The 55,474-nt window shown below is 68.8% G+C and carries 53 protein-coding genes, 2 tRNA genes and 1 pseudogene (2 of these 56 running past the window's edge); 35 read left to right on the forward strand and 21 right to left on the reverse strand.

The features are described 5' to 3' along the window. Together AC1DGW_RS02845 and AC1DGW_RS02850 are read left to right on the forward strand one after the other, a co-directional pair. Nucleotides 1–11, forward strand: partial view of an SUMF1/EgtB/PvdO family nonheme iron enzyme gene (locus tag AC1DGW_RS02845; RefSeq protein WP_478019161.1) — the 3' portion only. 1,846 nt of this gene lie to the left of the window's left edge; only the last 11 of its 1,857 coding nucleotides appear in the window; its start codon lies off the left edge, out of view; the stop codon is at nt 9–11. Nucleotides 12–60: 49 nt separating this feature from the next. Next, nucleotides 61–960, forward strand: coding sequence for a M48 family metallopeptidase (locus AC1DGW_RS02850; protein ID WP_478019163.1), 900 nt, complete (start codon nt 61–63; stop codon nt 958–960). Between the two features lie 190 nt (nt 961–1,150). Here the strand turns inward: AC1DGW_RS02850 and xseA are convergent, their stop codons facing one another. Beyond that, nucleotides 1,151–2,488, reverse strand: coding sequence for an exodeoxyribonuclease VII large subunit (xseA, locus tag AC1DGW_RS02855; RefSeq protein ID WP_478019165.1), 1,338 nt, complete (start codon nt 2,486–2,488; stop codon nt 1,151–1,153). 163 nt (nt 2,489–2,651) lie between these two features. Next, nucleotides 2,652–3,734, reverse strand: a complete 1,083-nt coding sequence (gene queG / locus AC1DGW_RS02860; protein ID WP_478019167.1) for a tRNA epoxyqueuosine(34) reductase QueG — start codon at nt 3,732–3,734, stop codon at nt 2,652–2,654. Between the two features lie 23 nt (nt 3,735–3,757). On the opposite strand from queG, the gene AC1DGW_RS02865 reads away from it, so the two are divergent. The 7 genes from AC1DGW_RS02865 (at nt 3,758) to AC1DGW_RS02895 (ending at nt 11,809) form a co-directional block, all read left to right on the forward strand. Then, nucleotides 3,758–5,230 (forward strand): NAD(P)H-hydrate dehydratase, encoded by a 1,473-nt coding sequence (locus AC1DGW_RS02865; protein ID WP_478019169.1) that lies wholly within the window; start codon nt 3,758–3,760, stop codon nt 5,228–5,230. A gap of 8 nt (nt 5,231–5,238) precedes the next feature. After that, complete coding sequence (tsaE, locus tag AC1DGW_RS02870; protein ID WP_478019171.1) at nt 5,239–5,718, forward strand: tRNA (adenosine(37)-N6)-threonylcarbamoyltransferase complex ATPase subunit type 1 TsaE; 480 nt, start codon at nt 5,239–5,241, stop codon at nt 5,716–5,718. Between the two features lie 81 nt (nt 5,719–5,799). Beyond that, nucleotides 5,800–7,332 carry an N-acetylmuramoyl-L-alanine amidase gene (locus AC1DGW_RS02875; RefSeq protein ID WP_478019173.1) on the forward strand — a complete coding sequence of 511 codons (1,533 nt, stop codon included), beginning with the start codon at nt 5,800–5,802 and terminating at the stop codon, nt 7,330–7,332. 157 nt (nt 7,333–7,489) lie between these two features. Continuing rightward, entirely contained in the window at nt 7,490–9,331 is a 1,842-nt protein-coding gene (gene mutL / locus AC1DGW_RS02880; RefSeq protein WP_478019175.1) for a DNA mismatch repair endonuclease MutL, read from the forward strand. 2 nt (nt 9,332–9,333) lie between these two features. After that, nucleotides 9,334–10,281, forward strand: a complete 948-nt coding sequence (locus AC1DGW_RS02885) for a DUF1684 domain-containing protein (RefSeq protein ID WP_478019177.1) — start codon at nt 9,334–9,336, stop codon at nt 10,279–10,281. Next, nucleotides 10,278–11,258, forward strand: a complete 981-nt coding sequence (locus AC1DGW_RS02890) for a TraB/GumN family protein (RefSeq protein ID WP_478019179.1) — start codon at nt 10,278–10,280, stop codon at nt 11,256–11,258. The genes AC1DGW_RS02885 and AC1DGW_RS02890 overlap by 4 nt, the downstream gene beginning before the upstream one ends. A gap of 8 nt (nt 11,259–11,266) precedes the next feature. Next, nucleotides 11,267–11,809, forward strand: coding sequence for a demethoxyubiquinone hydroxylase family protein (locus tag AC1DGW_RS02895; RefSeq protein WP_478019181.1), 543 nt, complete (start codon nt 11,267–11,269; stop codon nt 11,807–11,809). Between the two features lie 91 nt (nt 11,810–11,900). On the opposite strand, the gene phaR is transcribed toward AC1DGW_RS02895, so the two are convergent. The 3 genes from phaR to gluQRS form a co-directional block, all read right to left on the reverse strand. Beyond that, a complete protein-coding gene (gene phaR / locus AC1DGW_RS02900) occupies nt 11,901–12,413 on the reverse strand; it encodes a polyhydroxyalkanoate synthesis repressor PhaR (protein ID WP_478019183.1) in 513 nt (170 codons plus the stop codon). A 196-nt stretch (nt 12,414–12,609) separates the two neighbouring features. Next, the gene (gene phbB, locus AC1DGW_RS02905) at nt 12,610–13,353 is read right to left on the reverse strand and encodes an acetoacetyl-CoA reductase (protein WP_478019185.1); all 744 of its coding nucleotides are present in this window, start codon (nt 13,351–13,353) and stop codon (nt 12,610–12,612) included. Nucleotides 13,354–13,412: 59 nt separating this feature from the next. Next, nucleotides 13,413–14,297, reverse strand: a complete 885-nt coding sequence (gene gluQRS, locus AC1DGW_RS02910; protein ID WP_478019188.1) for a tRNA glutamyl-Q(34) synthetase GluQRS — start codon at nt 14,295–14,297, stop codon at nt 13,413–13,415. 95 nt (nt 14,298–14,392) lie between these two features. Between gluQRS and htpX the strand changes: the two genes are divergently transcribed. Next, nucleotides 14,393–15,256, forward strand: coding sequence for a protease HtpX (gene htpX, locus AC1DGW_RS02915; protein ID WP_478019190.1), 864 nt, complete (start codon nt 14,393–14,395; stop codon nt 15,254–15,256). 938 nt (nt 15,257–16,194) lie between these two features. On the opposite strand, the gene AC1DGW_RS02920 is transcribed toward htpX, so the two are convergent. Further along, nucleotides 16,195–17,022 carry an inositol monophosphatase family protein gene (locus AC1DGW_RS02920; protein WP_054665011.1) on the reverse strand — a complete coding sequence of 276 codons (828 nt, stop codon included), beginning with the start codon at nt 17,020–17,022 and terminating at the stop codon, nt 16,195–16,197. 120 nt (nt 17,023–17,142) lie between these two features. Between AC1DGW_RS02920 and AC1DGW_RS02925 the strand changes: the two genes are divergently transcribed. The 3 genes from AC1DGW_RS02925 (at nt 17,143) to AC1DGW_RS02935 (ending at nt 21,017) form a co-directional block, all read left to right on the forward strand. Next, the gene (locus AC1DGW_RS02925) at nt 17,143–17,898 is read left to right on the forward strand and encodes an RNA methyltransferase (protein ID WP_478019192.1); all 756 of its coding nucleotides are present in this window, start codon (nt 17,143–17,145) and stop codon (nt 17,896–17,898) included. Nucleotides 17,899–17,961: 63 nt separating this feature from the next. Further along, nucleotides 17,962–18,879, forward strand: coding sequence for a phosphate/phosphite/phosphonate ABC transporter substrate-binding protein (locus AC1DGW_RS02930; RefSeq protein WP_478019195.1), 918 nt, complete (start codon nt 17,962–17,964; stop codon nt 18,877–18,879). Further along, nucleotides 18,876–21,017 (forward strand): putative bifunctional diguanylate cyclase/phosphodiesterase, encoded by a 2,142-nt coding sequence (locus AC1DGW_RS02935; protein WP_478019197.1) that lies wholly within the window; start codon nt 18,876–18,878, stop codon nt 21,015–21,017. The genes AC1DGW_RS02930 and AC1DGW_RS02935 overlap by 4 nt, the downstream gene beginning before the upstream one ends. A 44-nt stretch (nt 21,018–21,061) precedes the next feature. Here the strand turns inward: AC1DGW_RS02935 and epmB are convergent, their stop codons facing one another. Next, the gene (epmB, locus tag AC1DGW_RS02940; RefSeq protein WP_478019200.1) at nt 21,062–22,090 is read right to left on the reverse strand and encodes an EF-P beta-lysylation protein EpmB; all 1,029 of its coding nucleotides are present in this window, start codon (nt 22,088–22,090) and stop codon (nt 21,062–21,064) included. 101 nt (nt 22,091–22,191) lie between these two features. Here epmB and efp point away from each other — a divergent pair, with 101 nt between their 5' ends. From efp to AC1DGW_RS02965, 5 genes are read left to right on the forward strand one after another with little or no spacing between them, the layout of a single operon-like run. Then, nucleotides 22,192–22,758 (forward strand): elongation factor P, encoded by a 567-nt coding sequence (efp, locus tag AC1DGW_RS02945; RefSeq protein WP_478019202.1) that lies wholly within the window; start codon nt 22,192–22,194, stop codon nt 22,756–22,758. A gap of 4 nt (nt 22,759–22,762) precedes the next feature. Further along, on the forward strand, nt 22,763–23,401 hold the full coding sequence (locus tag AC1DGW_RS02950; protein WP_478019204.1) for a TMEM175 family protein: 639 nt from the start codon (nt 22,763–22,765) through the stop codon (nt 23,399–23,401). Between the two features lie 39 nt (nt 23,402–23,440). Then, nucleotides 23,441–24,784, forward strand: coding sequence for a TRZ/ATZ family hydrolase (locus AC1DGW_RS02955; RefSeq protein WP_478019206.1), 1,344 nt, complete (start codon nt 23,441–23,443; stop codon nt 24,782–24,784). A gap of 29 nt (nt 24,785–24,813) precedes the next feature. Beyond that, complete coding sequence (gene ubiG / locus AC1DGW_RS02960; RefSeq protein WP_478019208.1) at nt 24,814–25,536, forward strand: bifunctional 2-polyprenyl-6-hydroxyphenol methylase/3-demethylubiquinol 3-O-methyltransferase UbiG; 723 nt, start codon at nt 24,814–24,816, stop codon at nt 25,534–25,536. Next, nucleotides 25,533–26,219, forward strand: coding sequence for a phosphoglycolate phosphatase (locus AC1DGW_RS02965; RefSeq protein WP_478019624.1), 687 nt, complete (start codon nt 25,533–25,535; stop codon nt 26,217–26,219). Before ubiG ends, AC1DGW_RS02965 begins: the two co-directional genes overlap by 4 nt. A gap of 25 nt (nt 26,220–26,244) precedes the next feature. On the opposite strand, the gene AC1DGW_RS02970 is transcribed toward AC1DGW_RS02965, so the two are convergent. Beyond that, on the reverse strand, nt 26,245–26,664 hold the full coding sequence (locus AC1DGW_RS02970; protein ID WP_478019210.1) for a DUF6265 family protein: 420 nt from the start codon (nt 26,662–26,664) through the stop codon (nt 26,245–26,247). 120 nt (nt 26,665–26,784) lie between these two features. Between AC1DGW_RS02970 and AC1DGW_RS02975 the strand changes: the two genes are divergently transcribed. Together AC1DGW_RS02975 and AC1DGW_RS02980 are read left to right on the forward strand one after the other, a co-directional pair. Beyond that, entirely contained in the window at nt 26,785–27,684 is a 900-nt protein-coding gene (locus tag AC1DGW_RS02975) for a helix-turn-helix domain-containing protein (protein WP_478019212.1), read from the forward strand. A 70-nt stretch (nt 27,685–27,754) separates the two neighbouring features. Then, a complete protein-coding gene (locus AC1DGW_RS02980; RefSeq protein ID WP_478019214.1) occupies nt 27,755–28,444 on the forward strand; it encodes a squalene/phytoene synthase family protein in 690 nt (229 codons plus the stop codon). 67 nt (nt 28,445–28,511) lie between these two features. Here AC1DGW_RS02980 and AC1DGW_RS02985 read toward each other — a convergent pair whose 3' ends face one another. The 4 genes from AC1DGW_RS02985 to yidD all read right to left on the reverse strand — a co-directional run bounded on the left by AC1DGW_RS02985 (nt 28,512) and on the right by yidD (nt 31,791). Further along, entirely contained in the window at nt 28,512–29,060 is a 549-nt protein-coding gene (locus AC1DGW_RS02985) for a DUF805 domain-containing protein (RefSeq protein ID WP_478019216.1), read from the reverse strand. A 259-nt stretch (nt 29,061–29,319) separates the two neighbouring features. Further along, nucleotides 29,320–30,171, reverse strand: a complete 852-nt coding sequence (locus AC1DGW_RS02990) for a M23 family metallopeptidase (protein WP_478019218.1) — start codon at nt 30,169–30,171, stop codon at nt 29,320–29,322. Next, the gene (locus AC1DGW_RS02995; RefSeq protein WP_478019220.1) at nt 30,171–31,517 is read right to left on the reverse strand and encodes a dihydroorotase; all 1,347 of its coding nucleotides are present in this window, start codon (nt 31,515–31,517) and stop codon (nt 30,171–30,173) included. Before AC1DGW_RS02995 ends, AC1DGW_RS02990 begins: the two co-directional genes overlap by 1 nt. 1 nt (nt 31,518) lies before the next feature. Next, nucleotides 31,519–31,791, reverse strand: a complete 273-nt coding sequence (gene yidD, locus AC1DGW_RS03000; RefSeq protein ID WP_478019626.1) for a membrane protein insertion efficiency factor YidD — start codon at nt 31,789–31,791, stop codon at nt 31,519–31,521. 261 nt (nt 31,792–32,052) lie between these two features. Between yidD and dksA the strand changes: the two genes are divergently transcribed. Together dksA and AC1DGW_RS03010 are read left to right on the forward strand one after the other, a co-directional pair. Further along, on the forward strand, nt 32,053–33,165 hold the full coding sequence (gene dksA, locus AC1DGW_RS03005) for an RNA polymerase-binding protein DksA (protein ID WP_478019222.1): 1,113 nt from the start codon (nt 32,053–32,055) through the stop codon (nt 33,163–33,165). Between the two features lie 142 nt (nt 33,166–33,307). Beyond that, on the forward strand, nt 33,308–34,171 hold the full coding sequence (locus tag AC1DGW_RS03010; RefSeq protein ID WP_478019224.1) for a DUF72 domain-containing protein: 864 nt from the start codon (nt 33,308–33,310) through the stop codon (nt 34,169–34,171). Between the two features lies 1 nt (nt 34,172). On the opposite strand, the gene AC1DGW_RS03015 is transcribed toward AC1DGW_RS03010, so the two are convergent. From AC1DGW_RS03015 to cysS, 3 genes are all read right to left on the reverse strand, one after another. Continuing rightward, on the reverse strand, nt 34,173–35,390 hold the full coding sequence (locus tag AC1DGW_RS03015; RefSeq protein ID WP_478019628.1) for an MFS transporter: 1,218 nt from the start codon (nt 35,388–35,390) through the stop codon (nt 34,173–34,175). 23 nt (nt 35,391–35,413) lie between these two features. Next, on the reverse strand, nt 35,414–35,854 hold the full coding sequence (locus AC1DGW_RS03020; RefSeq protein ID WP_478019226.1) for a SufE family protein: 441 nt from the start codon (nt 35,852–35,854) through the stop codon (nt 35,414–35,416). 117 nt (nt 35,855–35,971) lie between these two features. Beyond that, nucleotides 35,972–37,339, reverse strand: coding sequence for a cysteine--tRNA ligase (gene cysS, locus AC1DGW_RS03025; RefSeq protein WP_478019228.1), 1,368 nt, complete (start codon nt 37,337–37,339; stop codon nt 35,972–35,974). 172 nt (nt 37,340–37,511) lie between these two features. Here cysS and AC1DGW_RS03030 point away from each other — a divergent pair, with 172 nt between their 5' ends. From AC1DGW_RS03030 to AC1DGW_RS03085, 12 genes and pseudogenes are all read left to right on the forward strand, one after another. Then, nucleotides 37,512–38,069: a hypothetical protein gene (locus AC1DGW_RS03030; protein ID WP_478019231.1), complete on the forward strand. Its 558-nt coding sequence runs from the start codon at nt 37,512–37,514 to the stop codon at nt 38,067–38,069. 305 nt (nt 38,070–38,374) lie between these two features. Next, nucleotides 38,375–39,382 carry an N-acetylornithine carbamoyltransferase gene (locus AC1DGW_RS03035; protein WP_478019233.1) on the forward strand — a complete coding sequence of 336 codons (1,008 nt, stop codon included), beginning with the start codon at nt 38,375–38,377 and terminating at the stop codon, nt 39,380–39,382. A gap of 70 nt (nt 39,383–39,452) precedes the next feature. Then, nucleotides 39,453–40,661 (forward strand): argininosuccinate synthase, encoded by a 1,209-nt coding sequence (locus AC1DGW_RS03040; RefSeq protein WP_478019236.1) that lies wholly within the window; start codon nt 39,453–39,455, stop codon nt 40,659–40,661. Between the two features lie 10 nt (nt 40,662–40,671). Further along, nucleotides 40,672–41,091: a GNAT family N-acetyltransferase gene (locus AC1DGW_RS03045; RefSeq protein WP_478019239.1), complete on the forward strand. Its 420-nt coding sequence runs from the start codon at nt 40,672–40,674 to the stop codon at nt 41,089–41,091. 43 nt (nt 41,092–41,134) lie between these two features. Further along, nucleotides 41,135–42,247, forward strand: a complete 1,113-nt coding sequence (locus AC1DGW_RS03050) for an acetylornithine deacetylase (RefSeq protein WP_478019241.1) — start codon at nt 41,135–41,137, stop codon at nt 42,245–42,247. Between the two features lie 38 nt (nt 42,248–42,285). Then, complete coding sequence (locus tag AC1DGW_RS03055) at nt 42,286–43,602, forward strand: acetylglutamate kinase (RefSeq protein ID WP_478019243.1); 1,317 nt, start codon at nt 42,286–42,288, stop codon at nt 43,600–43,602. Between the two features lie 4 nt (nt 43,603–43,606). Then, a complete protein-coding gene (locus AC1DGW_RS03060; RefSeq protein WP_478019245.1) occupies nt 43,607–44,218 on the forward strand; it encodes a GNAT family N-acetyltransferase in 612 nt (203 codons plus the stop codon). After that, entirely contained in the window at nt 44,215–45,186 is a 972-nt protein-coding gene (gene argC, locus AC1DGW_RS03065; protein ID WP_478019247.1) for an N-acetyl-gamma-glutamyl-phosphate reductase, read from the forward strand. The genes AC1DGW_RS03060 and argC overlap by 4 nt, the downstream gene beginning before the upstream one ends. Then, nucleotides 45,179–46,471: an argininosuccinate lyase gene (gene argH, locus AC1DGW_RS03070; protein WP_478019249.1), complete on the forward strand. Its 1,293-nt coding sequence runs from the start codon at nt 45,179–45,181 to the stop codon at nt 46,469–46,471. Before argC ends, argH begins: the two co-directional genes overlap by 8 nt. A gap of 257 nt (nt 46,472–46,728) precedes the next feature. Beyond that, on the forward strand, nt 46,729–46,998 hold the full coding sequence (locus tag AC1DGW_RS03075; RefSeq protein WP_478019251.1) for a YciI family protein: 270 nt from the start codon (nt 46,729–46,731) through the stop codon (nt 46,996–46,998). A 4-nt stretch (nt 46,999–47,002) separates the two neighbouring features. Then, entirely contained in the window at nt 47,003–48,154 is a 1,152-nt protein-coding gene (gene proB / locus AC1DGW_RS03080) for a glutamate 5-kinase (RefSeq protein WP_478019253.1), read from the forward strand. 28 nt (nt 48,155–48,182) lie between these two features. After that, nucleotides 48,183–49,466 (forward strand): annotated as a pseudogene (locus AC1DGW_RS03085) (glutamate-5-semialdehyde dehydrogenase); the annotation flags it as partial. A 70-nt stretch (nt 49,467–49,536) separates the two neighbouring features. Here the strand turns inward: AC1DGW_RS03085 and AC1DGW_RS03090 are convergent. The 6 genes from AC1DGW_RS03090 to AC1DGW_RS03115 all read right to left on the reverse strand — a co-directional run bounded on the left by AC1DGW_RS03090 (nt 49,537) and on the right by AC1DGW_RS03115 (nt 54,181). Beyond that, the gene (locus AC1DGW_RS03090; protein ID WP_478019255.1) at nt 49,537–50,751 is read right to left on the reverse strand and encodes a CynX/NimT family MFS transporter; all 1,215 of its coding nucleotides are present in this window, start codon (nt 50,749–50,751) and stop codon (nt 49,537–49,539) included. Nucleotides 50,752–50,911: 160 nt separating this feature from the next. Further along, nucleotides 50,912–50,988, reverse strand: a tRNA-Pro gene (locus tag AC1DGW_RS03095). A gap of 161 nt (nt 50,989–51,149) precedes the next feature. Next, a tRNA-Pro gene (locus tag AC1DGW_RS03100) sits at nt 51,150–51,226 on the reverse strand. Between the two features lie 59 nt (nt 51,227–51,285). Beyond that, nucleotides 51,286–51,396, reverse strand: coding sequence for a cytochrome bd-I oxidase subunit CydX (cydX, locus tag AC1DGW_RS03105; protein WP_055769487.1), 111 nt, complete (start codon nt 51,394–51,396; stop codon nt 51,286–51,288). A 40-nt stretch (nt 51,397–51,436) separates the two neighbouring features. Beyond that, nucleotides 51,437–52,588, reverse strand: a complete 1,152-nt coding sequence (cydB, locus tag AC1DGW_RS03110; protein ID WP_478019258.1) for a cytochrome d ubiquinol oxidase subunit II — start codon at nt 52,586–52,588, stop codon at nt 51,437–51,439. Between the two features lie 15 nt (nt 52,589–52,603). Then, nucleotides 52,604–54,181 (reverse strand): cytochrome ubiquinol oxidase subunit I, encoded by a 1,578-nt coding sequence (locus AC1DGW_RS03115; protein WP_478019260.1) that lies wholly within the window; start codon nt 54,179–54,181, stop codon nt 52,604–52,606. Nucleotides 54,182–54,376: 195 nt separating this feature from the next. On the opposite strand from AC1DGW_RS03115, the gene cydD reads away from it, so the two are divergent. After that, nucleotides 54,377–55,474, forward strand: partial view of a thiol reductant ABC exporter subunit CydD gene (cydD, locus tag AC1DGW_RS03120; RefSeq protein WP_478019262.1) — the 5' portion only. The gene runs 603 nt beyond the window's last position; only the first 1,098 of its 1,701 coding nucleotides appear in the window; it begins with the start codon at nt 54,377–54,379; its stop codon lies beyond the right edge, outside the window.

Here is a 55,474-nt window from a genome sequence, read left to right on the forward strand (position 1 = left end):
GCGGCATCTGACGCGGCGCGCTACCATCGTTCCGTCCAACCGTTCCCGGCGGAGTCCACGATGCGACAAGATCCCCTCGGCAACCCGCGCGATACCCGGCGTCGCGGCGTGGGCGGCGGCCTGCGCTGGCTGATCCTGATCGGCTTCGCGATCTATGGCGGCTGTTATTACTTCGGCAACCGCACGGTGGACCCGTATACCGGCGAGAAGGTGCTGATCGACAAGGCGCTCGATGCCGAAGGCGAAAAGGCGCTGGGCCTGCAGGCCTACCAGCAGATCATGGCGCAGGAGCGGCCGGTCGATCCCAATACGCAGGTGGCGCGGCAGATCCGCGAAATCGCCCAGCGCCTGATCGCCAAGGTCGAACCGGTGGAGGCGGCGTTGGCGGCCGAGCACGGGCAGGCGCCCAACCGTTTCTCGCAGGGCTTCGACTGGGAAGTGAACGTACTGCAGTCCGACCAGGCCAACGCGTTCTGCCTGCCGGGCGGCAAGATGGCGGTCTACACCGGACTGGTGCCGGTGGCGCGCAACGCCGATGCGATGGCGGTGGTGATGGGCCATGAAATCGCCCACGCGCTGCTGCGCCATGGCGCGCAGCGCATGGCCCAGCAGAAGCTGACCGAGATCGGGCAGATGGCCGGTGCCGCCGGTGGCATGGACGCGCAGCAGCAACAGATGCTGATGTCGGCCTTCGGCTACGGCTATCTGCTGCCTTATGCGCGCAGCCACGAGACGCAGGCCGACGAAGTGGGGTTGATGCTGGCCGCCGCGGCCTGCTTCAACCCCGAGGAAGCGGTGCCGTTGTGGGAGCGGATGAGTGCGGCCAGCGGCGGCCAGGCGCCGCCGGAATTCGCCTCGACCCACCCCAATCCCGGCACCCGCATCCAGAACCTGCAGGCGCTGATGCCCAAGGCGATGGAGTACCGGCAAAGGTTCTGCGAAAGCGCGCAGGCGCGCTGAGCGGCGTATGCGTGCGTTGCGGGAGCAGCGCCGGGTGTGAGTTGAGTCGTGACCGGAGACATTGCCGCTGAAGCCCGGCCTGCTCATGCAGGGGCGTATCCATGGTTCCACTGGCTGCCTGCCTTGCGGGTGCCGGGCTTGCCCGGCACGGGGCTTCATCGGGAAAGCCCATGCGGGGCAGGCCCCGCATCTACGGGGTCTGCTCCCCGGCAACGACCTGTACGTCCACTACGCCGTCGCCCACGCGCGCGTGCAGCATGTCGCCTTCACGGACCTGCGTGGTGGAGCGCACCAATGTGCCGTCGTCGGCGTGGGTGAGGATCGCGTAGCCGCGCGCCACCGTGGCCAGCGGGCTCACCGCCTCCAGCGAACGGGCGATGCCGCGCAGGTGCAGGGCGTCGCGCTGCAGATGCCGTGCCATCGCCGCCTGCGCGCGCGGCGCCAGGGTTTCCAGGCGTCCGCGCAGCAGTTCCAGCCGGCGCGCGGGCTGCACCGCGCGCAGCACCGATTGGCCATGCGCCAGGCGTGCGCGGCGCTGCTCCAGCTGCCGCTGCCAGAAATTGCGCAGGCGCACGGACAGCGCTTCCTGGCGGTGCCGCAGCAGCGCCAGCCGTGCCTGCGGGCCTTGCGCCTGCAGGCGCAGCATGGCGCGGTCGGCGCGCTGCATGGCCTGTCCCAACGCGTGCGCCTGCAGCTGCGCCAGGCGCTGCTGCAGGCGGCGCAGGCGCAGGTCGAGATCGCGCCGGTCCGGCACCAGCAGTTCGGCGGCCACGGAGGGGGTGGGCGCGCGCAGGTCGGCGGCGAAATCGGACAGGCTGAAATCGGTCTCGTGGCCGACCGCCGAGACGATCGGGGTGGTGCTGGTGGCGATGGCGCGCGCCAGCTGCTCGTCGTTGAACGCCCACAGGTCTTCCAGCGAGCCGCCGCCGCGGGTGAGCAGGATGGCGTCGTAGCGGCCGCTGGCGTCGGCACGGCGCAGCAGCGCGGTGATCTGCGCGGCCGCAGTGTCGCCCTGCACCAGGGTCGGCAGCAGTTCCACGTCCAGTAGCGGGAAGCGCCGTGCCAGCACACTGAGCACGTCGCGCACCGCCGCGCCGCCGGGCGAGGTGATCACCGCCAGCCGGCGCACATGGGCCGGCAGCGGCTTCTTGCGCTCCGGGTCAAACAGGCCTTCGGCCTGCAGCCGTGCCTTGAGTTCCTCGAAAGCGCGGCGCAGCGCGCCTTCGCCGGCTTCCTCCATGTGGTCGAGTACCAACTGGTACTCGCCGCGCGCCTCGTACAGGGTCAGGCGGCCGCGTGCCAGCACGCGCAGGCCTTCGCGCGGAACGAACTTCAGCCACTGGCTTTTCGGCCGGAACATCGCCGCGCGTACCTGCGCGCGCGCGTCCTTCAGGGTGAAGTACAGATGCCCCGACGACGGGCGGCTGACGTTGCCGAGTTCGCCTTCCACCCACACCAGCGGGAACGCGCCTTCGAGCAGGTCGCGGGCGAGCGTGTTGAGCTGGCTGGGGGTGAGGACGTTGTCCATGGAGCGCGAAGGGAAACGGGAGGGCTATTGTTCCCGCGTACGGGCGGTAATGCCATGGTTGCAGGTGAGCCGACGCGGGAGCGGTTTCAGCCGCGGAGGGGTGTTTCCACCCATTCCTGCGAAAAATCCAATGCTCAAGGGCCCGACGTGGCTGAGGCTGCTCCTATTCGGGATCGCGGGTTTCGTCGTGGCGCTGCAGCGCCCACGCCACATGCTCGCGTACCAGTTCGGAGGGATGTTCGAGGCGGCTTTCCAGCGCCTGTCGCGCGGCGGGCGAGGGCGCCGCGTTGCCCAGTGCCACGGCGATGTTGCGCAGCCAGCGTTCGTGGCCGCTGCGGCGGATCGGACTGCCTTCGGTGCGCTGCAGGAATTCATCTTCCTCCCATGCGAACAACTCCGGCAGCGTGGCCGTGTCCAGGTCGTTGCGCGCGCGGAAATCCGGTTCGTCGGTGCGGCGCGCGAACTTGTTCCACGGGCAGACCAGCTGGCAGTCGTCGCAGCCGTAGATGCGGTTGCCCATCAGCGGGCGCATCTCCAGCGGGATGGCGCCGTCGTGCTCGATGGTCAGGTAGGAAATGCAGCGGCGCGCGTCGAGCCGGTGCGGGGCGATGATCGCCGCGGTCGGGCAGACGTCGATGCAGCGCGTGCAGGTGCCGCAATGCGCGCTGGCCGGCGCGTCCACCGGCAACGGCAGGTCCACGTAGATTTCGCCGAGGAAGAACCATGAGCCGCCGTCCCTGTCGATCAGGCAGGTGTGTTTGCCGATCCAGCCCAGGCCGGCGTTGCGCGCCAGCGCGCGTTCGAGCACCGGCGCCGAATCGACGAACACGCGATGCCCGAACGGACCGATCTCGGCGGCGACGCGCTCGGCCAGTTTCTGCAGGCGGTTGCGCATCAGTTTGTGGTAATCGCGGCCCAGCGCGTAGCGCGCGACGTAGGCGCGTTCGGCGTCGTCCAAGGTGGCCCAGGCCTCGGCGTCGTCCTTGTGGCCATAGTCCAGCCCGACCGAGATCACCCGCACCGTGCCCGGCAACAGCTCCTGCGGCCGCGCACGCATCGCGCCGTGCCGCGCCATCCATTCCATCGTTCCGTACAGGCCTTTGCCCAGCCAGTCGGCCAGGTGCGCCTCGTCGTCGCGCAGTTCGATGCCGCTGATGCCGCAGCGCTGGAAGCCGGCTTCGCGCGCGAGCTGGCGGATGCGCAGCGACAGCTGCGCCATGTCGGCGGTGGCAACGGCTTCAGGCATGGCGCAAGTATAGAATCGCGGGCATGAACCAGCCTGCCGGATTGTTCGATACCGCCGCCGCGCGCCGCATCGAAGCGCAGGCCACCGCCGCGCTGGGCGGCGATGGCTGCGTGCTGATGCAGCGCGCCGGGCAGGCCGCCTGGCAATGCGCGCTGCAGTATTGGCCGCAGGCGCGCCGCATCGTCGTGGTCTGCGGGCCCGGCAACAACGGGGGCGATGGTTATGTGCTGGCGCGGCTGGCGCGCCAGTCCGGGCGCCGGGTGTGCGTGCTGCATCTGCCGGAACATGCGCCGCGCACGCCGCTGGCGCAGCGCGCCTGCACCGACTACCTGGTCATCGGCGGGCAGGTCGAGCTTGCACGCGACTGCCTGCGCGAGGCCGACCTCGTCGTAGATGCCCTGTTCGGCATCGGCCTGGACCGCGCGCCGGATGCTGCGGCAGCGGAACTGATCGCCGCGGTCAACGCCATCGCCGCGCCGGTGCTGGCGCTGGACGTGCCCAGTGGCGTCGATGCCGCCAGTGGTGCGGTACCGGGAGCGGCGATCCGTTCCACGCGCGTGCTGCAGTTCATCGTGCCGCATCGGGGTCTGCATACCGGCGATGCGCTGGAATGCGTCGGGCAACGCCTGCTGGCCGGGCTCGATGTTCCCGGCGCCGCATTCGACGGCATCGAGCCGGCTGCATTCCGCTGGAGCGAGGCGTTGCTGTCGGCCCAACTGCCGTCGCGGCGGATCAATACGCACAAGGGCGAATCCGGACATGTGCTGTGCGTGGGCGGCAACCATGGCAGCGGCGGCGCGCTGATGCTGTGCGCCGAAGCGGCGCTGCGCAGCGGTGCGGGACTGGCCAGCGCGGCCACGCGCGCGACGCATGTGGCGCCGCTGCTGGCGCATTGTCCCGAAGCGATGGCGCATGCGGTCGAGGATGCTTCCGGGCTGGCACCGCTGCTGGCTCGGGCCGGTGTCGTCGCACTGGGGCCGGGACTGGGCCAGGACGACTGGGCGCAACGGCTGTGGGCGGCAGTACTGGATGGCGACAAGCCGCTGGTGGTCGATGCCGATGCGCTGAACCTGCTGGTGCGTCAGCCGCGCCCGCTCGCCCGGGCGGTGCTCACGCCGCACCCGGGCGAAGCTGCACGCCTGCTCGGCGTCGATGCCGCGTCCATCCAGTGCGACCGTTTCGCCGCCGCGCAGGCGCTGGCCGAGCGCTTCTCCGCCGTGGTCGTGCTCAAGGGCGCGGGCACGGTCGTCGCCGCGCCGGGACAGCTGCCGCGGGTGATCGCGGCCGGCAATCCGGGCATGGCGGTGGGCGGCATGGGCGACCTGCTGACCGGCGTGATCGCCGCGCTGCTGGCGCAGGGGCTGGCGCCGTTCGACGCGGCCAGTACCGGCGCGCTGCTGCACGGCCTGGCGGGTGATGCAGCCGCCGCGGGCGGACAGCGCGGCATGCTGCCGCGCGATCTGTTGCCGCACCTGCGCGCGCTGGCCAATCCATAATGACGGCCATGATCGAACTGTTCCTTCCCGATGCCGCGGCCACCGACCAGCTGGGCGCGGCCCTGGCCGCGACGCGGCCGAAACCGGCGGTGGTCCACCTGCAGGGCGACCTCGGCGCGGGCAAGTCCACCCTGGCGCGGGCGCTGCTGCGCGCGCTCGGTGTGCAGGGCGCGATCCGCAGCCCTACCTACACCCTGATCGAGCGTTACCCGCTGCCGGCCGGCGAAGCCTGGCATCTGGATCTGTACCGGATCGGCGACGCCGGCGAGCTGGATTTCCTCGGACTGGACGAGGCGGAGGCCGATCTGTGGCTGGTCGAATGGCCCGAGCGGGGCAGTGGCGCCTTGCCGCCGCTGGATCTGCGGGTGGCGCTGGACATGCAGGGGCAGGGCCGTCGCGCCCGCCTGCAGGCCTGCTCACCGGCCGGGCAGGCCTGGCTGGAACATCTGGGGCAATCGGGTCACTTGCAGGGGCTTCCTGCTGCCTGATGGAAAGAAAGTGTGGCAGGTTGCGGATTATTAAGGGAAAAGGTGTTGCAATTACGCAATTCCGGTGATTGAATCCGCCCCATGCCCAAGGGAAGCCGCCTTTTCGTCCTGTCTGCCTGCGTTGCCGGACTCTGTCTGGCCGGCGCTTCGGCGTGGGCCGGCGAAATCCGCAGCGTCGGCCTGCAGACCGGGACCACGGGTACCCGCGCCGAGATCCAGCTGGTGGGCGGCGGCAGCTACAAGACCCTGTCGCTGGCCGGTCCCAACCGCTTGGTCGTGGATTTCCCGGATTCGACCGCCGTACGCGGGCTCAAGCTGCCTGCCGCCGCGGGCGTCGTGACCGCGGTGCGCACCGGCATGCCGGCGCCCGGCACTTTCCGCGTGGTGTTCGATCTGGCCGAATCGGTGGTGGCGTTCAAGCCGCAACTGCAGGGACAGGGTGCCGAGTCGCGCCTGTTGATCGAGTGGCCCGGCGAGACCCAACTGGCTGCTGCGCAGCCCGAGCCGGCGCGCCCGGCGCAGGGCACCAGCGCCGAGGCACGGCAGGAAGCTGCGCGCGCCACGGCGGCGTTGACCGCGGCCGTGGTCCAGCAGGCGGCAACGACGCCTTCTTCCACTTCCACTGCCGCCGCGACAACGGCGCCTGTAGCCGTCAGTGGCAACGCGCCTTCGCCGGCCGCGATCCTCAACGGACAGGCGTCCGCAGCGGTCGTCTCCAGCAATGCAGCGGCGACGACGCCTGCGGCGGCTGTCGTTGCCTCAGCTCCTTCGCCGGCACCCGCAGCCGAACAGCCGGCACCGCGTCCGGTCATGCCCAGCGATGCCTCGCGCATCCGCATGCAGCCGGGCATGCGCACCCTGGTGGTGGCGATCGACCCCGGTCATGGCGGTCAGGATCCCGGCGCGCTTGGTCCGACCGGCAAGCGCGAGAAGGATGTCACCCTGGCGGTGGCGCGCGAACTGGCGCGGCAGGTCAATGCCACGCCGGGCCTGCGCGCCTATCTGACCCGCGACACCGATGTCTTCATTCCGCTGCCGATGCGCGCCCAGCGCGCGCGCGCGGCCAAGGCCGACATCTTCGTTTCGATCCATGCCGACGCGGCCGAGAACCGCGCGGCCACCGGTTCGTCGGTATACGTGCTCTCGACCAAGGGCGCGTCCTCGCAGCGTGCGCGCTGGCTGGCAGACAAGGAAAACGCGGCCGACCTGATCGGCGGCGTCAACCTGCAGCGTACGGAAGGCGCTTTGGCCAACGTACTGCTGGACCTGGCCCAGAGCGGCAACATGAAGGCCTCCGAAGACGCGGCCGGCCACGTGCTGGGCGGCCTGAAGCGGATCGGCAACAACCACAAGCCGAACCTGGAGCGGGCGAACTTCGCGGTGCTGCGCACCTCGGACATGCCGGCGATGCTGGTGGAGACCGCCTTCATTTCCAATCCGGACGAAGAGCGCCGCCTGATCGACCCCGCCTATCAGCGCCGTATCGCCGGCGCCGTGCTCGACGGCGTGCATACCTACTTCAGCCGGCAGCCACCGCCGGGCACGCTGTTCGCCGCCCGCGCGCAGGCCGAAATGGACGCCGCCGCGGGTACCGTGGCTGGCGGCAGCAAGTAAGCCTTCGGGTAGTGCCGGCCGCTGGCCGGCAATCTTGCATTGCCCAACATTCCTGCGGCTGCCGGCCAGCGGCCGGCACTACCGGCTATCATCTGCCGATGCATGATTTCCCCCTGATTCCGGTGCTTCTCCCCCTCCGTCCCACCGGCGGCGCGGCATGAGCGCCATCCGTCCGCTGCCCGAGATCCTGATCAACCAGATCGCTGCCGGCGAGGTGGTCGAACGCCCGGCGTCGGTGGTCAAGGAACTGGTCGAGAACGCGCTCGACGCCGGCGCCACCCGCGTCGATATCGACCTGGAAGAGGGCGGCGTGCGCCTGATCCGCATCCGCGACAACGGCGGCGGCATCGCCGCCGAACAGTTGCCGCTGGCGGTGTCGCGCCATGCCACCAGCAAGATCGCATCGCTCGATGACCTGGAATCGGTCGCCACGCTCGGCTTCCGTGGCGAGGCATTGCCGTCGATCGCTTCGGTCAGCCGTTTCACCCTGGCCTCGCGCCAGCCGCAGGACGAACATGGCGCCGCGCTGCAGATCGAGGGCGGCAAGATCGGCGAAGTGGCGCCGCGCGCGCATGCGCCAGGCACCACCGTGGAAGTGCGCGAGCTGTTCTACAACGTGCCGGCGCGGCGCAAGTTCCTGCGCGCCGAGCGCACCGAGCTGGGCCACATCGAGGAATGGCTGCGTTCGCTGGCGCTGGCGCGCCCGGACGTGGAACTGCGCGTATCGCACAATGGCAAGCCGTCGCGCCGCTACAAGCCCGGCGACCTGTATTCGGACGCGCGCCTGGGCGAAACACTGGGCGAGGATTTCGCGCGGCAGTCGCTGCGCGTGGACCACAGCGCGGCCGGCCTGCGCCTGCATGGCTGGATCGCGCAGCCGCAGTATTCGCGTGCCAGCGCCGACCAGCAGTACCTGTACGTCAACGGCCGTTCGGTGCGCGACCGCAGCGTGGCGCATGCGGTGAAGATGGCCTACGGCGACGTGCTCTATCACGGCCGCCAGCCGGCCTACGTGCTGTTCCTCGAGCTGGATCCGGCGCGCGTGGACGTCAACGTGCACCCGGCCAAGCACGAGGTGCGCTTCCGCGACGCGCGGCTGATACACGATTTCGTCTACCGCACGCTCAAGGACGCGCTGGCCGAGACCCGTGCGGGCATGGAGCCGGTAGGGGGCATGCCGCCGCATCCTGTCGATGCGGCGGCGCCGCTGCACGGCGGCGGCCATGCGCTGTCGCGGCCATCGGGCAATGCCGGCGCCGGTGGCTGGCAGCCGCGGCAGTCGCCGCTGGGCCTGCAGGTGTCCGAGGCGCCATCGGCCTATGCGGCCTTGTATGCGGCGCCCGCCGATGCCGGGATGCCCGCATCGTTTACCGGCAGTGGCACCGGCCTGCCGCCGGCTGCCGCCGACAGCGGCGTGCCGCCGTTGGGCTACGCCATCGCGCAACTGCACGGCATCTACATCCTGGCCGAGAACGCTGATGGCCTGATCGTGGTGGACATGCATGCCGCGCACGAGCGGATCGGCTACGAGCGCCTGAAGACCGCGCACGACGGCATCGGCCTGCATGCGCAACCGCTGCTGGTGCCGATCACCCTGGCGGTGGGCGAACGCGATGCCGACACCGCCGAGCGCGAAGCGGCGACGCTGGGCGAACTCGGCTTCGAGGTGACCCGCTCGGGCCCCGGCTCGCTGCATGTGCGCAGCATTCCCGCGCTGCTGGCCAACGCCGAGCCGGAAGGCCTGCTGCGCGACGTGCTCACCGACCTGCGCGAGCACGGCCAGAGCCGGCGCGTGGCCAGCGCACGCGACGAACTGCTCTCGACCATGGCCTGCCACGGCGCGGTGCGGGCCAACCGGCGCCTGACGGTTCCGGAAATGAACGGGCTGCTGCGCGACATGGAAGCCACCGAGCGCTCCGGGCAATGCAATCACGGCCGCCCGACCTGGGCGCGCTTTTCGCTGGCGGAAATCGACCGCTGGTTCCTGCGGGGACGTTGACGATGAAACGATGGGCAGGCGCGGTAGCGCTGCTGGCGGCGATGACGCTGGCCGGTTGCGGCGGTGGGGAGCGCTCGGCGGCGAACGCGGAAGCACCGCGCTTCGATCCCGCGTTCCTGATGAACAACGACATATGGCGCGAACAGCGCCAGGCCGAACTGCTCGCACCCGATGGCTGGACCAGCCTGATAGGCCTGCACTGGCTGGAACTGAAGGCGCATTACATCGGCAGCGGCAGCACCAGCGGCATTCGCCTGGCGATGGGCCCGCCGCGGCTGGGCATGGTGGTGCGGGAGGGTGGGCGCTACTGGTTCACGCCCGAACCGGGCGTCGCGATGCAGGTGGACGGGCAGGCGGTGAAAGGCCGCATCCCGTTCCATGCCGACGACGAGGCCAATCCCACCGTGATCGCCTTCGACGAAGGCAAGGGCGCATTGAGCCTGATCCACCGCGGGCCACGCCACGCCCTGCGGGTGAAGCATGCCGACGCGCCGGCGCGCACCCATTTCGGCCACCTGGATTATTGGCCGGCCGATCCGTCCTGGCGCATCACCGCGCGCTTCGTACCGCACGATGCCGGCAAGACGATGCCGGTGGTCGACATCACCGGCCTGATCACCGAACAGGCCAATGCCGGCGCCATCGAATTCGAACGCAATGGCCGCACCTGGCGGCTGGAAGCGCTGGGCGAACCGGGCCGGCCGCTGTTCGTGATCTTCGCCGACCGCACCAGCGGCCGCGGCAGCTACGCCGCCGGCCGCTACATCGACCTGGACGCCCCGGACGACAAGAGCCAGGTGGTGATCGACTTCAACCGCGCCTACAACCCCCCGTGCGCGTTCACGCCGTTCGCGACCTGTCCGTTGCCGCCGCCGGAGAACCGCCTGGACCTGCCGGTCGAAGCGGGCGAAAAAACCTACGTGAAGCCCGGGCAGGGAGATGCGGCATGAAATGGATGGCGCGGGCGGCAGTCCTGCTGCTGGGATCGGCGATGCTGCTGGGCGCGCCGGTGCCGCTGCTGGCGCGACAGGCGGAGCCGGTCGCCCGGCCGGCCCCGGCCCAGGCACCGCCGGTGCCCCTGCTGTGGAAAGCGACCGGGCCCAAGGGCGCGGAACTCTACCTGCTGGGGTCGTTCCACCTGCTCCGGGCCGACGACTATCCGCTGTCGGCGGACGTGGACAAGGCCTTCGATGCCTCGAGCCGGTTGCTGTTCGAACTGGCGCCGGAGGAAATGAACTCGCCCGCGCTGGCCACGCAGATGGCGCAGGCCGCGCTGCGCCGCGATGGCCGCCTGCTCCGGGATGAGCTGGATGCGGATACCTGGCGGCGGCTGCAGGATTACGCGGCCGCCAACGGACTGCCTATCGACCGCCTGGCAGGGCTCAAGCCCTGGTTCGTCGGGCTGACCATCAGCCTGGGGCAGATGGCCCGGCAGGGACTGGACGCCCAGGCCGGGCTGGACCGGCACCTGATGGCGCGCGCCGCCACCGCAGGCAAGCCGGCGCAGGGGCTGGAGAGCGCGGCCGCGCAGATCGCGATGCTCGACGGCATGAACGCCGACGAGCAGCGGCAACTGCTGCGCGAGGCGCTGGACCAGGTGGACAAGGGCGACGAGCAGGGCCGGCGCCTGCATGCCGCCTGGCGTCGCGGCGACGATGTGACGCTGTGGCGTGACATGGCCACGCAGATGAAGCGCGACTACCCGGCGCTGTACAGACGCATCAACACCGAGCGCAACGATGCCTGGCTGGCGCCGCTGCAGGAGCGCCTGCAGGCCGGGCCGGGCGCCACGCTCGTGGTGGTCGGCGCGCTCCACCTGCTTGGCAGCGATGGCGTGGTCGAGAAGCTGCGCGCGCGCGGCTACAAGGTCGAGCGGATCTGTTCGGCGTGCGCGCCGGTGGCGAAGGGGCGCGGCGGAAAGCCATAGGCCTGCCCATGCAACCGGTCGCGGAATCTCCGGCTGGAAACGATCACGGCGATCGCATCCTCAAGGTCGATCACGCTGGCGAACATGGCGCGGTCAACCTGTACAGCGGCCAGATATTCATGGCGCGGTTCACTGCGCCCGGCCTGGTGGATGAGCTGAAGGAGTTCCGCGCGCATGAGCAACGGCACCGGGCCCTCTTCGGCGCGGAACTGGCCCGCCGGGGGCGAGCGCGTTGCCGGAGCTATCGGCTATGTGGCATTGGCGGGCGCGTTCTCGGGCTCGTTACCGGGCTGCTGGGCGCGGGCGCCATTTCAGCCACGACGGTCGCGGTCGAAAGGGTGGTTCTTCGGCATCTGGAAAGCCAACTCTCGGCATTGCAGGGCAACGATCCCGCCGCCGTTGCCGCGATCTCCGCCATCGTTGCGGAGGAGCGGCAGCACCACGATCGCTCGGCAAGCCATATCCAGGGCGGTACGTTCTGGTCCCGGCTGCTGTCGTCCGTGGTGTCCGGCTCCACGGAGGCCGTCATCTGGCTGGGCATGCGGCTGTGAGCCGCCGGTTTTCCCGCCGGGAAGTGAGCTGACCCTGGAAATGAAGAAGGCCGACGCATGCGTCGGCCTTCCTGCATTCCGGCGGCTGCGCTCAGCGGCTGCCGCGGCGCTTGTCGCTCGGCGGCGGCGGTTCCGGTGGCTTGTTGGGGCCTGGCTGTGGGCGGCTGAAACCCGCGCCCATGCTGCGCTGGAATTCCTGCCACAGTTCCAGGTTGCGCTCGGTGAGCTGGTTCATCATCGCCCACGGCGTCTGCCCGAGCAGGTTGCCCATCTGCTGGCGGAACTGCTGCTGCTGGTCGAGGAACACCTGCATGCTGCGCTCCAGGTAGTTGCCCATGAAGCCCTGCAGCGAGTCGCCGTAGAAACGGATCAACTGGCTCAGCAACTGGGTGGACAGCATCGGTTCGCCGTCCTGCTCCTTGTCGGCGATGATCTGCAGCAGCACTGAGCGGGTCAGGTCGTCGCCGCTCTTGGCGTCGCGGACCTCGAAGTCCTCGCCGTCCAGGATCAGCTGGCGGACATCCTCGATGGTGATGTAGCTGGAGATCTCGGTGTCGTAGAGCCGCCGGTTGGGATACTTCTTGATGATGCGGGTCGCAGCCATTAAGCAGTCACTCTTCCTTCACGGTAGGCGCGCAGCATGGCGCAGTGCAACAGGCCTTGCAACCGCCATAAGTACAGGTTGCGTACCCGCCGGTCCGCTCCCGCGGCGTCGTGCAGCATGGATGCCATGGTGCGCAGCATTCCGGCCGCGGCCGGCCGGCGTGGGGCGTGGGGCGGGAGGCGGCCGGGGCGGGCGCCTACCAGCCCATGTGGTGGCCGCCGTTGATGTCCAGGTTGGAACCGGTGATCCACGATGCTTCCTCGGCGACCAGGAAGGCCACCGCGTAGGCGATTTCCTCCGGCTTGCCGAGCCGGCCGGTGGGAATGTCGGCGATGATCTTGGCGCGCACTTCCTCCGGTACCGCCATCACCATGTCGGTGGCCACGTAGCCGGGCGATATGGTGTTGACGGTGATGCCGAAGCCGGCGTTCTCGCGCGCCAGGGAGATGGTGAAGCCGTGCATGCCGGCCTTGGCCGCGGCGTAGTTGGCCTGGCCGTACTGGCCCTTGAGGCCGTTGATCGAACTGATCTGGATCACCCGGCCCCAGCCGCGCCGGCGCATGCCTTCGATGACCGGGCGGGTGACGTTGAACACCGAGTTGAGGTTGGTGTTGATCACCTCGTGCCACTGCTCCGGGCTCATGCGGTGGAAGGTGGTGTCGCGGGTGATGCCGGCGTTGTTGACCAGTATCTCGACCGGCCCCAACCCGGCTTCCACCGCCTGCACCAGTTCGCGCCCGCCGTCGGGCGTGGACACGTCGCCGGGGAACAGGGCGATGTCATGGCCCTTGGCGCGCATCTGCTGCTGCCAGAGGCCAGCCTTGTCTGCGTTGCGGAAATTGGTGGCGACACGATGGCCCTGGTCGGCCAGGCGTTGGCAGATCGCGGTACCGATACCGCCGGTGCCGCCGGTGACCAGTGCAATACGGGATGTCGTCATGGGATGCGCTCCAGGCGCAGGCGCTGGGGAACGTCCGATTCTATGTGAACTGGGCACCGTCACGGCAACGGCGGGACGGCGGCGATCGAATCGCGGCGCAGGCGGCCGGGTTGGAAAGCGGTCACCGCGCGTTCCAGCAGCACCGGCAGCGTGCCGATGCCCTCCAGTTCCGCCGCCGGCTGGCCGAGGGCGGCCCACAGCCAGCGCAGCGTCGGCAATGGATCGGCGGGATCGACCGGCTGCGCGGCCAGCGACTTGGACAGCTTGGCGCCGTGCGCGTCGAGCAGCAGCGGCAGATGCAGGTAGCGGGGTGTCGGCAGGTCCAGCGCGCGCTGCAGCAGGATCTGGCGCGGCGTGGAATCGATCAGGTCGGCGCCGCGCACCACGTCGGTGATGCTCTGCGCGGCGTCATCGACCACCACCGCCAGCTGATAGGCCCAGCAGCCATCGGCGCGCAGCAGCACGACGTCGCCGACCTCGCGGTCCACTGCCTGGTCGAAGCGTCCCTGCAGGCCGTCGTCGAAGGCGACGTGGCTGCCGTCGGCCACGCGCAGGCGGATCGCCGGATGCGGCCGCTCGCGACCGGCGACGCAGCGGCGATGGACGCCGTGCTGGCCAGCCAGGTCGGTGCGGCTGCAATGGCAGGCGAAAGCCCTGCCATCGGCCAGCAGACGCTCGATGGCCGCGCGGTAGAGCACATGGCGCCGGCTCTGGTACTGCACCGGTTCGTCAGGCTGCAGGCCGAACGCGGCCAGCGTCGCCAGTTGCGACGCGGCAGCGCCGGCCACCTCGCGAGGCGGGTCAACGTCCTCGATGCGCACCAGCCATTGCCCGCCGGCATGCCGCGCCAGCAGCCAGCTGCCGAAGGCGGCCAGCATCGAGCCCAGGTGCAGGGGGCCGGTGGGCGAGGGGGCGAAGCGGCCGCGGTAGAGAGTGAGGGACATCGAAACTGAATCGTCGGTCAGAATCGCGCTTGAATTCAACCTGTCCGCACCGCAGATTTAGCGCGTTCACCCAACCCCTTATCGGACCCTTCCGCATGTTTACCCGTATCGGCCTGTTCCTGTTGACCAACTTTGCCGTGCTGATCCTGGCGGGCATCGTGATGTCCCTGCTGCGCGTCAACCCGGCGCAGATGAGCGGCCTGCTGGTCATGGCCGCGATCTTCGGCTTCGGCGGTTCCATCATCTCGCTGCTGCTGTCCAAGTTCATGGCCAAGCGCGGCACCGGCGCGGTGGTGATCACGCAGCCGCGCAACCAGACCGAGCGCTGGCTGCTGGATACCGTGGCGCGCCAGGCCAAGGCGGCGGGTATCGGCATGCCGGAAGTGGCGGTGTACGACGGCCCGGAGATCAATGCCTTCGCCACCGGCGCCAACCGCAACAATGCGCTGGTGGCGGTATCCACCGGCCTGCTGCACAACATGAGCGAGGAGGAGGCCGAGGCAGTGCTGGGCCATGAGATCTCGCACGTCGCCAACGGCGACATGATCACCATGGCGCTGCTGCAGGGCGTGCTGAACACCTTCGTGATCGTGCTGGCGCGCGTGGTTGGCGGCATCATCGACAGCGCGCTGTCGGGCAACCGCGACAGCGGCCGCGGTTTCGCGTACTACATCATCGTGTTCGTGCTGGAGATGGTGTTCGGCCTGTTCGCGACGATGATCGCGATGTGGTTCTCGCGTCGCCGCGAGTTCCGCGCCGACGCAGGCGGCGCGAACCTGGCCGGCCGCCAGAAGATGATCGCCGCATTGGAGCGGCTGAAGCTCAACCATGGTCAGAGCACGCTGCCGACCCAGATCGCCGCGTTTGGTATCGCCGGTGCGACGGCGAAGAAGCTGTTCCTGAGCCATCCGCCGCTGGAGGAGCGCATCGCTGCGCTGCGCTCTTCGACGGTGGTGTGATCGGTTCGACGGCCCGCAGTATCCCAAGGACGCCCGGCAGATGCCGGGCGTTTTTCATTGGAGCTGCGTTTCGCTGTCGCCTTTTCCCAGCTTTTGCTTCGGCTTTGGCTTCTTTGCTTTTGACTTCAGATCCCCTTCTGTAGCGACGGAGCCGACGGATAAGACCCCGAAGGGGCGACGTGCAGGGGCGCACGTCGTTTTTCGACACGACAGGGATGTCGTGTCGAAAAATCCCGGCGGCGGAGTGGACCCGGAGTGCCGCAGGCACGGAGGGCGCGGAGGCAGGGGCGTGTTTCTTTGGGCCACGTTTCTTTGCACGAGCAAAGAAAGGTGGCTCGCGCCCCGAAGGGGAGCGAAAGCCTTTGATCCTGTTTCTGCCCTTGCTCTGGCTTCCCTTTGGACGTCTGTACCAACGCGACAGTCAAAGGACCAAACCAGAGACCAAGGCAGAGGCCAAGCATGAAAGCGGAAGCTTGAAAGCAGAGCTTTCGCCCCTGCTTCGCAGGAGCGAGTTACTTCTCTTTGCTCGTGCAAAGAGAAGTAACCAAGAGAAGCGCTTTTCCAACAGCCGAATGGCTGGTCAAGCACGCCCCTGCCTACGCGCCCACGGCACTTCGTGCCGCGGGTCCACTCCGCCAGCGGGATTTTTCGACGAGACATCCCTGTTTCGTCGAAAAACGACGCGCGTCCATGCGCGTCGCCCTTCGGGTTTTTCCCTCTGGCTCCGTCGCTGCGGAAGGGGGCCCGGAAAGTCAAAAGCAACAGCAACAGCAAAAGCTACAGCCAAAGCCAAAGCCAAAGCCGGAGCACTCATTCGGGGAGATTGCATGGCTGCAGCAGCGGGAACCGCCGGCTCGCGGCTGCCGCGGCGAACGTCAGGGCCAGAAACAGAAACGGCGCCCTCGCAGGCGCCGTCCAGGATCGCGGGAAAGGCCGGATCAGAACTTCGGATCGAACTCGGCGGCGTGGCCGGTGTTGACGATCACCTTCTGCAGCGCCTCGCACACCTTCAGGTTGCCGGCCACTACCTGCTGGGTTTCCGGGCCCTTGTCGTCCATGCGTGCCAGCGTGGCGCCGCGGTAGTTGCAGACCTTGCCGCCGGCCTCGCGCACCAGCAGTACGCCGGCAGCGATGTCCCATGCCTTCACGCCGGCCTCGAAGTAGGCGTCGGCGCGGCCGCAGGCCACGTAGGCCAGGTCCAGCGCGGCCGAACCGGTGCGGCGGATGTCCTCGGCCTGCACCAGCAGGGTGTCCACGGTCTTGAGCTGGCTGCCGGCACGGGCGCGTTCGCGCGGGGCGAAGCCGGTGTGGATCATCGTGCCTTCCAGGTCCTTGCGCTCGGCCACGCGGATGCGGCGGTCGTTGAGCACTGCGCCGGCGCCCTTGGAAGCGGTGAACAGTTCGTTGCGCAGCGGGTCGAAGATCACCGCGTCGGTGGGTTCGCCGTTCTCGACCAGGGCGATGGACACGCAGTAGTGCGGGAAGCCGCGCAGGTAGTTGCTGGTGCCATCCAGCGGGTCGATCACCCACATTTGCCGGCCGTTGCCCTGCAGGCCGCCTTCCTCGCCATAGATGCCGTAGTCCGGGTAGGCGCGCTTGAGTTCCTTGACGATGACCTTCTCGGCATCGCCGTCGACTTCGCTGGCGTAATCCATCCGGCCCTTCTGCACCACGTTCAGCGCTTCGAGCTTGTTGATGTTGCGCAACAGGACGTTGCCGGCGAGGCGTGCGGCCTTGACCATGACGGTGACGGCGGGTTTCTGCATGGCGAAGGGCTCCCGTGAAGGCGAATGGGTCGGACTGGCGGAGGAAAAGAGCGGTCCCGGCGCACGGGCCGGCCGCGCAGTTTACCATCTGCGGCTGTCCCGCTCCTGACTTTTTTCGCCATGTCCGCTCCCGCCCGCATCCGTTTCGTCCTCGTCGGTACCCAGCATCCCGGCAACATCGGCGCGGCGGCGCGGGCGATGAAGACCATGGGGCTGTCGAAGCTGGTGCTGGTGGCGCCCGAGCAGCCGCTGGACGATGTCGCTTTCCGGCGCTCGGCCGGTGCCGAGGACGTGCTGGGCGACGCCCCGGTGTTCGCCACGCTGGCCGAGGCAGTGGCCGATTGCCGGCTGGTGCTGGGCTGCACGGCGCGTTCGCGCCGCGTGCAGTTGGAGGAATTGCTGCCGGAAGCCGCCGGCCAGCGCGCCGTCGCCAGGGCCGCCGAGCTGGCGGAGGTGGCCTTCGTGTTCGGCCGCGAGCGTACCGGCCTGACCAACGACGAACTGCAGCTGTGCCATCTCGCCGTGCACATTCCCTCCGATCCGGAGTTCAGCTCCTTGAACCTGGCCGCGGCGGTGCAGGTGCTGGCCTACGAAGTGCGCATGGCGCAGCTGGAAGGGCTGGCCGCACCGGCAGCTGAGCCGGGGTATGGCGAGGCGCCGGCCAGCCACGCGCAGCTGGAGGGCCTGTTCGGGCAGTTCGGCGACACCCTGGACCAGATCGATTTCCACAAGGGCCGTGCCCCGGAATCGGCCATGCGCAAGCTGCGCCGCCTGTTCATGAAGGCCGACCTGTCCGAGCAGGAAGTCCGCCTGCTGCGCGGGATATTGTCCGATGCCCAGCGCATGGCGCGGCTGGCGAACGAACGGCAAAACTGAGACATCCGTCATCCGGGGTTTTTTCGGATAGTCTGTGCGGACACTCTGTGGGGGAGCGCCGGTTTGCGTGTTTCGAGATGGCTTTGGGGAGCCGTGCTGGTGTTGTCCGTGGCGTTGCCTGCCGTGGGGGCGGCAGCCGAGCGTTCGGTCCTGGTGCTGGGGCGGCTGAGCGATGATCCGAAGTCGCACTACGAACAGCTCAAGCCCTTGCTGGACTATGTGGTTCCAAGGATGCGCGACGTGGGGATCGTCGAAGGCCGCATCCTGATGGCCAAGGATCCGCAGCAGATGGCCAGCTACCTGCGCCGTGGCCGGGTGGATTGGGTGACCGAGACCGCGGGCAGTGCGATGGTGCTGCGCCAGCGCAGCGGCGCCGAGCCCTTGCTGCTGACTGAACGCGGCGGCGTGGCGGTCTACCATAGTGTGTTCTTCGTCCGCCGCGACAGCCCGATCAACACGCTGGAGGACCTCAAGGGACGCACCCTGGCGATGCAGAGCGAGCGCTCCACCAGTTCCTACCTGGTGCCGGCGATGGAGCTGCTCGCCCATGGGGTCCGCCCGGAAATCCTGCTGACGCCGCAGGACACGCCCACCGCCGACACGGTGGGCTATGTGTTCGCCCGCTCGGAGCTGAACATTTCCACTTTCGTGCACAAGCGCGTGGTCGATGCCGGGGTGGTCAGCAATATCGACTGGCTCGACGAGCGGCGCATGCCGGCGGTGTTCCGGCGCGACATGCGCGTGCTGTACGAAAGCGAGGACGTGCCGCGCGCGGTGGAGATGGTGCGGCCAGGGATGGACCCGGCGGTCCGCGCGCGCCTGCAGGAGGTGCTGCTGGAAGCCAGCAACGACCCGGCGGCCGGTCCGGCATTGCGCAAGTTCTTCGGCACGTCGGCCTTCCATCGCCTGGACCCGGCCAGCCAGCGCGCGCTCGACCGGCTGCGCGCCGGCCTGGCACGGGTCCGCATGGAGGTGGAATGAAACGGCCGCGCTTCGGGTTGCAGGCCCGTTTCCTGTGCGTGGCCGGCGGCGCGGTGCTGCTGGTGATCGCGATTGTCGCAGTGCTGCTGGCGCGGCAGGCGGCAGCCCAGCGCGAACTGTTGCAGGCCAGCGGCGGCGTGGTCAGCCAGGTGTTCGACGACAGCGTGCGCGAGCAGGGCGCCTCGCTGGCGACCTCATTGGCCGATGCGCTGGTCAACCCGCTTTATTTCTCCGATCTGGACGCGATCGGCGCGCTGGTGCGCAGTACTGCCAGCCAGAAATCGGTCAGCTACGTGCTGGTGCACGATGCCGACGGGCGGTTGATCCATGATGGCTCGGTCGAGGTCGCCGGCTACGGCCGGCAGATGCAGGATCCGCTGGCGCAGGGGGCGATCAGCGCCGAGAAACTGCGCATGCAGGAATCGCCGATGGTGCTGGAGGTGGACCTCCCGCTGCGTATCGGCGAGCAGCGCATCGGCGGTCTGCGGCTGGGCATGGACCTGGCGCCGGTGCGGGCGGAGGAGGCCGAGGCCAAGGCCGCGCTGGAACAGCGCATGGGGCAGGCCAACCGCCGCCAACTGGTCTGGGTGATGCTGATGATGGTGGCCCTGGTCGGCCTGGCCTGCCTGGTGGCGCTGTACGTGCAGCGCACCCTGGTCCAGCCGATCCGCTGGCTCGGTGCGACCGCGCGCCGCATCGAGGCAGGCGACTACCAGGTCGAGCAGCAGGACACGCGCCGCGGCGACGAGATCGGCGAGTTGTTGCGTACTTTCGGGCGGATGGGCCAGAGCATCGCCCGCCACGACCGCGAAGTGCGGCAGATGGCCTATACCGATTCGCTGACCGGGCTGACCAACCGCCTGGCCTTCCGCGAGGCGCTGGACCACCGCCTGCTCGGCGCGCGGGCATCGGGCCAGGGATTGGCGCTGCTGTTCATCGACATCGACGAGTTCAAGCGGGTCAACGACACCCTCGGCCACGAGGCCGGCGACGACGCGCTGCTGCAGTTCGCCCAGCGCATCGCCGCGGCCGTGGAACAGGATGGCGGCGACGATGCCCTGCTGGCCCGCTTCGGCGGCGACGAATTCGTGATCCTGATCGGCAACGAGGCGGGCAGGGTGGAGAACATGGCCACTGCCCTGGCCAAGCGGCTGGTGGCCGACCTCGGGCATCCGCTGCAGGTGCAAGGGCGCGAGATCTTCCTCGGCAGTTCGATCGGCATCACCCTGTTCCCGGAAGATGCCGCCGACGCCACCGGGCTGCTCAAGAACGGCGACATCGCCATGTACCAGGCCAAGCTGGCCGGCAAGAGCTGCTTCCGCTACTACAGCCGCGCGCTGGACCATGCGGTCGAGCGGCGCCTGCACCTGGAGCAGGAACTGCGCGGTGCCTGGGAGCGTGGCGAGCTGCGCCTGGTCTACCAGCCGATCTTCCGCACCCTGGACCGCATGCTGATCGGTGTCGAAGCGTTGCTGCGCTGGCAACATCCGGTGCTGGGCGCCATCCCGCCGTCGATGTTCATCGACATCGCCGAACAGAGCGGGCTGATCCAGTCGCTGGGGCCGAAGGTACTGCACGCCGCCTGCCAGCAGGCACGGCAGTGGCCGAGCAACGCCGCCGGCGAGGAACTGTTCGTCTCGGTCAACGTATCGCCGCGGCAACTGCGCAGCGGCGATCTCGCCGCAGCCGTCGAGCATTGCCTGCATGCTTCCGGGCTGGCGGCCTCGCGCCTGCACCTGGAGCTGACCGAGACCGCGGTGATCGGCGACGAGATGCTGGCCGCCTCACTGCTGGAAAAGCTGCACCGTACCGGGGTGAAGGTGTGGCTGGACGATTTCGGCACCGGCTTCTCCGGGCTGAGCCACCTGCGGCAGGTGCCGGTGGACGGGGTCAAGATCGACAAGAGCTTCGTTGCCGATCTGCAGCGCGATCCGGACGATCTGGCCCTGACCACCGCGATCATCGCGATGGCCCACGCGCTGGGCATCACCGTCGTCGCCGAGGGCATCGAGCACCAGGCCCAGTTCGACCTGCTCAACGCACGCGGGTGCGACCTGGTGCAGGGCTACTGGCTGGCCCGCCCGCTGGAGTCGGACGACCTGGTGCGCCTGGTGGATGCGGCGCCGAACCCGGCCTGAGGGTGGCCGACGGCGCGGCGGCCATCATCGGCCGCCGCGTCCGCTCAGAGCGGACGTTTGCCGGTGTCGCCGGCGATCTCGCGCACCAGTTTCGGCACCAGGTAGCCGGACAGGCGCGCCCGCAGCGCCGCGTGCAGTTCCAGCGCACGCGCGTCGTCGACCTCGAAATGGGCCACGCCCTGCACCCGGTCCAATTGGTGCAGGTAATAGGGCAGCACGCCCGCGGCGAAGCTGCGCTCGCTCAGGGCGGCCAGGGCATCGACGTCGTCGTTGACGCCACGCAGCAGTACCGCCTGGTTGAGCAGGTGCGCTCCGGCGCCGCGCAGGCGGGCGAGGGCGGCATCGACGTGGGTATCGAATTCGTTGGCGTGGTTGGCGTGGATCACGAAGGCCAGCGGCCACGGCAGGGCGGCCAGCCAGCGCACGAGGGCGTCGTCCACGCGTTCGGGCAGCACCACCGGCAGGCGGCTGTGGATGCGCAGGCGCTTGATATGGGGAATGGCGGCCAAGGCGTCGGTAAGCTCGGTCAGCTTGGCCGTGGCCAGCGACAGTGGATCGCCACCGGACAGGATCACCTCGTCGATCGACGGATCGGCGGCGATGGCGGCGACCGCTTCCTCCCATCCGCCGCGGGCGGCGTTTTCGCCGGCATAGTCGAAGTGGCGGCGGAAACAGTAGCGGCAGTTGATCGCGCAGCTGCCGGTGGCCACCAGCAGGGCGCGGCCGCGGTACTTCTGGATCACGCCGGTGGCCTTCTTCGCCGCGCCGTCGCCGACCGCGTCGAAACTGAATCCCGGCACCACCCGCATCTCGGCGTCGACCGGCAGCACCTGCCGCAGCAGCGGGTCGGCCGGGTCGCCGGGTCGCATGCGCGCGGCGAACCCGCGCGGCACCCGCAGCGGGAACTGTGCCAGCGCCTGCGCGGACACCCCGAGGTCGGCGGCCTCCAGCCCCAGCCCGGCCAGCAGTTGCGCCGGGTCACGGATCGCCTGCCGCCAATGCGCCTGCCAGCGGTCGGCGGGCAGGGGGGCGGGGGATTCCTGTGGAGCGGGGGCGAGGGCTGCGGTTATCATGGGCGACCAGAAAAACAGATGCCCGCCTTCGATGGCGGGCGTTCCATTCTAATCCGGCCGTCCCGCGCGCGCCGGTTTTGCCACTTATCAGGAGTTCCAGCATGGCCAGCTACGGCATGAACGACGTAAAGAACGGGATGAAGATCCTGGTCAACAACCAACCGGCGGTCATCATCGACACCGAGTACGTCAAGCCGGGCAAGGGCCAGGCGTTCACCCGCGTGAAGTACCGCCTGATCAAGGACGGCCGCACCCAGGAAGTGACCATGAAGTCGACCGATTCGGTCGATGCCGCCGACGTCGTCGATACCGACATGAACTACATGTACAGCGACGGCGAATACTGGCACTTCATGGACCCGGAGACCTTCGAGCAGGTGCAGGCCGACAAGGCCGGCATGAACGGCGCCGAGAAGTGGCTCAAGGGCGAGGAGTCCTGCGTGGTCACCCTGTGGAACGGCGCGCCGATCGACGTCACCCCGCCGAACTTCGTCGAGCTGAAGATCGTCGAGACCGACCCGGGCGTGCGCGGCGATACCTCCGGTGGCGGCGGCAAGCCGGCCACCCTGGAAACCGGTGCCGTGGTGCGCGTGCCGCTGTTCGTCAACCAGGATGAAATCATCCGCGTGGACACCCGCTCCGGCGAATACTCCGCGCGCGTCAAGTAAGTCCATGCGCGAACCCGCCCGCGTCGAGCAGGCTGTCGAGGAACCGGTCCGCGAGGACCGGTTTCCGCATGAGCGGGTGGTGAACTTCTGCGATGCGGTGTTCGCCATCGTCATCACCCTGCTGGCGATCGAACTGCGCCTGCCGGGCAGCGAGCTGATCGAACGGGTGGGCGCGGACCAGGCCTGGGGCGAGACCCTGGGCCTGCTGCTGTCCTACCTCATCAGCTTCTTCGTGACCGGGCTGTTCTGGGTGGGCCACATGCTCACCTGGACGCACGTGCGGCGGGTCAACGGCAAGGTGGTGTGGCTGGCCCTGCTGCAGTTGTTCTTCGTCGTGCTGATGCCGTTCGCCACGCGCCAGGTATCGGAGCATTTCCTCGTCTATGCGCTGGTGCTCACCGGCATTTCGCTGTTCTCCTGGCTGGTCCGGCGCACGGTGGTGAAGCAGGAGGACCTGCGCGCCACACTCGGTCCGGCGCAGACCCGGCTGCTGCTGGCGCGGGGGCTTATCCCGCTGCTGGTCTTTTCCTCCGCCATCCCGCTGGGCCTGTTCGTCCCGGGGAAGTGGGCGGTATTGGTGTTCGTGCTGATTTTCCCGCTGTCCACCCTCGCCAGGCGGCGCATCCTCGCCGGTGGCGATTGAGCGCACGACGGAAGTCCGGCCCCGGAAGGAAGTTTTGCAATGACAAACCATGAAACGGCAGCGCCCAGCTGCGACCTCCTGATCGAAGCCGGCTACGTGGTGCCGGTCGAGCCGCATGCGGTGGTGCTGGAAGACCACGCGGTGGCGGTCCGCGGCGGCGAAATCGTGGCGGTGCTGCCGCGCGCCGAGGCGCGTGCGCGCTTCCAGGCCAGGGAAGTGGTGTCGCGCCCGCAGGCGGCGCTGATCCCGGGCCTGGTCAATGCCCATACGCACAACCCGATGACCCTGCTGCGCGGCATCGCCGACGACCTGCCGCTGATGACCTGGCTGCGCGAGCACATCTGGCCAGTGGAAGCGGCGGTGATCGGACCCGAGTTCGTCGCCGACGGCACCACCCTGGCAATCGCCGAGATGCTGCGCGGCGGCACCACCTGCGCCAACGAGAACTACTTCTTCGCCGACGTGCAGGCCGCCGTGTACAGGAAGCACGGCTTCCGCGCGCTGGTCGGCTCGGTGATCATCGATTTCCCCAGCGCGTGGGCAAAGACCGACGACGAATACTTCGCACGCGCAACCGAACTGCACGACCAGTGGCGTGGCGATGCGCTGATCGGCACTGCTTTCGCTCCGCATGCGCCATATACGGTCAACGACGCCAATTTCGAGCGGGTGCGGATGTTGTCCGACCAGCTCGACATCCCGGTGCACCTGCATACCCACGAGACCGCGCAGGAAATCAGCGACTCGATCAGGCTGCACGGCCAGCGCCCGCTGGCGCGGCTGGACCGCCTGGGCCTGGTCAACGACCGCCTGATCGCGGTGCACATGACCCAGCTCACCGACGCCGAAATCCACCTGTGCGCCGAGCGCGGCGTGCATGTGGTGCATTGCCCGGAATCGAACCTGAAGCTGGCCTCCGGGTTCTGCCCGGCCTGCGCGCTGGTGCGCGCGGGCGTGAACCTGGCCATCGGCACCGATGGCTGCGCCAGCAACAACGACCTGGACATGTTCAGCGAGAACCGCACCGCGGCGATCCTCGCCAAGGCCGTGGCCAACGACGCCACCGCGCTGGACGCGGCCACCACGCTGCGCGCGGCAACGCTGGGCGGCGCGCGCGCGCTGGGCTTCGGCGAGAAGATCGGTTCGATCGAGGTCGGCAAGCAGGCCGACCTGGCCTGCGTGGACCTGTCGGCGCTGGAGACCCAGCCGCTGCACCACGTGCTGTCGCAGCTGGTCTATGCCGCCGGCCGCCACCAGGTCAGCGACGTGTGGATCGCCGGCCAGCCCAAGCTGGTGCAGCGCGAACTGGTCGGCATGGACGTGGCGGCGATCACCGCCAATGCCCGCCAGTGGCGCGACCGCATCCGTTCCATCCGCGCCTGAGCGCGCGGCGGCTTCACGAGGATTACGAAATGACCGCAGAACCGACCTCCAACAACTTCGATCAGGCCGAACTGGACAAGTTCGCCGCGCTGGCCAACCGCTGGTGGGACGCCGACGGTCCGCAGAAGCCGCTGCACGCCCTCAATCCCGTGCGGCTGCGCTACGTGGCCGAGCGCGCCGTGCTGCGTGGCGCGAAGGTGCTCGACATCGGTTGCGGCGGCGGCCTGCTGAGCGAGGCGCTGGCGAAGGAAGGCGCGCAGGTCACCGCCATCGACCTGGCGCCGGAACTGGTCAAGGTCGCGCGCCTGCACGGGCTGGAGTCCGGCGTGCAGGTCGATTACCGGCTGCAGGCCGCCGAGGACCTGGCCGAAGAGCAGCCGGGCGCCTTCGACGTGGTGACCTGCATGGAGATGCTGGAGCACGTGCCGGACCCGGGGGCGATCATCGCCGCCTGCCAGCGCCTGCTGCGCCCCGGCGGCAAATTGTTCCTGTCCACGATCAACCGCACCCCGGCCGCGTTCGCGGTGGCCGTGGTGGGCGCCGAGTACATCGCCGGGCTGCTGCCCAGGGGCACGCATCACTACCAGGAGTTCATCAAGCCCGCCGAACTGGGCGCCTGGCTGCGCCAGTCCGGGCTGCAGCTGCAGGACGTCAGCGGCATGGCCTATGAGCCGTGGCGCAACCGCGCGCGCCTGAGCCGCCGCACCGACATCAACTACCTGGCCTTCGCGGTCAAGCCGGAACAGGCCTGACCGTGGCCGCGTTCCCGCCGGTGGTGCTGTTCGACCTGGACGGCACCCTGCTCGACACCGCGCCGGATTTCGTCGTCACCGCCAATGCCATGCGCCAGGCGCGCGGCATGGAGGCGCTGACCGCCGGGCGGCTGCGTCCGGTGGTGTCCAAGGGGTCGCGGGCGATGCTGGCGGAGGCCTTCCCGCAGATGGCCGAGAGCGAGCGCCATGCGCTGGTGCCCGAATTCCTGGATGTCTACCAGTCGCTGATCGGCCGCCATGCGCGGCTGTTCGACGGCATCGCCGACCTGTTGCAGGCACTGGAACAGGCGGGCAGCCGCTGGGGCATCGTCACCAACAAGCCCGAATACCTGGCGCGGCTGATCCTGCCGCAGCTGGGCTGGGAGCAGCGCTGCGCGGTGTTGATCGGCGGCGACACCCTGGCCGAACGCAAGCCGCATCCGCTGCCGTTGCAGGTGGCCGCGCAGCGGATCGGAGCGACGCCGGAACACTGCGTCTATGTCGGCGACGACGAGCGTGACATCCAGGCCGCGCGCGCGGCCGCCATGCCGTCGGTCGCGGCGCTGTGGGGCTATCGCCCGGCCGGCGACGATCCGGTGCTGTGGCAGGCCGACGTGATGGCTGCCACGCCGGCCGCACTGCTGGAGCCGGCCGCCTGGCCGTGGCCGCGCGGCCTGCGCTGAGAGCGCGGGGCCGCAGGCCGGTCGATCAACCGCCGCAGCGGCGGTAGGCGAACGGAATCTCCAACTTCTTCCCGTCCTGTCCAGGGCCGGAGATGGACGCCCGCACCCCTTCGCCATCGCGCCGGTACTCGATGCGGTCGGGGAAGTCGTGCGCGGGGTTCGCGAAGACCACCCAGCCGTCGCCGTGGTCGCTGATGGCGAATACGGTGGGCGCCACGCCATTGGGCTGGACATGGAGGCCGGCGTCCTTGCCTGTGGGCACCAGGCGCATGAACTCGAACGACTCGGTGCGGCCGCCGCGGACCGTGCGCGACATGCCCAGCAGCGCGCCGCCGGCTTCCGGCAGCCAGACCTCCTCGATCTTCCGCTCCGCGCTGCCGCCGCACCATTGGCCCGCCAGCCAGTCGAACCCGCCCGCGGTGGCCGTCCCGGTCGCCAATGCCATGCCCGTACCCAGTGCGATTCCTGCCTTCAACATGTTCCGTCTCCCCTATGGATGGCCGCAGGCTAGCCTTGCCTCTGCCGCGGCGCTTGTAAAAATGCGCAGCGCGGGGTTCGATGGCGCATGGATTACATCGAGCATCCGCCGCCGCCCGACCTGCAGCGCCACGTGCAGTGCCTGTGGGTGCTGCGCGACGACACTCCCGACGGCGAGGTGCAGGCCATCTATCCGGACGGCTGCTGCGAACTGCTGGCCGAACTGGGCGTGCCGCTGCGTTTCCATGGTGCGGACGGGCAGGTCCGCTCCGACCAGCCGTTCTGCTTTGCCGCCCAGCAGCGCGGTCCGATCCGCCTGCAGGCGGCCGGCGCGGTGTTCTGCATCGGCGTACGGCTGAGGCCGGCGAGCAGCGCGCTGGTGGCTGGCGGGCAATTGCCCGGGCTGCGCGACCATGCGCCCGACCTGTATACGCTGGCCCCCGCCTTCGCCACCCGCTTCAGCGACGCCGCGCGCGCCCATGCCGCCACGCAGTCGCCGGAACCGCTGTGGCAGCTGCTGCGCGAGCATTGCACCGGCTTCACGCCCGATACGCTGGTCGAGCGCGCCGTTGCCATGCTCGACGCGGCCGATGGCGACCTGCGCATCGCCGAGCTGGCGCGGCGGCTCGGGACCGGGCTGCGTACCCTGCAACCGCGTTTCCTCGCGGCGGTGGGCATGACCCCGAAGGAATACGCCCGCGTGCGCCGCCTGCAGGCCCTGCTGCGCACGCTGGATGCCGAAGACGCGGACATCGCCGATGCGGCCGCGCGCCATGGTTACAGCGACCAGGCCCACGCCACGCATGACCTGCTCAGCTGGACCGGCACGACGCCGGCCCGGTTGGTTCGCGCCCTGCGCGGCGATCGTGGTGGCGAGGATGCGCTGCGGCTGGCGGCCGCCTTCGTGCGCGGAACCAGCACCGGGCGGGTCTTGCCGGCGCGCGGCGAGCATCCCGGGGCAGGAGCGCGTCGATCCGCCATCGCCTGATGCACCCGCGGATGGCCGGCGCAGGTGGAAGGCGGCAGACGGCGGGGGAGCGGGTTCTTACAATGTGCGCATGACTGGATCTGATTCGCTGGATGGTTTCCTGGACAAGTGGCGCGAGCGCTGGCCCGAATGGCCGCTGGTCGACCGTTTCGTCGCGCCGGAACTGCATCGCCGCACGCTGGCGTGGTTCGCCCTGCTGCAGGAATTCGACGACATGCTCAACACCGCCGGCGACCCGCTGCCGGCCAACGCCAAGCTCGGTTGGTGGGGCGAGGAGCTGCGCAGCTGGGCCGGGCAGCGCTCGCGGCATCCGCTGGGGCGGGTGCTGGAGCCGGTGCGGGCGCCCTGGGCGCAGTTGGCCGAAGCGCTGCCGGACCTGATCGAGGCCCGTGACGCTGCTGCGGACCCGACGCAGGCGCGCCGTGCGCTGCAAGGGTTCGCCGACGCGGTGGCGGCGGTGGAGGCGGCGCTGTTCGATGCGCCCCCGCAGCCGAAGGCGGGCGACGCGGTGCTGACCCAGATGCTGGCGCAGCGGATGCAGGACCTGGGCGCCGCCGTGGTGCCGGCGGGGAGCGGTGGCGAGCGCGAATGGCAGCAGGCCCTGCTCGCACGATGGCCGGCACGGGTAGCCGGGCCGCGTCCACGCCGGCTCTACGCCGTACTGGCCCGCGGCCGCCTGCAGGCGCGGCTGCGTGGCGGCGACTACCGGCCGAGCCCGGCCGGGCTGTTGTGGCGCGCATGGTGGGCCGCGCGCGGCTGACTCCGCGGACGCCTGCGCGGTCGCGGGCTGTCTGATCGGAGGCAGGCGCCACCGGAGACGTGGCGCTTCAGGTTGGCGGAGCCGCGAGCGGCTCCTTTGCCCTGGTCGGATAGGTGAGCAGGTAGAGCAGCACCAGGATGCCGCCTACTGGCGCCAGACTGATCAACTGCCACCAGGGGTTGAAGCCCGCGTCGCGCAGGCGCCGTGTACAGGCCGCGAGCCACGGCAGCAGCACCAGCAGCGAAGCCAACTGCAGTGGCAGCGGGCCGACAGCCTCGGCAAGCAGTTGGGCCAAGCCCAGGAGCATGACCACGGCCAGCGCGAACCACCAGAAATCCGCACGTGGCGTGGTGCCATTGAACTCCAGGCCGCGCAGCACGCCCTCGCGCATGGCCTGCAGGGCCGGCTGGCTGGGTGACGGCTCGCCCATCAGCAGGCTCTCGGCCGGCACTTCGAAAACGGCGGCCAGTGCCCGCAGGGATTCGGTCGAGATCTTCGTGCCCGATTCGAGGCGCTGGATGGTCCGCAGGTTCAGGCCGCTCAATGCGGCCAACTGCTCCTGCGACCATTGGCGGGCGATGCGCAGTTCCCGAAGTCGGGTGCCGTTGATGTGCATGAATGCTCCTCGAGGTAGTGGGCCGGATGTCCACCATCATCCTGCCGGATGCCCGCCTGTGGTGATGACACGACCCCGACACGGACAGGACACGGACCCGGCTGCAGACTGGCGGAACCGCGCCGCCGCGACCTTCCCGGGGGTTGAGACCGCGTGGGGAGCGGACTGGAAGACCGGAGCGGTTGGCCGGGGCCCACCGGGAACGAGGTGGCAACGGTGGAGGCCGCCGCCGCACGCCCATGGAGCGTGCAATGGACCTTTACTTCCCGCGCTCAAGAACCAGCAGTGGATCGATGCGCACATCGAACCAGTTCATTCCCCAATGCAGATGCGGCCCGGTCGCGCGCCCGGTCGCGCCGACCGCGGCGATCACCTGGCCCTGTTCGATGCGGTCGCCGACCTTCACGTCGATGCGCGACAGGTGCAGGAAGTTGGAGCTGATGCCGAAGCCGTGGTCGAGCACCAGCGTACCGCCGGTCAGGTAAAGGTCCGGGTTGGCGAAGGTGACGATGCCGGCGGCCGGCGCCTTCACCGGCGTGCCGGTCGGCGCGGCGATGTCCATGCCCGAATGGCCGGCGCCGGGCTGGCCGTTGTAGACCCGGGCATTGCCGAAGCGGCCGCTGATGCGGCCCTGTACCGGCCAGAGGAAGGTCTGGGTGAAATCGGTGCGGTTGTCATCGCGCCTGCGCGACTCGGTGACCTGCGCCTGTTCGCGGGCGATGCGCTCGGCGATGGCCGGAGGCGGGTTCACCGTCTTCGGCGGCACGCCGTTGACGCGCTCCACCGGCCAGTCGCGCGGTGTCACCGCGATCATCGCGGTCTCGCTGGAGCCATCGGGACGGCGTACCTGCACCTGCAGCGGGCCTTTCTCGTCGCGGCCGATGCCGAACACCACGCTGCCGTAGCCGCTGACCCGCAGGTCGCGGCCGGCGTGGCGCACGCTGCTGCCGGCGGGCACCTTGCCGATCACCATCGCGCCCTGCGAGGCGTTGGCCGGGAACACCACGCGGTTGTCCACGAGGTCGGCGATGCCGTCCTGCGCCTGCGCCGATGGAGCGGGAAGCAGGGGCGCTGCGAGCAGCAGTACCCCGAACACGAAGGCCGACCGCATCAGCGGGCGTAGGTCATGCGCTGGCCGGCCGGTGCGCCGACCAGCCGGCTGCCATCCCACACCAGTTGGCCGTTGACCCAGGTGGACGCGATGCGCGAACGGAAGGTGGTGCCCTCGAACGGCGACCAGCCGCACTTGGACAGCACGTCCTCGCGCCTGACCGTGAACGGCACGTCTTCGACCAGGACAAGATCGGCGAAGTAGCCTTCGCGCAGGAAGCCACGTTCTTCCACGTCGAACAGCTGCGCCGGCGCATGCGCGAACTTCTGCACCACCTGCTCGCGGGTCAGCTTGCCTTCGTGCACGCGCTCCAGCGCGGCGACCAGCGCGTACTGCACCAGCGGCAGGCCGGACGGCGCCTGCGCATAGGGCTTCTGCTTCTCTTCCCAGGTGTGCGGGGCGTGGTCGGTGGCGAGCACGTCCAGTACGTCGTCGGCCAGCGCGGCGGTGATCGCTTCGCGGTCGGACACTTCCTTGATCGCCGGGTTGCACTTGATCAGGTTGCCCTTGGTCGCATAGTCCGGGCGCGCGAAGTGCAGGAAGTGCACGCAGGTCTCGGCGGTGATTTGCTTGCGGCTGCCATCGGCGCGGATCAGCGGGCCCTTCTCGAACAGCGCCAGCTCGTCAGCGGTGGAGATGTGCAGCACGTGCAGGCGGGTGCCGTGCTTGCGCGCCAGCGACATCGCCAGGCGGGTCGACTTGATGCAGGCTTCGCGCGAGCGGATGTCCGGGTGCATGTCCGGGGTCAGCGCGTCGCCGTACTTCTCCTGGAAGGCCTTCAGGTTGGCATCGATCATCGGCGTGTCTTCGCAGTGCGTGATGATCGGGGTCGGGCAGTCGCGGAAGATCGCATCCAGCGTTTCCGGATCGTCCACCAGCATGTTGCCGGTGGAGGCGCCCATGAAGACTTTCACGCCCGGCGCCTTCTTCGGATCGAGCACGCGGATGGCTTCCAGATTGTCGTTGCTGGCGCCGTGGTAGAAGCCGTAGTTGGCCCAGGCGCGGCCGCGCGCCAGTTCGTACTTGGCTTCGAGGATGGTCGAATCCAGCGTCGGCGGGTTGGTGTTGGGCATGTCCATGAAGCTGGTCAGGCCGCCGGCCACGGCTGCCGCCGATTCGGTGGCGATGTCGCCCTTGTGGGTCAGGCCGGGTTCGCGGAAGTGCACCTGGTCGTCGATCATGCCGGGCAGCAGCCAGCGCCCGGCCGCATCCACCACCTGTTCGCCGTCGCGCGGCGTCAACCCGCTGCCGATCTGCGCGATGCGGCCGTCCTCGATGCGCAGGTCGCCGTCGAAGGTACGGCCTTCGTTGACCATGCGGGCATTGGTGATGAGCGTGGAGGACATGTCAGTGTTTTCCTGTGCAGCGGCAAGAGGGAGGGGCAGCCTTTTCGGGGACCGGATCGAAGCCGCCGGGATGGAGCGGATGGCAGCGGCCCAGCCGGCGCAGCGTAAGCCAGCAGCCCCGCAAGGGGCCGTGTACGCGGATCGCGTCCATCGAATATTCGGAGCAGCTGGGGACAAAGCGGCAGCGCGGCCCCAGCAGGGGGCTGATGAAGCGCTTGTAGAAGCGCAGCAGGGCGATGAGGAGTCGGCCGATCACCCCGGGATGATAAGCCAGCTGGCATTGCCCAAGGATTTGTCGCACGATGCCGGACAGGCGGCAGGCAGGCTTGAGATGCCTGCGGCCCCACCGGGTACGCCGGTCGTGCCTGGTCACGTTCCGAACTGCGCGGGACGATCCGGCGTTGGCGCCGGAACGCTCCCGGGCCGATCGGGCATCCGTTCATGTCGGGGCGGTCGGCGCGGTTGCCGCTGCTGGTCGGGTAGGCTATAAAGGCCCGCTTTCCCGGGCCCCGGGGGAAACAAGGAAGAGCGTTTCGTGGCTGCTAAAAAACCTGCAAAAAAGGCCGTCAAGGTCGCCAAGAAAACCGCCAAACCTGCAGTCAAGAAGGCGGCGCCGAAGCCGGTGGTCAAGAAACCGGTAGCCAAGGCCGCCAAGCCGGCTGCGAAGAAGGCGCCTGCGAAGAAGGTGGTGGCCAAGAAGGCCCCGGCCAAGCAGGCGCCCCCCGCCAAGAAGACGGTGGCCAAGACGGCCGCGGTCAAGAAGGCTCCCGTCAAGAAGGTTGCCGCCAGCAAGGCTCCGGCGAAGAAGGTGGCCGCTCCGGTGGCCAAGGTGGCGAAGGCCGCCAAGCCTGCCAAGCCAGTGGTCAAGAAGGCAGCCGAGAAGACTGCCGCCAAGGCTTCCAAGTCCCCGGTCAGCAAACCCGTCGTCAAGTCCGTACCGAAACCGGCCGCCAAGCCGGTTCCGGCCAAGCCTGTCCCGGCCGTAGTCGCCAAGACGGTTCCAGCCCCGGCCCCCGTGCCGGCGGCCAAGGCACCGGCTCCGGCAGCCAAGGCCCCGCAATCCAAGAATCCCGTGCCTGTTTCGAAAACCCCCGCAAAGACCGCCATCAAGTCCGCTGCACCCGCTGCCGTCCGTCCGGTCGGCAAGGTCGCTGTTGCCGTAACCGCACGCTCGGCCGCCCCGGCGCCGCGCAGCAAGCACAAGGTGGTCGAGTACAAGACCGACGAGGCGACCGGTCGCCCGATCCTGCCGGCCGGCTACAAGCCCTCGTCGGACGAGGAATACATGAGCCCGCTGCAGCAGGAGTACTTCCGCCAGCGCCTGCAGGACTGGCGCGCCGATCTGGTCGAGGAATCCAAGCAGACCATCGAGAACCTGCGCGAGGAAGTGCGCGACATCGGCGACGAAGCCGAGCGTGCCACCCGCGAGACCGAGAACTCGCTGGAACTGCGCACCCGCGACCGCTACCGCAAGCTGATCGGCAAGATCGACAGCACGCTCAAGCGCCTGGAAGCCGGCGACTACGGTTACTGCGTGGACACCGGCGAGGAAATCGGCCTGGATCGCCTGGAGGCGCGCCTCACCGCCGAGCGCACCATCGATGCGCAGGAGCGCTGGGAGCACCTGCAGAAGCAGCAGGGCGATTGAGGTCCAGCGCTTCGTGATCCTGGAAAGCCCCGCCTTGTGCGGGGCTTTCCGTTTCTGCAGTCCGTGGCCGCGATGTTCACGGCGCGATGCATGGAGTGCCGGACTGTTTTTGATCCATCCTTTTCGTCTGCCAGGGGGAAACATGCCGCACCGGTTGCCTTATCGCCTCGGTTGCCCGGCCTGGAACGAGCCGGCGTGGCGCGGCGGTTTCTACCCGGCCGATCTGCGGCAGGGCGAGAGCCTCGGCCACTACGTGCGTACCTTCAACGCGGTGGAGGGCAACACCACCTTCCATGCCCGGCCCGCCATAGCGACGGTACAGCGCTGGGCGGAGGCGATGCCGGCGGATTTCCGCTTCTGCGCCAAGTTGCCGCGCGACATCAGCCATGAAGGCGACCTGCGCGAGCGCCTGCAGGCCACCATGGATTTCCTGGAGCTGCTGGCACCGCTTGGTGCCCGCGCCGCGCCTCTATGGCTGCAACTGCCGGCCAGCTTCGGCCCTGAGCGGCTGGACGCGCTGGAGGCGTGGCTGGACCACGTCGCCGGACGCGATGTGGGGGTGGAGGTACGTCATCCGGCGTTCTTTGCCCGCGGCGCGGAGGAGCGCGCGCTCAACCGCCTGCTGCATGCGCGCGGCGTGGAGCGCATCTGCCTGGACTCGCGTGCGCTGTTCGCCTGCGCCGCCGGTGATCCGGCGGTGCGGCATGCGCAGTCGAAGAAGCCACGCCTGCCGGTGCGGGCGGCGGCCTTCAGCAACAGCCCGCAGGTTCGTTTCATCGGTGGGCCGGACGTGGAGGCGAACCAGCCATGGCTGTTGCCCTGGGTGGAACGTGTCGCGGGGTGGATCGAACGGGGACTCACGCCATGCGTGTTCCTGCATACCCCGGACAATCACCTCGCCGCCGAACAGGCGCTGCGTTTCCACGCGTTGTTGCGCGGGCGCCTGCCGGGCCTGCCGGAACTGCACGCGCCGGTCGCCGGTGCGCTGCAGCCGGGGTTGTTCTGAACTAGTGCAGGTCGCGCAGGTTCAAGCGCCGCAGCGTCGGATTCTTCCATGCGGTGATGCCTGCCACGCCCAGCACCGCGCAGCCGCCCACCACCACCGCGGGCACGAGACCGAGCAGCCGCGCCATGGTGCCGGCGTAGAACGCGCCCAGTTCGTTGGACGAGCTGATGAAGATGCCGTTGATGGACGACACCCGGCCGCGCATCTCGTCGGGCGTGGCCAGCTGCAGGATGGTCGAGCGCACCACCACCGACACGCCGTCGAAAGCGCCATAGAACAGCAGGATCGCCGCCGACAGCCAGAAGCTGCGCGACAGGCCGAAACCGATCACGCACAGGCCGAAGCCGGCCACCGCGTACAGCAGCACGCGGCCGGCGTTGCGGTGCAGCGGATGGCGGGCCAGCCACAGGCCCACGCATACCGACCCCAGCGCCGGCGCCGCGCGCAGGATGCCCAGTCCTTCCGGGCCGTAGTGCAGGATTTCCTGGATGAAGGCCGGCAGCATCGCCACCACGCCGCCGAGCAGTACCGAGAACATGTCCAGCGCCATCGCGCCGAGCATCACCGGCGTGGACAGCACGAAGCGCGCGCCCTCGGCGATGCTGGCGAAGATCGGCGCGCGGGTCTGCGGTGGCGGTGCTTCCTGTACCCGCAGCATGGCCAGCGCGACCACGGCCAGCACCGCCATCGACGCGGCCACGCCATAGGCCAGCCCCTTGCCGCCCCAGCCGACCAGCAGGCCGCCCAGCGCCGGTCCGATCACCATGCCGGCCTGGAACACCACGCTGCCGAAGCCGGCGCCGCGCGCGTACTGGCCGCGCGCCAGTACGCGCGCGAACAGCGCGTTGTAGATCGGCGACAGGAAGGCGCGGACCATGCCGGTCAACGCGATGGCCAGGTAGATCGGCCACACGCCCCGGAACGGCAACCCGCCCAGCGCGACCGCGCAGAGGATGGCCGCGGTGGCGACCAGCCCGAGGCCGGCGACCATGCCCAGCCTGCGGCGCGGCAGGTGGTCCACCAGATAGCCGGCGAACGGCGCCACGCAGAAGTAGGGCAGCACTTCGGCCAGGCCGATCAGGCCCAGCGAGAACGGATTGCGGGTGATCTCGTAGATGTGCCAGCCCACCGTGACCGCGACGATCTGGTAGGACAGCATCGCGGTGATGCGGTAGGCCAGCAGTTGCACGAAACCGGCCTGGCGCAGCAGCGCACCCATGCCGGCATCGGCGGCGCCGGCGGTCACTGCGGCTGCGACCGCGCTGTGTCGCGGATGAAGGACAGCATCGCCGCCAGCCCGTTGCTGCGGGTCGGCGAGAGGTGCCTGGCCAGGCCGATGGCGGCGACGTAGTCCGGCTCGGTGGCGAGGATCTCGGCGGCCGTGCGGTCAGAATAGACGCGCAGGGCCAGGTAGATCAGTCCGGAGACGATGGCCGAGTCGCTGATGGCATGGAACACCAGCCTGTCGGCATTGCCCTCCGGCACGATCCACACCATCGACTGGCAGCCATGCAGGCGGTGCTCTTCGGTCTTCCACTCATCCGGGAAGGCCGGCAGCTTGCGGCCGAGGTCGATCAGGTACTGGTAACGCTCGGACCAGTCGCCGAAGAAGGAGAACTCGTCGGCGATCGCGGCCTGCGCTTCGGCGGCGGTGGCTTCAAGGGGGAAGGGGGACTCGGTCATCTTGGCTCTTGCGTCGAGCCCCTCTGTTGCGGGGAGGGGCTGGGGGAGAGGAGGGCGGGGGAGATGGCCGGGATGGAGGTGCGTGCCCCCGCATCCGGCCTCGGCGCCCCGGAAGGCTCAGCCACGCTTCCAGCGTACGCCCTGTGGCGTGTCTTCCAGCACGATGTTCTCGGCGGCCAGCTGGTCGCGGATGGCATCGGCGCGGGCGAAGTCGCGCGCCCGCTTGGCGGCGATGCGCTCGTCGATCAGCGCCTGGATGCGGGCATCGTCGCCGGCGTCCGCGCCACGGCCGAACCAGGCTGCCGGTGCCTGCTGCAGCAGCCCCAGCGCCAGGCCCGCGCCCAGCAGTTCACTTTTCAGGCGCGCCTTGTCGCCCGGGCTCTCGGCCTTGCGGGCCTCGCCGGCGATGCGCGCCATCTCGGCCAGCGCCAGCGGGGTGTTGAGGTCGTCCTCCAGCGCCGCTTCCACCGCGGCCGGGATGGCCGCTTCGGCCGGGATGTCGCCCAGGTCGCGCAGGGTGCCGTAGAGCCGGTCCAGGGTGCGCACGGACTGCTCGATCAGGGCGTCGGACCAGTCCAGCGGCTGCCGGTAGTGGGCCGACATCAGCGCGTAACGCAGCGCTTCCGGCGGGTGCTGGCGTACCAGGTCGTGCACGCGTTCGATGTTGCCCAGCGACTTGCTCATCTTGGCGCCGCCGAAGTTGAGCATGCCGTTGTGCAGCCAGAAGCGGGCGAAGGTGCGGCCGCCGTGGGCGCATTCGCTCTGCGCGATCTCGTTCTCGTGGTGCGGAAACTGCAGGTCCACGCCGCCGGCATGGATGTCGATGGTGTCGCCCAGGTGGGCGGCGGCCATCGCCGAGCACTCGATGTGCCAGCCCGGGCGGCCGCGGCCCCAGGGCGACTCCCAGCCCGGCAGGTCGTCGCTGGACGGCTTCCACAGCACGAAGTCGCCGGCGTCGCGCTTGTACGGAGCCACCTCGACGCGGGCGCCGGCCAGCATTTCGTCCGGGTCGCGGCGCGAGAGCTTGCCGTAATCCTTGTAGCTGCCGACCGAGAACAGCACATGCCCCTCGGCCGCGTAGGCATGCCCGCTGGCGATCAGGCCCCCGATCATGGCGATGATCTGCGGGATGTGGGCGGTGGCTTCGGGCTCGATGTCCGGCGGGGCCACGCCCAGCGTGGCCATGTCTTCGCGGTAGGCGGCGGCGAAACGGTCGGTGATGGCCGAGATCTGCACGCCCTGTTCCCGCGCCGCGGCGTTGATCTTGTCGTCGACGTCGGTGATGTTGCGGGCATAGCGCAGGGCGCCGAAGCGGCGCCGCAGCAGGCCGGCGAGCACGCCGAACACCACAGGGCCGCGGGCATTGCCGATGTGCACGTAGTTGTAGACGGTCGGGCCGCACACGTACATGGTCGGGGCAGCGGGATCCAGCGGGGCGAACGGCTCCAGCTGCCGCGTCAGGGTGTTGTACAGGTGCAGGGCCATGGGGCGTGCCGTGGGAGGGGTAAGCAGAACCGGCAATTCTAGCGGGCCGGGGCGGAGCGGGCACGCCCGGGCTGTGCAGCGGGACGGCGGACGGGTAATGTTCAGCCTCCGTCCTTCGCGCTGCCTACACTATATCGGTGGTCATCCATCATCCGTCCCCGTTGAAGTGTCGATGAAGCGCGCTCCCGTGTCGCTGTCCTTGGCCTGCCTGATGGCCGTCTCCGCCATGCCGGCAGGGGCGCAGAATCCCGATCTGCGCAACCGCGTGGCCATCGTCGAGAACGTGCGCTACGACTATGCGCAGGTGCTCAACGTCGAGCCCGTATTCCAGACTCTGCGCGCCACCCGCACCGAGGAACACTGCGAGCCGGTCTCCACGCTCACCCTGGCGCCGGTCGAGGTCAAGGGCGAGGAGGAGAAGGGCGGCTTCCGTCGGTTCTGGGATTCGGTGAAGGGCATCTTCAACCACCAGGGCGGCGAGGACGAGGCCGACATGGATGCGCGCCGGGCGAACGCCGGCGGCAATGGCGCGCTGCTTACCCCGGAGTGCCGCATCATCGAGGTCGGCCGCGAGTTCCGCCGGCCCATCGCTTATGACGTGGATTATGTCTACAAGGGCGTCAAGTTCCGCTCGCGCCTGCCTGAAGACCCCGGCAACCGCCTGAAGCTGCGGGTGTCGATTACCCCCGAGCTGGGCGAAGGCCTGGAGCAGGGGCCAGCCAATCCCTGATGCTGCATCGCGACACTTGCGTGGTGCCGGGGCGCGTGCGACCATGCGCGACGATGAAGGCGAACAGCTTCCAGCACGAAACCAGCACCGCCCGGATGGCCTCCGGCATGACCTCGCGTGCCCGCCGACCGGAATCCCACATATTCGCTGGGTAAGCCGGAGCTTCGTGCTGTCTGTTCGGAAAACCCAGCCCAGGCTGGGTTTTTTCGTTTCTGTTCCGCGAAAGTTTCAACTGCAATGAGCCGCGCGTCCGCGCAACCTGCCGCCGGCAACGGTGGTTCCCCGCAGCAGCAAAGGATGGATCGATGTCTGTGAAGCACTTCTTGAACACCCAGGACTGGAGCCGCGCCGAGCTCGACGCGCTGCTGACCCAGGCCGCGCTGTTCAAGCGCAACAAGCTGGGCGACGACCTGAAGGGCAGGTCCATCGCGCTGGTGTTCTTCAACCCCTCCATGCGCACCCGCACCAGCTTCGAGCTGGGCGCGTTCCAGCTCGGCGGCCACGCCATCGTGCTGCAGCCGGGCAAGGACGCGTGGCCGATCGAGTTCGACCTGGGCACCGTGATGGACGGTGACACCGAGGAGCACATCGCCGAAGTGGCGAAGGTGCTGGGCCGCTACGTGGACCTGATCGGCGTGCGCGCCTTCCCGAAATTCGTGGACTGGCAGTACGACCGCCAGGATGTCGTGCTCAAGGCGTTCGCGAAGTACTCGCCGGTGCCGGTCATCAACATGGAGACCATCACCCATCCCTGCCAGGAACTGGCGCATGCGCTGGCGCTGCAGGAGCACTTCGGCACCAGCGACCTGCGCGGCAAGAAGTACGTGCTGACCTGGACCTACCATCCCAAGCCGCTGAACACCGCCGTGGCGAACTCGGCGCTGACCATCGCCACCCGCCTGGGCATGGACGTGACCCTGCTGTGCCCGGACGAGCAGTACATCCTCGACGAGCGCTACATGGGCTGGGCGCAGCAGAACGTGGCCGAGAGCGGCGGCTCGCTGGCCGTCAGCCATGACATCGAGAGCGCCTACCGCGGCGCCGACGTGGTCTACGCCAAGAGCTGGGGCGCGCTGCCGTACTTCGGCAACTGGGCGCCGGAAAAGCCCATTCGCGACCAGTACAAGCACTTCATCGTCGACGAGGCCAAGATGGCGCTGACCAACAACGGCGTGTTCTCGCACTGCCTGCCGCTGCGCCGCAATGTCAAGGCCACCGACGGCGTGATGGATTCGCCGCAGTGCATCGCCATCGACGAGGCCGAAAACCGCCTGCACGTGCAGAAGGCGATCATGGCCGCGCTGGTCCGCTGATTCCCCCGTCGTTTCCCTTTCCCCCGTATCCCCAACGGCGGCTTCCGCGCCGTTCAACGAGACCCCGCACATGACCACCCCCAACGACTCCCGCGACATCGTCCTGGCCTTCTCCGGCGGCCTGGATACCAGCTTCTGCGTGCCCTACCTGCAGGAGCGCGGCTGGAACGTGCATACCGTGTTCGCCGATACCGGCGGCGTGGACGCCGAGGAGCGCGAGACCATCGAGAAGCGCGCCGCCGAACTGGGCGTGACCAGCCATGTCACCGTCGATGGCGGCCCGGCGATCTGGGCAGGCTTCGTCAAGCCGTTCGTGTGGGCCGGCGAGGGGTACCAGGGCCAGTACCCGCTGCTGGTGTCCGACCGCTACCTGATCGTCGATGCCGCGCTCAGGCGCGCCGCCGAACTGGGCACCAACGCCATCGCCCACGGCTGCACCGGCATGGGCAACGACCAGGTCCGCTTCGACCTGGCGGTGAAGGCGCAGGGCGACTACCGCATCCTCGCGCCGATCCGCGAGATCCAGAAGGAGCACACCCAGACCCGCGCCTACGAACAGGCCTACCTGGAGGAACGCGGCTTCGGCGTGCGCGCCAAGCAGAAGGCCTACACCATCAACGAGAACCTGCTGGGCGTGACCATGTCCGGCGGCGAGATCGACAAGTGGGAAGCCCCGGGCGAGGGCGCGCGCGGCTGGTGCGCGCCGCGCAGCGCATGGCCGATCGAACCGCTGACCGTGACCCTGAAGTTCGTCGAAGGCGAGGCGGTTGAGCTGGACGGCAAGGCGCTGCCGGGCGAGCAGATCCTGGGCAAGCTCAACAGGCTGTTCGCCCCGTATGGCGTCGGCCGCGGCGTGTATACCGGCGACACCGTGATCGGCCTGAAGGGCCGCATCGTGTTCGAGGCGCCGGGCCTGACCGCGCTGCTGGCCGCGCACCGCGCGCTGGAGGACGCGGTGCTGACCAAGCAGCAGAACCGCTTCAAGCCGGACGTGGCGCGCAAGTGGGTGGAGCTGGTCTACGAAGGCTTCTACCACGACCCGCTGAAGACCGACCTGGAAGCCTTCCTGCAATCCTCGCAGGGCAAGGTCAACGGCGAGGTGGTGCTGGAGACCCGCGGCGCCCGCGTCGATGCGGTGGCGGTGAAGTCCCCGCACATCCTCAACGCCAAGGGCGCGACCTACGCGCAGTCGGCCGACTGGGGTGTGGAGGAGGCCGAGGGCTTCATCAAGCTGTTCGGCATGAGCTCCACGCTGTACGCGCAGGTCAACAACAGCTGAGGGCGATGGCATGGGTGGGCTGCGCGTCAGTACGGACAAGGGGGAGCTCGATGTTCCCCTGATCCATCGCTTCCTCTCGACCGGGGCCTACTGGAGCCCCGGCATCCCGAGGGAAACGGTGGAGCGTGCGATCGCCGGCTCGCTGTGCTTCGGCGGCTATCTTGACGGCACGGGGCAGGTGGCGTTCGCGCGGGTCATCACCGACGCGGCCACGTTCGCCTACCTGGCCGACGTATTCGTCCTGCCGGAGCATCGCGGCCGCGGTCATTCCCGGCAGCTGATGGACGCGATCGTGGCCCATCCGCAGTTGCGGGGGCTGCGCCGTTTCATGCTGGCGACCCTGGACGCGCATGGCCTGTATGCGCATTACGGTTTCGTGCCCGTCGCCCGGCCCGAGCGGCTGATGGAAATCGTCGCCCCGATTCCCTGACCGGCGTGGATACCGCCGGCCCGAACCTTACTCACGCATCCCGATGACAGAACTCCTCGACAACACCCTCGCGCACCTGGAAAAACTGGTGTCCTTCGACACCCGCAACCCGCCGCGCGCGATCACCACCGGCGGCATCTTCGATTACCTGCGCGCCAACCTGCCCGGGTTCGAGGTCGAGGTGATCGACCACGGCGCCGGCGCGGTCAGTCTGTACGCGGTGCGCGGCACGCCGAAGTACCTGTTCAACGTGCACCTGGACACGGTGCCGGATTCGCCGCACTGGAGCGCCGATCCGCATGCGATGCGGCGCCTGGACGACCGCGTGGTCGGGCTGGGCGTGTGCGACATCAAGGGCGCCGCCGCCGCGCTGGTGGCCGCGGCCAATCTCACCGATGGCGATGCGGCCTTCCTGTTCTCCTCGGACGAGGAGGCCAACGACCCGCGCTGCATCGCCGCCTTCCTGGCCCGCGGCATACCCTATGAAGCGGTGCTGGTGGCCGAGCCGACCATGAGCGAGGTGGTGCTGGCGCACCGCGGCATCAGTTCGGTGCTGATGAAGTTCAAGGGCCGCGCCGGCCATGCGTCCGGCAGGCAGGACGCGGCGGCCAGCGCGCTGCACCAGGCCATGCGCTGGGGCGGTCGCGCGTTGGACCACGTCGAGTCGCTGGCGCATGCGCGGTTCGGCGGCCTGACCGGGCTGCGGTTCAATATCGGTCGCGTCGACGGTGGCATCAAGGCCAACATGATCGCCCCCGAGGCCGAGCTGCGTTTCGGCTTCCGCCCGCTGCCGTCGATGGACATCGACCAGCTGCTGGCGACCTTCGCCGGTTTCGCCGAGCCCACCGCCGCGCACTTCGAGGAAACCTTCCGCGGCCCGAGCCTGCCTTCGGGCCCCGCTTCTGATGAGGGCGCCGCGCGCGCGGAAGAGCGCCGCCTCGCCGCGCGCGACATCGCCGACGAACTGGGCCTGCCGATCGGCAACGCGGTCGATTTCTGGACCGAGGCCTCGCTGTTCTCCGCCGCCGGTTACACCACGATGGTCTACGGCCCCGGCGACATCGCCCAGGCCCATACCGCCGACGAGTTCGTGACGCTGGAGCAGTTGCAGCGCTACGCCGGCTCGGTCCTGCAGATCCTGCAACGCAGCGCCTGAGCGGCCGCGTTCCTCCACCCCACGACAGACGGATCCCAATGCAACCCCACCGCCAGACCCGCCAGACCATCGTGCGCCTGCTTTCGAGCATGGCCAGCGCGAAGGAGATCAGCCAGTACCTCAAGCGTTTCTCGCAGCTGGACGCCAAGCGCTTCGCCGTGGTCAAGGTCGGCGGTGCGGTGCTGCGCGACGACCTGGAGGCGCTGACCTCCTCGCTGTCGTTCCTGCAGGAAGTCGGCCTGACCCCGATCGTGCTGCATGGCGCCGGCCCGCAGCTGGATGCCGAACTGTCGGCGGCCGGCATCGAGAAGCAGACCGTGGGCGGCCTGCGCGTGACCACGCCCGAGGCGCTGGCGATCGTGCGCAAGGTGTTCCAGCAGTCCAACCTGCAACTGGTCGAAGCGCTACAGCAGAACGGCGCGCGCGCCACCTCGATCACCGGTGGCGTGTTCGAGGCCGAATATCTCGACCAGAGCGTCTACGGGCTGGTCGGTGAAGTGAAGCGGGTCAACCTCGCGCCGATCGAGGCCAGCCTGCGCGCCGGCTCGATCCCGGTCATCACCTCGCTGGGCGAAACGCCGAGCGGGCAGATACTGAACGTCAACGCCGACTTCGCCGCCAATGAGCTGGTGCAGGAGCTGCAGCCGTACAAGATCATCTTCCTCACCGGTACTGGTGGCCTGCTCGACGCCGAGGGCAGGCTGATCGACTCGATCAACCTGTCCACCGAGTACGAGCACCTGATCCAGCAGCCGTGGCTGCATGGCGGCATGAAGGTCAAGATCGAGCAGATCAAGGACCTGCTGGACAGGCTGCCGGAGGAATCCTCGGTGTCGATCACGCGCCCGGCCGACCTGGCCAAGGAGCTGTTCACCCACAAGGGCTCGGGCACGCTGGTCCGCCGCGGCGAGAAGGTGCTCAAGGCCACGTCGTGGGAGCAGCTGGACACCATGCGGCTGAAGGCGCTGATCGAATCCAGCTTCGGCCGTCAGCTAGTGCCGGACTATTTCGAGAAGACGAAGCTGCTGCGCGCCTATGTCAGCGAGAACTACCGCACCGCGGTGATCCTCACCGACGAGGCCGAGGGCGTGTACCTGGACAAGTTCGCCGTGCTCGACGACGCGCAGGGCGAAGGCCTGGGGCGCGCGGTGTGGAACGTGATGCTGGAGGAAACCCCGCAGCTGTTCTGGCGCTCGCGCAACGGCAATCCGGTCAACCATTTCTATTACGCCGAGTCTGACGGCTGCTACAAACTCGACCACTGGAAGGTGTTCTGGTACGGCGCCAGCGACTTCGAGTGCATCCGTGGCTTCGTCGAGCACTGCGGCAGGCGCACTGCCAGCCTGCAGGGATGACGCCATGAACGAGCCATCGGCCAACGCCCGCTGGAATGCCGTGCCGGACCTGCGCGGCGCGCATGTCGCGCTCGAACCGCTGCGGATGGAGCATGTGCCCGCGCTGCGGCAGGCGCTGGGCGAGGGCGAACTGTCGCGCCTGTGGTACGCCAACGTGCCGGCGCCGGACGCGGTGGAGCGCTATGTCGCGGCGGCGCTGGACGCGCAGGCGCAGGGCGACGCATTGCCGTTCGTGGTCCGTGACGCCGCTGGCGAAGTGGTCGGCAGCACCCGCTGTTACGCGCTGGACGCAGGCGTGCCGCGCCTGAACATCGGCTACACCTGGTACCACCACCGCGTGCGGCGCACCGGTTTGAACACCGAGGCCAAGCTGCTGCTGTTGCGCCACGCCTTCGAGGCGATGGGCTGTATTGCCATTGGCTTCGAGACCAGCTGGTTCAACCACGCTTCGCGCGCGGCCATCGCCCGGCTCGGGGCGAAACAGGACGGCGTGCTGCGCAACCACAGGCGCCACGCCGACGGCACGCCGCGCGACACCGTGGTGTTCTCCATCCTCGACAACGAATGGCCGGCGGTACGCAGCCATCTGCAGTCCCTACTGGATTCGCATTCATGACCGACAGGAAATTCTCGCTGGGCATCGTCGGTGCCCGCGGCCATACCGGCGCCGAGCTGATCCGGCTGATCGTCGCGCATCCGCGCATTGAACTGGCCTTCGTGTCCTCGCGCGAGCTGGATGGCCAGCGTGTGTCCGACCACAACGATGGCTACAGTGGCGAACTGCGCTACGAAAGCCTCGATCCGCAGGCGGTGGCTGCCAAGGGCGCCGATGCGGTGATCCTGGCCCTGCCCAATGGCAAGGCCGAAGCCTTCGTCGCCGCACTGGATGCGGCCAGGCCCGACACGGTGATCGTGGATCTCTCGGCCGACTACCGTTTCGACAACACCTGGTATTACGGCCTGCCGGAACTGACCCGCGATACCTATGCCGGGCAGAAGCGCATCAGCAACCCGGGCTGCTACGCCACTGCCATGCAGCTGGCGATCACGCCACTGCTGTCGCAGCTGGCCGGGCCGCCGGCCTGCTTCGGCGTGTCCGGCTATTCCGGCGCGGGCACTACCCCGTCGGACAAGAACAACACCGACCTGCTGCGCGACAACCTGATGCCGTACGCGTTGACCAACCACGTGCACGAGCGCGAGGTTTCCGCGCGGCTCGGCGTGCCGGTGGAGTTCATGCCGCATGTCGCGCCGCATTTCCGCGGCATCACCATGACCGTGAACCTGTGGTTGCAGCAGCCGCTCCAGCGCGAGGACGTGATGGCGCTGTACCGGCAGCGCTACGCCGGCGAACCGCTGGTGGACGTGGTGGACGAAGCGCCGTGGGTCAGCCGCATCGCCGGCCGCCATGGCGTGCAGATCGGTGGTTTCACCCTGGCCCCGGGCAACAAGCGCGTGGTGGTGGTGGCGACCATCGACAACCTGCTCAAGGGCGCCGCGACGCAGGCGCTCCAGAACCTCAACATCGCGCTCGGGCTGCCCGAGCTGACCGCCATACCGCTGGAGGAGAACAACAATGGCTGATCTGCTGTGGCAGAAACCCGGTGTCGCGGTTGACGCGAAGATCCAGACCTTCCTCGCCGGCGACGACGTGATCCTGGACCGCGAATTCTTCCTGCACGACATCCAGGCCAGCACCGCGCATGCCGAGGGCCTGCAGCACATCGGCATCCTGTCGGCCGACGAACTGGCCGCGCTCAAGCGCGAACTGGCGCTGCTGGCCGACGATTTCCGCAGCGGCGCCTTCGTACTGGACGAGCAGTACGAGGATTGCCATTCGGCCATCGAGGCGCGCCTGACCGAGCGCCTGGGCGATGCCGGCCGCAAGATCCATACCGGCCGCAGCCGCAACGACCAGATCCTCGTCGCCACGCGCCTGTGGCTGAAGGAGAAACTGGCGCGCGTGGCGGAAATCAGCCGCGAGGTGGCGAAGGTGGCGCTGGAGCGCGCCATCGCCGAACAGCAGCAGCCGCTGCCCGGCTACACCCACATCCAGCGTGCCGTGGTGTCCTCGGCGGGCATGTGGTGGGCGGGCTGGGCCGAGGCCTTCATTGACAATGCGGTGCGCGCGGCCGACACGCGCCGGCTGATCGACTGCAACCCGCTGGGCACGGCCGCCGGCTACGGCGTCAACCTGCCGCTGGACCGCGAACACACCACGCGCGCGCTGGACTTCGCGCGCATGCAGGTCAGCCCGATCTACGCGCAGCTCTCGCGCGGCAAGTTCGAGCTTGCCGCGCTGGAAGCGCTCGGCGGCGCCACGCTGGACCTGCGCCGCATCGCCTGGGACCTGTCGCTGTTCACTACCGGCGAGTTCGCCTTCGTGGCGCTGCCGGCGCAGTACACCACCGGCAGCTCGATCATGCCGAACAAGCGCAACCCGGACGTGATCGAACTGATGCGCGCCACCCACGCCAGCGTGGCTGCCGCGCGCACCGAGATCGAGCAGCTGCTGTCGCTGCCGTCCGGCTACCACCGCGACCTGCAGGCGTCCAAGGGGGCGATCTTCCACGGCTTCGGCCGTGGCCTGGCGGCGCTGGAACTGCTGCCGGCGCTGCTGTCCAACCTGGACTGGCGCGACGACCACATCCGCGCCGCCATCGATTCGGGCATGTATGCCACCGACGTGGCGGTGGAAGCCGCCGTGGCCGGGGTGCCGTTCCGCGAGGCCTACAAGGCAGCGGCGGCGGCGGCGGACACGGCCGGGCAGGGGCGCACGCCGGAAGGCAGTCTCGCCGCGCGCGTGTCGCCGGGCGCCGCGGCCGACCTGCGCCTGGACGAGCTGCAGGCGCGCTGGGCCGCGCTGTAACGAGCAATGCCGCGCGTGTCGGGGCGGCACCCCCGACACGCGAAGCCATAGGTGCGGGGTTTGCCCGGCACGGGTTTTCACGGTGAATCGTCATGCGAGTCCCCATGCAGGTGCCGGGCTCGCCCGGCACGGGAAGGCCCAATGCGGGGCAAGCCCTGCATCTACGCGCGATGGATGGATCGCCAGTTGGTTGGAAACGAAAGCATTCCCCACATCTGCCGCGCGGCAGTGCAACATCCGCGACGGCACCCCATGCCATGGAGAACGACGTGAAGCTGTACCTGGTGATGGCGATGCGCAAACCCACGTTCGATGCGAGCGTGATCGAGCCGCACAAGGCCTTTCTCGATGCATTGCGCGCGCAGGGGCGGCTGCACCTGACCGGCGGCTTCGGCGATGGCAGCGGCGGCGCCTACGTGCTGTGCGATGTCGATGACCTGGAGCAGGCGCGCGCCATCGTCGCGACCGATCCGCTGGCCCTGCAGGGCTGCTCGGAGCTGAGCATCCATGAATGGAACACCCGCTGAGCCCATGAACGATGCCGCGCCTTCGCCCTTCGTCGAGCAGATCCTGCCGCCGTGGCGGCGCGCGGTGCTCAAGGTCGGCAGCAGCCTGCTGGCGGCCGATGGCGGTGGCCTGACCCCGCGCTTCGCGCTGGGGCTGGCGCAGTTCGTCTCGGCCAACCTGCTGGCCGGCAGGGAGATGGTGGTCGTGTCGTCCGGCGCGGTCGCCGCCGGTCGCGCCATCGTGCCCAAGGCGGCCGAGGCCGGCGCGGCGATCGCCGCGCGGCAGGCGCTGGCCGCGCTCGGGCAGGCGCAGCTGATCGCCTTGTGGCAGCGCTTCTTCGAGCGGCCGGTGGCGCAGGTACTGCTCACCCACGACGACCTGCGCAACCGCCGCCGCTACCTCAACGCGCGTGCCACGCTCAATGAACTGCTGGCCCTCGGCGCATTGCCGGTGATCAACGAGAACGACACGGTCTCGGTCGACGAACTCAAGCTCGGCGACAACGACAACCTGGCGGCCATCGTCGCCGCACTGGTCGATGCTGATGCGTTGTTCATTGCTACCGACATCGACGGCCTGTATACCGCCGATCCGCGCCGTGATCCGCAGGCGCGGCCGATCGACGAAGTCGCCGAGCTGACCGCCGAGGTGATGGCGATGGCCGGCGGCAGCGGCAGCGCGGTCGGCACCGGCGGCATGCATACCAAGCTGCAGGCCGCGGCCAAGGCCGGCGCCGCCGGCATCGACACCTTCCTGTTCAACGGCCGCAGCGGCGAGGTGGTGCGCGGGTTGGCGCAGGGCCGGCTGCGCGGCACGCGGCTGCATGCCGGGCGCTCGCGCATCGCCGCGCGCAAATACTGGCTGCGGCACGCGCCGGTCGAGCCGGGTGCCATCGTGATCGACGCGGGCGCGGCGCGTGCCCTGCGCGAAAAGGGCGCCTCGCTGCTGCCTGGTGGCGTGACCGGCGCGGAGGGCGAGTTCCGCCGCGGCGACATGATCGAGGTGCGGGTGGACGGCGAGGGCGGCATGCAATGCGTGGCGCGCGGCATCAGCCAGTACTCCGCGGTGGACGTGCGTCGCATCGGTCGCCGCCATACCCGCGAGATCGAGACCCTCCTTGGCTACACCTATGGCGACAACGTGATCCACCGCGACGACCTGGTCCTGCTGCCATGACCACCCGTCCTGCGGAAGACCGGCGACAGGTACGACGATTCCGCATCACCCGGGAGCTGCACGCATGACCGACATCAAGACCCTCGCCCTGCAGTGCCGCGATGCTTCGCAGGTGCTGGCGCGGCTTTCCAGCGTGGCACGGCGCGACCTGCTGGGAGCGATGGCGGACGCGCTCGATGCCGATGCCGGCGGCATCCTCGCCGCCAACGAACGCGACCTGCAGGCCGCGCGTGACAAGGGCGTGGGCGCGGCGATGCTGGATCGCCTGGCATTGAATCCGCAGCGCCTGGCCGGCGTGGCCAACGCCCTGCGCGAAGTCGCCGCCTTGCCCGATCCGGTCGGCGAGGTCACCCGCGATTACGTGCGTCCCAACGGCATCCGCGTGCAGAAGGTGCGCGTGCCGCTGGGCGTGATCGCGATGATCTACGAGGCGCGCCCGAACGTGACCGCCGACGCGGCGGCGCTGTGCATCAAGGCCGGCAACGGGGTGATCCTGCGCGGCGGCTCGGAGGCGATCCACTCCAACACCGCGATCGCCGCCACGCTCAAGCGCGCCCTGCGCGCGGCCGGTGTCCCCGACGCCGCGCTGACCCTGGTCGAGGACCTGCGTCGCGAGACCATGCTGGAACTGCTGCAGCTCAACGACATCGTCGACCTGGCGATCCCGCGCGGCGGCGAAGGCCTGATCCGTTTCGTCGCCGAGCACGCGCGGGTGCCGGTGATCAAGCATTACAAGGGCGTGTGCCATCTGTACGTGGACGACAGCGCCGACCTGCAGCTGGCGCTGGGCCTGCTGGTCGACGGCAAGGTCTCGCGCCCGGCGGCCTGCAATTCGCTGGAAACCCTGCTGGTGCATGCCGACATCGCGCCGCGCTTCCTGCCGATGGCCGCCGCTGCGCTGCGCGCGCGCGGCGTCGAGCTGCGCGGCGATGCGGCCACGCAGGCGCTGGTGGCCGATGTGGTGCCGGCGGATGAGGCCGACTATGCCGCCGAATATCTGGACCTGATCCTGGCGGTGCGGGTGGTCGATTCGCTGGAGACGGCGATTGCGCATATCCAGCGCTACACATCAGACCATACCGAAGTCATCGCCACCGGCGATGCGGCCCATGCCGACGCCTTCGTGCATGCGCTGCGTTCGGCGGTGGTGATGGTCAACGCCTCGTCGCGTTTCTCCGATGGCGGCGAACTGGGGCTGGGCGCGGAGATCGGCATCTCCACCACGCGCCTGCATTCCTACGGCCCGATGGGGCTGGAGGCGCTGACTGTCGAGCGCTTCGTGGTGCGCGGCGAGGGGCAGGTCAGGTCGTAGGAGCGCACCTCGGTGCGCGATGGAGCTTTCCCGGTAATGCCTCATCGCGCACCAAGGTGCGCTCCTGCGTCTAGCTCCAATGGTCTTCCAACTGCTGTGGCTTGCAGGCGAACCAGGCGGCGACGAGCAGGACCAGCGAGCACAGCATCAGGAAGGCGAACGACCATGCCCAGCCGCCACTGAAGCCGTGCAGCCAGCCGAACAGCAGCGGGCCGAGGCTGGCCAGGCTGTAGCCCACGCCCTGCATGAAGCCGGACAGCGCGGCCGAGCCGGCCGGCGTACGCGTGCGCAGGTTGATCAGAGTCAGGCCCAGCGGGAAGGTCGACGGGCCCAGGCCGGCGATCACCGCCCACAGCCACGGCGCCTGCATCGGCGCCCACAGCAGGCCGGCGAAGGCGACGGCGTTGAGGCCGAACACCAGCATCGCGATCGGGAACGGATTGCGCATGCGCACCGCCAGCGCCGGCACCAGCAGCGAAGGCAGCAGGCCGATGGCCGAGTACACCGCGACCATGATGCCGCCGAACGCTTCGCTGGCACCGGCCTCGACCATCACCTTCGGCAGCCAGGTGAACAGCGAATAGGTGCCCAGCGAGGTCATGCCGAACATCAGCGCCATGCCCCAGCCCAGCGACGTCTTCCACACGCGTCCCGGCGCATGGACGACGGTGTCGGCCGCGGCGGCCTGCGGCCGCGGCGCGCGCCGGGCCAGCATGATCCACGGCAGCAGCGCGGCCAGCGACAGCAGCGACCACATGCCCAGCGAGATGCGCCAGTCGAAACGGTCGGCCACCGGCACCGCAAGCAGCGCCGGGACCATGGTGCCCGCCTGCAGGACGGTGATGTAGAGCGTGCTCAGCGTGCCGACGCGGTCGGCGAAGTAGCGCTTGACCAGCGGCGGCACCACCACGTTGCCGATACCCATGCCGGCCAGCGCGACCGCCGAACCTGCCAGCAGCATGCCGATGCTGTCGGCGCTGGCGCGCAGCAGCAGGCCGGCGGTGGCCAGCAGCATGGTCAGCGCGGCGGTACGTTCCAGCCCGAGCCAACGGATCAGGCGCGGGGTGCTCAGGCCGAGCAGGGCGAACGCGGCGGTGGGCATCATGCCGAGCACGCCGGTCATGGTGCTGCCGAAATCGAACAGGTGGCCGAGGCGGTCCAGCAGCGGCGTCAGCGAAGTGACCGCGCTGCGCAGGTTGGCCGAGACCAGGATGATGGCGGCGAAGGCCAGCAGGCGGCCCTTGAACAGGGAGGCCCGTGGTGCCGTGGAGGCGGGATGGGACATTGCGTGACTCCGGCGCGGACAAGGCGGGGAGGGAAGCGTTGTCCGCGGAAAACGACGGAATCGCCGGGAGCGGTTCCTGGGATCGCCCGTCGATGGCCCGCTGGGTTCGACATGGGTGGCGAAAAAACAAAAGCCGGCGCAAGGCCGGCTTCTGTCGAACTGGTCGGGGAGACAGGATTCGAACCTGCGACCTCTACGTCCCGAACGTAGCGCTCTACCAGACTGAGCTACACCCCGAAGGAGCCGCCTATGATAGCGGCGAGGACGGGGGCGCGCAACTGTTTTCCTCATCTGGCCGGATCATCGCGGACCGTCCCATGGCCCTGCCGGTATCGGGTGCGGAACACGAAAAAGCCCGGCGGACGTTGCCGTCTGCCGGGCTTCGATGTTTCGACCTTTGGTCGGGGAGACAGGATTCGAACCTGCGACCTCTACGTCCCGAACGTAGCGCTCTACCAGACTGAGCTACACCCCGCGAAGGAGGCGGAAAGATACTCTCCGGCACGCATTCTTGCAATACCGGAAACGCGATTCCTATCGTCCGGCTTCGGCCCTGCGCTGTTCGCGTGCCTCGAACCACATGCCGTTGAGGATGGCGACGGTGGAGGCCAGGCCGACACCGAGAATCCAGGCGAAGTACCACATGGGAAGACTCCTTGATGGCGTGATGGGGAGAGTGAAATCGTCAGTAGGCGTTGGGGTTGCCGCCCATCTCTTCCAGCGTGGTCTTGCCCTTGAGCACGCGGTACACCCAGGTGGTGTAGGCGACGACGATGGGCAGCAGCAGCGCGGTGGCCAGCAGCATCACCCACAGCGTGAGGTGGCTGGAGGAGGCATCCCACGCGGTCAGGCTGGACCCGGGCTGGCTGGAGGAGGGCAGCAGGAACGGGAACAACGCGAAGCCGACGGTGAGGACGATGCCGACGATCGACGCGCCCGATGCGAGGAAGGCCAGGCCACCGCGGCGCATGCGCAGCAGCACCGCCGCGGCCAGCGCACCGAGCAGGCCCGCCGCCGGCGCCAGGATCGTCGCCGGCATGGCCGTGTAGTTGTGCATCCAGCCACCGGCCGCGGTGATCTGGACCGTCTTCAGCAGCGGATTGCTGGGGCCGTCGGTCACCACCTGCGAGGTGATGGCGTAGCCGGGCAATCCCAGCGCGACCCAGGCGCCGCCGACGGCGAACAGGGCGAAGCTGGCCAGGGCGGCGACGCTGCCCATGCGCGATGCGCGCTCGGCCACCGGGCCGTCTGTCTTGAGCACCAGCATGGCCGCGCCGTGGGCGACCAGCATCGCCACGCTGAGCAGGCCGGCCAGCAATGCGAACGGCGTCAGCAGGCCGAAGAAGCCGCCGGTGTAGAACACGCGCTGGCTGTCGTCGAAGTGGAACGGTACGCCGAGCAGCACGTTGCCCACGGCCACGCCCATGATCAGCGCCGGCACGAAGCCGCCGACGAACAGCGCGCGGTCCCAGTTGTCGCGCCAGCGCTGGCTGGGCAGCTTGCCGCGGTACTTGAAGCCGACCGGACGCAGGATCAACGCGAACAGGATCAGGAACATCGCCAGGTAGAAACCGGAGAAGCTCACCGCATACAGGGGCGGCCACGCGGCGAAGATCGCGCCGCCGCCGAGGATCAGCCACACCTGGTTGCCTTCCCACACCGGGCCGACGGTGTTGATCACCAGCCGGCGTTCGTCGTCGGTCCGCGCCACGAATGGCAGCAGCGTACCCACGCCCAGGTCGAAACCGTCCATCACCGCGAAGCCGGCCAGCAGCACGCCCAGCAGCAGCCACCAGATCACGCGCAGTGTGGTGTAGTCCAGAAAAATGAAGTCCATGGAAGTCTCCTTGCCTCAGGCCTGGCCGGCGGCCGGCGCGGCGTGCGGGGATGCCGGCGGCTGCAGCGAGGGCAGGATCTCGTCCGGCCCCTTGGCGATGGCCTTCAGCATCAGCTTGATCTCGATGATCATCAGCACCGTGTACAGGGCGACGAAGCCGGTCAGGGTCAGTACGATCTGGTGCAGCGCCAGGCCCGAGGCCGCGTAGAAGGTGGGCAGCACGCCGTCCACCGCCCACGGCTGGCGGCCGTACTCGGCGACGAACCAGCCGCACTCGATCGCGATCCATGGTGCCGGCAACGTCCACAGCGCGATCTTCAGGAAGGTGCGCTTGTTCTCGAAGTTGTTGCGGCAGGAGTAGTAGAACGCCACCGCGAAGAAGGCGATCAGGTAGAAGCCCAGCCCGGCCATGACGCGGAAAGTCCAGAACAACGGCAGCACGGTCGGCACGGTATCCATCGCCGCGCGCGAGATTTCCTCCGGCGTCGCGTTGAGGATGTCGTCGCGGTAGCGCTTGAGCAGCAGGCCGTGGCCCAGATCCTGCCAGTGCCGGTCGAACATTTCCCGCGCCTGCCGGTCGTTGCGGTCGGCGCGGATGCGTTCCAGCGCACCATAGGCCAACTGGCCGCCGCGGATGCGGTGCTCGGCGCGGTCGACCAGTTCCAGGATGCCGGGGATGGGCTGGTTCAGCGAGCGGGTCGCGATCAGGCCCATCAGGTAGGGGATCCTGATGGCGTAGTCATTCTGGTGGGTCTGCTGGTTGGGAATGCCGAAGGCGGTGAAGTCGGCCGGCGCCGGTTCGGTCTCCCACATCGCCTCGATGGCGGCCAGCTTCATCTTCTGGTGCTCGCTGGCGGCATAGCCGCTCTCGTCGCCCAGCACCACTACCGACAGCGAAGACAACAGGCCGAATGCGGCGGCCACCGCGAACGAACGGCGCGCCACGTCGTGGTGCCGGTTGCGCAGCAGGAAGAACGCGCTGATCGACATCACGAACACCGCGCCGGTGACGTAGCCCGCCGAGACCGTGTGCACGAACTTGGCCTGCGCCACTGGATTGAACAGCACGGCCATGAAGTCCACGACTTCCATGCGCATGGTTTCGGGGTTGAACACCGCCCCGACCGGGTGCTGCATCCAGCCGTTGGCGATCAGGATCCACAGCGCCGACAGATTGGTGCCCAGCGCCATCAACCAGGTGACGGTCAGGTGCTGCACCTTGCTCAGGCGGCTCCAGCCGAAGAAGAACAGGCCGATGAAGGTCGCTTCGAGGAAGAACGCCATCAGCCCTTCGATGGCCAGCGGCGCGCCGAAGATGTCGCCGACGTAGTGGCTGTAGTACGACCAGTTCATGCCGAACTGGAATTCCATGACGATGCCGGTGCCCACGCCCATGGCGAAGTTGATGCCGAACAGAACGCCCCAGAACAGCGTCATCCGCCGCCAGACGTCCTTGCCGGTCATCACGTAGACGCTTTCCATGATCGCGATCAGGAAAGACAGTCCCAGGGTCAATGGAACGAACAGGAAGTGGTACATCACTGTCAGCGCGAACTGCAGGCGCGACAGATCTACGACTGTCGTGTCGATCATGGCCTGGCTACCTTTCGGGTTTGGTGCATCATGGCGGCGGTACGGGGGAAGGGCTGTGAATTTTCGATGATGAATGGTGATCCCACCCTTGACCTGGATCAATGCGACATCGCGTCGCAGCGGTGAACGTGCGGCGCGCGCGGATGCGATCATGTGCGCACCGACGCATCGATTCTTCCCAGCAGGTTGCCCGTCTTGAGTGAGGTTTCCCACCCGGCTGACGCCACGCGCCGGCAGCGCCGCCGCCACCAGCAGTGGCTGTCCTCGCTTGCCGCCGCCGCGCGCGGACAGCAGCGGCGCGCGGCACTGGCGACATGCGTGTCCGGCGCGCTGCTGGTCGTGCAGGCCGGCGCGATCGCCTGGTTGATCCAGGGCGTGCTCGTCGAGCACCGCCCGGTCGCGCAGCTGGGCCCGGTATTCGGTGCGCTGGCGCTGGTCCTGCTGCTGCGCAGTACGCTGGGCGGGCTGTCGCAGAAGGCGGCCGGCGAGGTAGCCGATACCGCGCGGCTGGCGCTGCGCGAACAGGTCTACCGGCGCCTGCTCGGCAAGGGACCGTTGTGGCTGCGCCGCCAGCGCAGCGGCGAACTGGGCGAACTGCTGCTCGCCCATGGCGATGCCATCGAAGGCTATTACGCCGGTTTCCAGCCGGTGCGCGCCGAGGTGATGGTGGTACCGCTGCTGATCGTCGCGGCGGTGGCCTGGGTCGACTGGACCGTGGCCCTGATCCTGCTGGGCACCGGGCCGCTGGTGCCAGTGTTCATGATGCTGGTGGGCTGGGGCGCGGAGGCCGCCGGCCGCGAGCAGCTGCAGGAACTGGCGCGGATGGGCGGGCATTTCGCCGACCGCATCAAGGGCCTGGGGCTGCTGCGCCTGTATGGCCGCGGCGAGGCCGAACTGGCCGGCATCGGCGCCGCCGCCGAAGGCGTGCGCGTGCGTACGATGAAGGTGCTGCGCATCGCCTTCCTGTCCTCCACCGTGCTCGAGTTCTTCGCCTCGGTGAGCGTGGCGATGGTGGCGCTGTACCTGGGGTTGAGCTACCTGGGGATGATCTCGCTGCATGCCACGGTGCCGACGCTGGGCACGGGCGTGTTCTGCCTGTTGCTGGCGCCGGAGTTCTACGCGCCGCTGCGGCGGCTGGCCGCGCACTATCATGACCGCGCCAATGCGCTGGCTGCCGCCACCGAGGTCGAGCGCCTGCTGGAAGGCGGCGACGTGGAGGATACGGCGGTACCGGCGGTTCCGCTGTGCGCGCCGGAACCGGCGCAGGCGCATGCGCCGCTGCTGGTGGCCGAA

This window comes from Stenotrophomonas sp. 05N423 (genome assembly GCF_056397145.1).

Bases quoted from the DNA above. Each gene is read 5' to 3' on its own strand.
- cydX (WP_055769487.1), bottom strand. From the start codon at position 51,396: ATGTGGTACTTCGCCTGGATTCTCGGTGTCGGCCTGGCCTCCACCGTC.
- AC1DGW_RS02955 (WP_478019206.1), top strand. From the start codon at position 23,441: ATGACAAACCATGAAACGGCAGCGCCCAGCTGCGACCTCCTGATCGAA.
- cydB (WP_478019258.1), bottom strand. From the start codon at position 52,588: ATGGACTTCATTTTTCTGGACTACACCACACTGCGCGTGATCTGGTGG.
- phaR (WP_478019183.1), bottom strand. From the start codon at position 12,413: ATGGCTGCGACCCGCATCATCAAGAAGTATCCCAACCGGCGGCTCTAC.
- AC1DGW_RS03015 (WP_478019628.1), bottom strand. From the start codon at position 35,390: ATGGGTGCGCTGCTGCGCCAGGCCGGTTTCGTGCAACTGCTGGCCTAC.
- argH (WP_478019249.1), top strand. From the start codon at position 45,179: ATGGCTGATCTGCTGTGGCAGAAACCCGGTGTCGCGGTTGACGCGAAG.
- AC1DGW_RS03090 (WP_478019255.1), bottom strand. From the start codon at position 50,751: ATGTCCCATCCCGCCTCCACGGCACCACGGGCCTCCCTGTTCAAGGGC.
- AC1DGW_RS02935 (WP_478019197.1), top strand. From the start codon at position 18,876: ATGAAACGGCCGCGCTTCGGGTTGCAGGCCCGTTTCCTGTGCGTGGCC.
- AC1DGW_RS03055 (WP_478019243.1), top strand. From the start codon at position 42,286: ATGCAACCCCACCGCCAGACCCGCCAGACCATCGTGCGCCTGCTTTCG.
- phbB (WP_478019185.1), bottom strand. From the start codon at position 13,353: ATGACGACATCCCGTATTGCACTGGTCACCGGCGGCACCGGCGGTATC.
- AC1DGW_RS02995 (WP_478019220.1), bottom strand. From the start codon at position 31,517: ATGTCCTCCACGCTCATCACCAATGCCCGCATGGTCAACGAAGGCCGT.
- AC1DGW_RS02920 (WP_054665011.1), bottom strand. From the start codon at position 17,022: ATGCAGAAACCCGCCGTCACCGTCATGGTCAAGGCCGCACGCCTCGCC.
- AC1DGW_RS03075 (WP_478019251.1), top strand. From the start codon at position 46,729: ATGGAGAACGACGTGAAGCTGTACCTGGTGATGGCGATGCGCAAACCC.
- AC1DGW_RS03030 (WP_478019231.1), top strand. From the start codon at position 37,512: ATGAAGCGCGCTCCCGTGTCGCTGTCCTTGGCCTGCCTGATGGCCGTC.
- AC1DGW_RS03010 (WP_478019224.1), top strand. From the start codon at position 33,308: ATGCCGCACCGGTTGCCTTATCGCCTCGGTTGCCCGGCCTGGAACGAG.
- AC1DGW_RS03020 (WP_478019226.1), bottom strand. From the start codon at position 35,854: ATGACCGAGTCCCCCTTCCCCCTTGAAGCCACCGCCGCCGAAGCGCAG.
- AC1DGW_RS02875 (WP_478019173.1), top strand. From the start codon at position 5,800: ATGCCCAAGGGAAGCCGCCTTTTCGTCCTGTCTGCCTGCGTTGCCGGA.
- gluQRS (WP_478019188.1), bottom strand. From the start codon at position 14,297: ATGTCCCTCACTCTCTACCGCGGCCGCTTCGCCCCCTCGCCCACCGGC.
- AC1DGW_RS02865 (WP_478019169.1), top strand. From the start codon at position 3,758: ATGAACCAGCCTGCCGGATTGTTCGATACCGCCGCCGCGCGCCGCATC.
- xseA (WP_478019165.1), bottom strand. From the start codon at position 2,488: ATGGACAACGTCCTCACCCCCAGCCAGCTCAACACGCTCGCCCGCGAC.
- AC1DGW_RS03040 (WP_478019236.1), top strand. From the start codon at position 39,453: ATGACCACCCCCAACGACTCCCGCGACATCGTCCTGGCCTTCTCCGGC.
- AC1DGW_RS02970 (WP_478019210.1), bottom strand. From the start codon at position 26,664: ATGGCATTGGCGACCGGGACGGCCACCGCGGGCGGGTTCGACTGGCTG.
- AC1DGW_RS03050 (WP_478019241.1), top strand. From the start codon at position 41,135: ATGACAGAACTCCTCGACAACACCCTCGCGCACCTGGAAAAACTGGTG.
- AC1DGW_RS02990 (WP_478019218.1), bottom strand. From the start codon at position 30,171: ATGCGGTCGGCCTTCGTGTTCGGGGTACTGCTGCTCGCAGCGCCCCTG.
- AC1DGW_RS02885 (WP_478019177.1), top strand. From the start codon at position 9,334: ATGAAACGATGGGCAGGCGCGGTAGCGCTGCTGGCGGCGATGACGCTG.
- AC1DGW_RS03115 (WP_478019260.1), bottom strand. From the start codon at position 54,181: ATGATCGACACGACAGTCGTAGATCTGTCGCGCCTGCAGTTCGCGCTG.
- AC1DGW_RS03060 (WP_478019245.1), top strand. From the start codon at position 43,607: ATGAACGAGCCATCGGCCAACGCCCGCTGGAATGCCGTGCCGGACCTG.
- AC1DGW_RS02975 (WP_478019212.1), top strand. From the start codon at position 26,785: ATGGATTACATCGAGCATCCGCCGCCGCCCGACCTGCAGCGCCACGTG.
- ubiG (WP_478019208.1), top strand. From the start codon at position 24,814: ATGACCGCAGAACCGACCTCCAACAACTTCGATCAGGCCGAACTGGAC.
- AC1DGW_RS03045 (WP_478019239.1), top strand. From the start codon at position 40,672: ATGGGTGGGCTGCGCGTCAGTACGGACAAGGGGGAGCTCGATGTTCCC.
- AC1DGW_RS02925 (WP_478019192.1), top strand. From the start codon at position 17,143: ATGTCCGCTCCCGCCCGCATCCGTTTCGTCCTCGTCGGTACCCAGCAT.
- AC1DGW_RS03035 (WP_478019233.1), top strand. From the start codon at position 38,375: ATGTCTGTGAAGCACTTCTTGAACACCCAGGACTGGAGCCGCGCCGAG.
- AC1DGW_RS02890 (WP_478019179.1), top strand. From the start codon at position 10,278: ATGAAATGGATGGCGCGGGCGGCAGTCCTGCTGCTGGGATCGGCGATG.
- efp (WP_478019202.1), top strand. From the start codon at position 22,192: ATGGCCAGCTACGGCATGAACGACGTAAAGAACGGGATGAAGATCCTG.
- AC1DGW_RS02985 (WP_478019216.1), bottom strand. From the start codon at position 29,060: ATGCACATCAACGGCACCCGACTTCGGGAACTGCGCATCGCCCGCCAA.
- mutL (WP_478019175.1), top strand. From the start codon at position 7,490: ATGAGCGCCATCCGTCCGCTGCCCGAGATCCTGATCAACCAGATCGCT.
- htpX (WP_478019190.1), top strand. From the start codon at position 14,393: ATGTTTACCCGTATCGGCCTGTTCCTGTTGACCAACTTTGCCGTGCTG.
- epmB (WP_478019200.1), bottom strand. From the start codon at position 22,090: ATGATAACCGCAGCCCTCGCCCCCGCTCCACAGGAATCCCCCGCCCCC.
- cysS (WP_478019228.1), bottom strand. From the start codon at position 37,339: ATGGCCCTGCACCTGTACAACACCCTGACGCGGCAGCTGGAGCCGTTC.
- proB (WP_478019253.1), top strand. From the start codon at position 47,003: ATGAACGATGCCGCGCCTTCGCCCTTCGTCGAGCAGATCCTGCCGCCG.
- queG (WP_478019167.1), bottom strand. From the start codon at position 3,734: ATGCCTGAAGCCGTTGCCACCGCCGACATGGCGCAGCTGTCGCTGCGC.
- AC1DGW_RS02850 (WP_478019163.1), top strand. From the start codon at position 61: ATGCGACAAGATCCCCTCGGCAACCCGCGCGATACCCGGCGTCGCGGC.
- tsaE (WP_478019171.1), top strand. From the start codon at position 5,239: ATGATCGAACTGTTCCTTCCCGATGCCGCGGCCACCGACCAGCTGGGC.
- argC (WP_478019247.1), top strand. From the start codon at position 44,215: ATGACCGACAGGAAATTCTCGCTGGGCATCGTCGGTGCCCGCGGCCAT.
- AC1DGW_RS02895 (WP_478019181.1), top strand. From the start codon at position 11,267: ATGCAACCGGTCGCGGAATCTCCGGCTGGAAACGATCACGGCGATCGC.
- AC1DGW_RS02950 (WP_478019204.1), top strand. From the start codon at position 22,763: ATGCGCGAACCCGCCCGCGTCGAGCAGGCTGTCGAGGAACCGGTCCGC.
- AC1DGW_RS02980 (WP_478019214.1), top strand. From the start codon at position 27,755: ATGACTGGATCTGATTCGCTGGATGGTTTCCTGGACAAGTGGCGCGAG.